The following is a 57,671-nucleotide window of genomic DNA, read 5'->3' as shown; positions in this document are numbered from 1 at the left end:
AGTTCCCTGGATTGGCCGAAAATACGGCAGAAACGGTGTGGCAGAATTCTATGCGCAAATACGGACACACCTCTCACCAGAACATTTTGAAATAAAAGATATTCTCATCAAAGACAAGCGACTGGTTGCTATTGGTGAGCTTGCATCACGCGTTAAAAAAACACAGAAGCTGATTGAAACCGAATTTGTACTCGACATGTACATCGAAAATGGTCTTATTACCCGCTTTCGCATGTTTGAGGATAGCTTCGGAGTTTCCGAGGCGTGCCTTTAATTGCAGATACGTTTATTCCATTGAACGTCCGTTTCTGGCACGCAACGGACAGCCCACGTGGTCATAAGGTCTGCGTTGAGCGTACAGCAGACATTCTGCATTTAGAGACCATTGAAACACTGGAACTCTCTGTAGCTGTTTCATCTATCCTTAGGCTGCTAAGGATAGATTGCTCAAATTCTGCTGTATGTATTCAATAAGCGCTCGTGTTTTAGCGGGCAAATAACGCTTGTCTGAATAAAGTGCGTACAATTGAAGTGGGGCTGGCGGTTGTTCGAACTTAGTCTCGATCAGTCGTCCATCGTCGATGTAGGGCTGGCAGGCCTGTTTCGAAAGAATAGCGAAACCAACACCCGCTACCGCCGCGCGTCCTGCCATCTCTCCGCTGTTTACCCGGTAATGGCCTTTAACCTTTATCGTCTCAAATCCCCCCTTTTTATTCACAAACTGCCAGGGAGCACCTTTAAGTGCATTTACCGTGGTAATACAGGGTAATTCTTCAAATTGCTGTATACGAGAAGGTATGCCATAACGCTGAATGACGGAGGGGGCTGCAACGATGGTGCAAGGGATCGTCACCAGGTGACGGGCTATGTAATCACCGTCATCCATCTGGCCACGGCTCACAATGATGGCTAAATCGAGATCGTCTCTCAGGGATTCAAGACCAGACAAATTTGTGACACAGCTAATTTCCAGATCCGGGTGCTGGCAGGCGAAATCGGCAATCACAGAACCCAGCAGTGCAGGACCTATTTCATTGGGAATACAGATACGTAGTGGCCCCTTGAGCTGCATCTGCCGCAACGTTAATTCTGTTTCAGTCTGCTCAAGTGCATCCATTAATGGCTTCGCCCGGGAATAGAGCAGGTGCCCCGCTTGTGTGAGTTTCATATGTCGGGTGCTGCGCTCAATGAGCTGAAGATTCAGTCTGTCTTCTAGCTGAGAAATACAACGACTAACGTTTGATGTCGGCATTTCAAGGACTTTAGATGCCCCAACAAAACTTTCTCTTTCAACCACCGCAATGAAAACTTTCAGGGTATTAAAATCAAGAGCTGGTCGCATAGACTATCCCATAAATGATAACAATACGTGCCAGTTTTACCATCTACTGAATAAGATTGAAAGCAATTAAACTCGGATATCTTTTACCCACAGGTCGCTTGTTATGTCATCGGTCACAACAACGTTTAATCATAAAGCCCTCATCCGGATAGCGGTTGTCATGGCTTTTATCCAGTTCACAAATGCGCTGGAATATATGATGTTCAACCCTGTTTTTGCTTTTATGGCAGCAGACTTCGCCGTTCCCGTGTCATTCTCTGGCTACGTATCGGGCATGTACACCTCCGGGGCGGTCCTGTCGGGAATTATCGCCTTTTACTGGATTGGTCGTTTCAATAAGAAACGTTTTTTAATCGCCAATATGGCACTACTCGGCCTACTGACACTTTTGACGACATTTACCTCCAGCTTTAGCCTTCTGCTTACATTACGATTCTGTGCCGGATTGGCTGGAGGCACAACTATGGGGGTGAGTATCAGTATATTGATAAATCTCGCACCAACTAACTTGCGAGGGAAATTGTTGGCGACGGTAATTGCATCATTTCCGATGATAAGCATTGCCGGAATGCCCACGATACTATTTTTGTGCGCTCATTACGGTTGGCATGTCGCTTTGTGGCTAACCAGTACGCTGTGTTTGTTGGCAATGCCACTGATTGTATCCATCATCCCTCAGGATACAGTCTCTTTCGATACACCCCACGCACTGCCTCTCGACGTTAATACTTTACTGTTCGCTTCCAGTAATGCGCTGGTACAGTTTAGCCCGATGCTGGTCATTCCTGTTTTGGTACCATTAATGACCCAACAGCTGGGGGGCTCTCAATACCTGCTGCCATGGCTGTTTTTCGCCGGGGGCATTGCAGGATACCTGTCAACAAAAATGACAGGTGCGCTAACTCCGCATTTTTCTGCAGTGAGTCTGGCTACAGGGTCAACTTTCGTTTTTTTACTCGCTTTGCTGATACCTGTTATGGGCTATTCGAATCCGACGCTATTTATTATTTTATTTCTCGGTGCATCTTACAGTCGTCTGGTTTCCTCCTCGGCGGTGAGTATTCAGTTTCCTGATGACAGGCAACGAGCGGGATTTTCTTCATTGCAGTCATCAATAATGTACCTGATCACAACTGTCGCATTTTTTCTGTCTTCTTTTCTATTATCTGGGCACTCCATAGCACAACAAAATATGAACACGTTGCTGGGGGTATGTGCAATTTCCGCATCAGGGTTCCCCATCATCGTTATCATTCTGCAAAAGAAGCTGGCTAAGCGTACGCTCCAGCCAAATCATCTCATCAATGATTAGCATAACGTCCGCTTCTGGCACAAAGCGGACCGACATAAGAGCCGCAAGGTTTGCTACGAGCGATAAGCGACCCCACAAACTTAAAATGAGTGCGGAGTAATGCCGCTATTTCAGGTCACTCCGTCGGCTGGCTTAACTCACCCCACTTGAGATCCAGAAATCGTTTTCTGCGGTGCGCTCCTGGGACCTTATCCGCTCACCGCAACAGGTGTCCCCTGATGGAATACCAGTTTCCATTGCCCGCTCCCGGCCCGCTCCCAACACGAAGAACGCAAAGTCTGGCGAGCGCCGTCCGTATTGAATGTCCTGTAGTGCAATATCGCGACATCCTCTCTTATTTGGATGAGCCGAAAGTCGCTGCTGAGAATGGTCGGGATAACTGTTTCGGCAGAAAGTGCCTCTATTGTCTGCGAACGATCGATCAACACACCTGATCGTGTCATTTCCCTGAACTGGTCGTGAAGTATCTGTTCAAGCCATTCACGATCGTTGCGCCTGCTGCCATGAAGCGTGCGTTCCAGCGTTTTCAACTGTTCCAGAAGCATGGCATTTACCCTCATTCAAATTCGACTGTCAGTTGCATGGCCATAAATGTTTTGCGGCAACTCGTCCGCCAGCATGTGAAGTGTCGTCTTCAGCCATTTGGTTGCCCCTCTCTGGCCACTGCGTTTATGCGAGTAAATCTTTACTTCAAACGGGCTTATGGTGAACGGCAATGAAAAAATCTGAATACTGGCAGCATGTTTCAGCTTCTCAGCAGCAAAACGGGGGATGGCCATTAGCAGGTCACTTTCCGCAACGATAAACGGGGCACTCAGCATGGATGGCGTCTTAAGCGCTATCTGCCGCGTATACCCCAACTGCTCAAGCCGTAAATCCAGTACACCCTGCTTTTCGTTCCAGGGGGTTATCACCAGATGCCGTGCGGCAAGATAATCTTCCAGCGTCAGCTGTGTTCGGCGGGTATTGCTGATGACAACATACTCATCCTCAAACCAGTTTATCTCGTCCAGTTCATTGTGACGGATATCGTCGGGTGTACTGAATCCCAGCGCCAGATCCACTTCTCCTGCCAACAGTTCGTTCAGCGCCGGGCTGTGTGGCAAATAGCGTAAATCAAAGCGCAAGCCAGGCGCTTCCTGCTGCAGCCTCTGCATCAACGTCGGGAAAATGCACAACGCGGTAAAGTCCGTAATCGCAATCTGGATCCGCTCCGTGCTTTCGCAAGCCACGAACGCCGGTTGTACAGTCAGCTCCTGATTGAGAAATTTCAGTGCTGATGCAATAGACGGCGCGAGCTGGGTAGCATACACGCTTGGGCACATCCGGTGGCCTTCCCGGTAAAATAGCGGGTCATTGAGCGCAATACGCAGTCGGGACAGCGCGTGGCTCAACGCAGAGGTGCTCATCGCCAGTTCATCCGCGGCGAGGCGAACGGAACAGTGCCGATAAATGGCGTCAAAAATGAGCAGCAGGTTTAAATCAAGACGTCGTAGCGCTGGATGCATAATATTCATCATGGGGTGATTTCATTGCACTTAATTCTTCTGACAATACCCCCTATGCTTAACGCCATCAATAACGATGCCTTGCAAAAAAGACAGAAAAACATATGAGTATCAGCCTTCGCCAGGCCCGCCCGGAAGATGCCTCCGCTATTTACGATATGATTTATGAGCTGGCGGTTTACGAAAAAGCCCCGCAAGAAGTGGTCACCACACCGGATGAGATTCGCGAAACACTCTTTGGTGACGGCAGCCATACCGAAGCATTAATCTGCGAGATTGAAGGGAAAATCGCCGGGTACGCCGTGTTCTTCACCAGCTATTCCACATGGCTAGGACGTAACGGTATTTATATGGAAGATCTGTATATTTCCCCCGATTATCGCGGCAAGGGCGCGGGAAAAGCGATGCTGAAGAAAATTGCGCAATATGCCGTGGAACGGCGCTGCGGACGCCTTGAATGGAGCGTACTGGACTGGAACCAGCCCGCGATTGATTTTTACCTCAGCATTGGCGCATTACCTCAAAACGAATGGGTACGGTATCGCCTGGAGGGTAACGCGCTGTTGAATTTTGCCGAATAACGCGACCGTGTTGCAGCAAATTGCAGATGCAGGCTGCTTCTGTTGAGGGGCAGTCATGTTCGCGTTGAGGGGAGTATCAGGAACACATTGATCAGGCTTCGGGCCTGTTCAGCCGCGGCGTGTTCGTCGGAGGAGTATTTCTTCGACATAATGGTCAATGGCAATATTGTGCTCACGGCTCACGCGCGAAATGAATATGTGCAAAAGCGCCAGCGATGCGTGGAGTGTGACTGCGACCAGGTTGTCGAAGTCTTTCTGAGTGAAACGGTCATTCCCCTTCAGTGTCGAATGCTGGAGCAAAGTGTGGGCCGTGATCTCGAGGACGGCTCGCCTGTAATCGCTCGACAGCAGGACATCCAGATCGGTCTGGCGAAGATCAAACGTGAAGTTAAAACTGACAAATCCGGAATCGACCGGCAAAGAGTAGGTCAGTCTGTCACCCTGTTGCTCAACGTACGGTTCATACCCCTCCCCCATCAGCCGTTGCGCCTGCATATCGCCCTCTCTTCTCTTCCAGGCGCCAGGCACACGTGTTGACCAGTGAGCGTCACCGCAGGATTAAACAAGTGTTTCACCCGCTTTGATTGATTGACTGATAAAGGGCGCGGGCTTTCCAAAGAGATATCCTTGTGCCAAATCACACCCTAAACGTTGAAGGCATAACAGTTGATCATTGGTTTCAACGCCTTCAGCAATAATTACCATATCAAGGCATTTCGCCATGCCGACCATTAATTTTGCGATGGTCTGAGTTTCTTCATCCGTGGATATTGTTCGCACAAACGATTTATCGATTTTTATTTTATCAAAGCCTAACTGAATCAATCTTGAAAGGGAGGAATAGCCCGTACCAAAATCATCAATAGAGATTTTTATGCCCAGCACTCTGAGCGCCATAAGGATTTCGATGGGGGTTTCACTGTCGGTAAACAGCGAAGATTCCGTCACTTCCAGTTCGAGTCGGGTCGCGGGCAACCCCGTTTCGGCCAGCACTGCGCGTACTGTATCGACAAAATTCATACTGCTTAACTGCACCGGCGACACATTGACAGAGATCCTTGCCGGCACCTTCCATGTCGTCGCTTCCTTGCAGGCGATTTCAAGCGCGGCTTTGCCTATCTCATGGATGAATCCCGTTTTCTCTGCTACCGAAATAAAATCATCCGGTGCAATGATGCCCTTAACGGGATGATTCCAGCGCAGAAGGGCTTCATAGCCATATATTTCAGTGGTGTACGAATCAACAATCGGCTGATAGTAAACGACCAACTCTTTATTTGCGACTGCCACTGATAAATCACGCTCCAGGGTTCTGCTTTCCTCGAGCTTTTGTAGCATGATGCGGCGAAACACTTTGATCATGTTTAAGCCTGCACGTTTAGCTTCATACAGAGCAAGATCGGCAAACTTATAAAGGTAATCTGAACGTCGTTCTAACTCTGAAACAACAATACCGACGCAGGTACCAATGGTGACGTTAGAGTTACCTATTATGTAAGGCTTTTTAATGCACTCACAGATTTCCATTGCCAGATTAACGGCACTTTCTTCTGTCAGCTCATGCGACAATAATGCAAACTCGTCGCCCCCGAGACGATAGAATGTATTTGTTTCGTTGCTCATGGAGGATAACCGGTGCGCAACCTCACGCAATAACAGATCGCCGGCATCGTGACCAAAGCTGTCATTGACTTCTTTAAAGCGATCAAGATCAAATAACATGACCGTGACTGGCCTGTGTATGCGACTCGCTATCGAGATGTTATTAATAAGATCATCCCAGAAATAAAGCCTGTTTTTAAGCCCCGTCAACGAGTCATGGTAAACGTCATACGCCAGTTTTTTATTCTGTTGCTGGAGTATTTCCTTCGATTTCTGGAGTTCATTTGCCAGGCTGGTAACCTGTCGGTGAGTTTTAAGTATCTTCCTGTTCTGGCAGACGTTTAAAACACCCAATATCGCACTTAAAATAATCAGCAGAACCGAAAGGCCTGAATAGATACGATACAGCTTTTGTATATTCTGGTTTGTCTCGTTGATAGAGTTAACATCATTGGAGAGTGCACTGGATGAAAACTGGCTAAGGGAGGAATCAAGCGCATACATTTTCTCAAGATAATCAGCAAGTTGAGCGCGACTCATCCCTTCCAGATGATGATCAAGGTAATCAAGCGTTTCATGCAGGTTTTTTGCCAGTGCATTATGGCTTTTATTCGACTTTACATATTTCCCTAAATCGCCTTCTTTCAGTAACTCGCGCTGGCTAAGCATGATCTCCAGCCGCATGCGGAGATCGTCCATGGTGATATCAGGATTATTGTCAGAATAACGGCTGATCCACGACTCCAGCCTGTAGTATTCTGAAACCATCTGAGAGACAGACCAGGAGTCCTTATAATGGTTGAGTTTTTGCAGATCCTCCTGCCGCTCATGCAAAAGAAATGAAATATACCCGGTTGTAATGAATAGGAAAAATATAATGCCTACCAGGATCCTGTTCATGCATTTCTCCAGATTATTACTCTACGACCATTTTGCTAATCTGCCATGCTGATCTCGAGTAATAGACCTGGTTATCCAACTCTTTGTTACTTTCATAAGGATAGACAATAAACAGAGGGCCCTTGTCGCGAACGCGCATATATTGGCCGTTCATTTTTATTGCAAGGATCACGTTATATTTTGTGAAGTCTTCAATGGGAATTTCGGTCGTATAATCATTGAGCGCGGTTACACTCAGAACAGTGCCTTTGGCGCCGACCAGTTCCATGAGTTTTTTCATGGGAATACCCTCAAAGCTTGTCTGGTCATTATACCATGGGTTACGGGTACGCATGGTAACGAGGCCGATTTTTTCCAGGCCAGCGATATCAAAGACTGCAGCGCCATTTTGATTACTGTTCTCGATTTTCCCGGAGATGGTTAACACGGGTTTCCCTTCAAGCTTAGGGAGTTCCTTCCCCCAGGAACAGGTCGAAATAATCAAGAAAAGTAGGGTGATTGCCATTCTCATGCGCGATGACTCCATTAAGGAAATAGGTATGTCTTGTCGTCTATTCTGACACAAATTGTTACCAGCCAACCAGATAAGACTCCAGGACGAAACGGTCCCGTTATACTCTCGTTTAACGGTCCATGACAGCCATCCCGACGTTGTTGCTTGCCGTATCGTCATTAACAAAGATTAGCCTTCAGACGTGTCCCTGTCTCCCTTTTACACCATGATAATATGAGACAGAGCAGGTTATTAAAATTGGACGAAGGCGGAATTTGAAAAAATTGTCGTTTCTAATCCCCCGTTGCGTCTTAAACGGTCAGAATTTGTGCGGAGTGGTCAATTATTGCTACGGAATACCCTCAGGAGAGGTGCACATTGCGCCCTTATAAGCAGGTTAAAAGAGCAATGTCGTGCTATCGAGCGATCAATCCGACACAAGAATATTGTCGATCACCGGCTGGACGATTTGCTGAAATACTTTCGCGTCGTTAAACGCGCGTGCGGCTAACATGGCACCATGTACCGTTGCCATTAACTGCCCCGCCTCGCTGGCGTGGGTTGACCGGACAGTAAAGCATTTTTCCCTTTCTCCTCTCTGAAGCAACTCCGTCAGCCAGCCAGAGAGATCGGCGAAATGTCCCGTCACTTCCGAAACGACTTCGGGCGGCAACGTCGGCAGTTCGGCGGCAAGCATCGCGCAGATACAAAATGGCGCAGAACCGTCCTGGATGCATTTGGCCCAATAATCGGCATAGGCCTGAAGTTCGGCAACCGGATTATTTAGTTGATGGCTTAATGCCTGCATTCCGGCGCGGGCCTCCTGGCGATACTCGCTCACGACGACCCTTACCAGCTCCGCCTTGCTTGAAAAATGGTGGTGAATACTCGCCTTGCGAATATTCACCTTTTCAGAAAGGTCGGCAAAACTGAAGCTTCGGTAGCCACCGGTGGTAAGCAATTGTCGGGTGAAAAATACAATGTCGTTTGCTTTCTGTGAACGTTCGGTGGACATAGCCGTAACCCATTGTCAGTATACAGATCAATAAGATATCAGAGAGCAGAGCGAAAACCTACCGACAGGCCGCCTTTACTGCCGCCGTCTGCCGGTCCCCGCCATACTGTCAAAGACGCCATCTCGCAGCACTAACGCATGAAAAAGCGCGGCCGCCAAATGCAGCATCACGGTAGCAAATAGCATCAGCGCAACCAGAGAGTGCAAAGGCCGCAGAATGGCAAACCAGTCGTTATTCACCGGAACAATGGGTGGCAAAACAACCCCGCCGCCGAGGGTGATGGGGTACCCCGCCGCTGACTGCATCGCCCAGCCAATCAGGGGCTGAAGGAACATCATGAGGTATAACGCCCAGTGGGAGAGATGCGCTATCAGGCGCTGCCAGGCCGGTATGGAAGCCGGTAGCGAAGGGACGGAGGTATAAAACCTCAGCCATAGCCTGACCACCACCAGAACCAGAATCATCAGCCCCAGCGGTTTGTGGATCGCCACCAGCAGGGCATGCTTCGACGAAATAGTTGAAACCATCGCAATGCCGATAAACAGCATTGCCACGATAGCCGCTGCCATGAACCAGTGCAGAATGCGCAACGCCGGATGGAAATAAGCAACCTGTTTCATAAGCCAGCTCCTGACTGTCGGGACTGTTCACGGGTACGCGCATTGTAGGATTTGGCATAGGCCGCCGAGCGCGCATTCAGTAAAGGATCGTCCGAAGGGGCAATGCCATCGGGCAAAATCAGCGGATCGTAGTTGATGTCATTGCACGGACCGTTTTGCTGCGGTGTTGCACGCGTCAGCACGAGCATGCCGGCATTGATGGTTTGCCGATCTTCAGGCCAAACCTGGCTTGCATCGTTGCCCGGATCGCCCGGTTTAGCGACGGTAATCATCAGATCCCATTTCAGCGGCCCTTGCTTCAGGCGCTCTTCAAGATCGTGTTGCAGAAAATCTTTATCATTTTTATCCGCCTCGCTCATCGGCTGAGAGCCAATATGCGGCACCATACTCCAGCGGACCAGATGCTCTTTACCCGCTTTATCAATAAAGCGAAATGCATTCAGGCTATTAAAGCGATCGCTTGCCCAACTGGATGAAGGTACATACTGCTTTGCCCAGGCGAGGTAGGGTTGCATCTGAGGATGCGCGATCACAAACGCCTTAAGCTTATCGGGGTTGGGTTTACCGGTTGCCGGATCGGGCAGAGTCAGGTTTTGCAGCGCATAGAAGTCTTCAACGGTAGAGACCGGAAAGCGTGGCATCGCGTTCATGCCTGTTCGCCACTGCTCGCCGTTGCTCTGCCTGAATTGCAGCGCCATGCTGCGCACGGGAACGGCATAATCCGGCGCTTTTGGGTTACCCCCTGCGATGGCGAAACGTCCCGTAACCGGCGTTTCGCCAGGGGCAAACAGCGCTGCTCGCGATAACGAACTGACCTGGCCATTAGAGATAAAATCCCCCACCACGCACACGCCCTTCGCGTGATTGCGGCGAAAACCAGGATGTTCCCCACCCGATTTCTGCAATACCGAAACCAGTTTGTCAGACGTCAGACGATTCGGCGTCAGCCAGCCGCCTGACCAGAGAAACAGCGCTATCAAGACAAGGGGAATAATCGCGACCAGGCACAGGCGGACTATTTTTTGGCCGGTGGAAAGTGAAGTGTTCGTCATATTTTTGCTCACACAGTGAATACACAATCAAATACGCGAGAACGTATTCCTGAAAACATTAAGCACGTCTTTCGCTGCTGGCGTGATAACTCGCCCATTAAGACGCGCCACAGGATGAATGAAGCAGGATTTTTTTAACTGTAGCCCAGAGCCGCTCTTTATCTCTGTCACGTATTTTTTCATGCTGAATTTCTCGCATGAATGCCGCTTTATCAACTCCGGAAAAGCCGCCCTCCGTTTTTAATTTCCGGGCGATACTGCGAAGCGTTGATTCATCGGCATGGGCAATTTTTGCTCTCACCGCAGAGAGCGGCATCGGTGTCCTCGGTGTGTCTTCTTCCATGAGCCAGTCGGCACAATGGAAATGCTGGATAGCCTTCGCAATGTCCATCTGCAGTTGAATGAAAGACCTGACGCTCTCTCTTTCCAGCCCTGACGCGTGGGCGACAGCAAAGGCTCTTTCAAGCACGTCCCGTTCCTGTTCAGGGTCGGCAATTGCCAGACCCTGCTGCGCCTTATACGCTGCAACCTCTTTCATCAGGCAAAAACGCAGGTTGATACTCATGCCAGGGCCGGAAAAAACCTCGATCGCTGTCGTTGTTTCCGCAATGCCATCTCCCTGAATGGATGGCCCTGCCGCTAACTCATGCTTTTTCTCCATTACCGATCTCACTTATCGCATAGGTAAAAAAATAACGTTCTCAGGCCCGGATCCGGTTGGCTGGAAAGCGAACAAAAACCAACCTACCAGTTGGTAGGTTTGGTGTCAATTTCATCACTCATTTTTTACTCAATGCTGGATGCCATGTTTGTTCGGAATGGTTTTCAAAAGAATTCGGGGTAAGACAGGCTGCCGAAACGGCGAGCGAGGGGGAACGAAGAAAGATGAACAGAACTCAGAAAAAACATGCGGGCAGGAATACTGCATCCTGCCCGCATACCGGCCATACGGTCATTCCACTCCCCCAGCAAAAAAAATCGTATGGCGAGTTATCTTAGGCGTGAACCATATCTGCACAATACTGGATGCCAATACCGAACGCTCCGCCATGTTTCTGGCTGATCGAAGTGGTCAGTTCGTAGGTTTCATGACGTGCCCAGTCACGTTGCAGTTCAAGCAGGTAAGTCAGGGCAGTAATCGGCTTTGCGCCAGCCTGAATCATGCGTTGCACAGCGCGTTCGTGAGCTTCTGCACTCATGTCACCGCTGGCGTCTGTGACGATATAGACGTCAAAACCTTGCTCAATGGCAGACTGAACCGGACCATTCAGACAGACCGAGGTCCACAGACCTGCAAACACCAGGCGGTCGCGCTCCAGTTTGTTGACGGCATCAACAAAATTACCATCTTCCCATGCGTTTGAGGTGGATCGGTTAACGTACGACGCGTCATCCGGGAATACCGCTGAAACTTCAGGAAATACCGGGCCCGCAAAATCATGGCGTGAAATCGTCGAAACAAGGGTCGGAATATTAAACCCCTTACCTGTTTCCGCGAGGACTGCGGTATTTTGTCTCAGCAGGCCGATATCAATATTTTTCACATTGAACGCCATCTGGCTCTGGTGATCCAGCAGGATCAGCGCATGGTTTTCCGGGCTTAACAGATTTCTGGCCGCTGCAGGTGTTGCTTTAATCGTCATAATAGTTTCCGCGATGTTTATTTAAATTTATCAGTGTATTAACGACCTGATTCGTGAACTCGGGAAAACTATACAAAACGAAATATTCTTTTGTCCGTTCATTTTTGCAAAGGGCTTATTGCAAAAATGAACGCTGTGAAATATTAATGAATTTTATATGAAAAAAGGAATTAACATGTTTGTCCGAATATTCTCTTTCTGTTCTCTGCTAAATAGTGGGAACAGTGATTCATAAATTCCCTTATTTTTGCTGATTTCCTCACATCAGGATGCGCGAGCAGCCAAATGTCTTCACCCAGTCCCTCCACGATGGGGCTAATCTGAGCCAGTTTATCTATCTGATTGCCATGCATGCAGGGTAACAAACCGATCCCAATGCCGCTTGAGATTGCCGACGCAACACTGAGAACGGAGTCGCCGCGAAAGGTGATATTTTTCTCGGGAATATTTTTTTCAATCCACAGAAAGGCGTTTAACTTAGACATTGCGTAATGGAAGGAGACCCAGCGATGCTCCGTGAGCGTCATAGCATTGACTTGCTTTTTTTCCCATTGTTCACGTAAACCATACACTGCCCAGAACGCCGATCCCACCTTGCGGCCGGAAAGATGCTCCGGAATGTCTCTGGTGGCTCGAAACGCGATATCTGCCCCGCCATCGAACAAATTGACGGATTCATTTCCTGTCGAGACCTGAAAGGTAATGTGGGGATTTACCCGGCTAAATGACGCGATCAGCGGGTTAAGGTAATCCTGCAAAAGGGCATCTGACGTGGTGACCCTTATCTCCCCCGAAAAACCGCATTCATCCTCTTCAATGTTCTGTAGAACATAGTGGATATCCTCTTCAATGCGGTGTCCCAGGGCGATCAGCGCGGTTCCGGCTTTTGTCGGAACGTAGTGGGTACGGCGACGCAGAAAGAGGGCTAATGCCAGCGACGTCTCAATGGCCCCCAACCGACGAAACAAGGTGGAATGATTGATGCCCAGAGCATCTGCGGCGCGTGACAGATTACCGTGCTCACCTATAGCCATAACGGTTTTCAAATCATCCCAGGAAAAGTTCTGGGAGGTCATTTTCTTCATACTCTTTAAATCCAAATATCTTATCGGCAGGCCAGCTGTAAAAATTGCTGGCGGATGCGCTCGGCAATGGCATTGACCACCGCCGCACTCTCCAATATCAACCCGGAAGGGACGTTTCCCGCAGGTGTAGTGACGATATTGACTATTGCCTGCGCGGCATGACCGTGCAGGCCTCATCGCTCATTTACCCCGAAAGCGTATGCATCCGCCTGTCGGGGGGATTAGGCGAAGCCACCATTTACACGAATAACCTGCGAGTTGATCCAGCTCCCGTCCGGACCGGCGATCATCGCTACTGCGCTGGCGATCTCTTCTGGGGTACCGATGCGCTCGAGCGGGGCCAGTTTTGCAACGGCCGCAACCTGCTCTTCGCTCTTACCGTTAAAGAAGAGCTCAGTCCCGGTGGGTCCCGGGGCAACGGCATTAACGGTGATATTTCTGCCCCGCAGTTCGTTTGCCAGCACGTGTACAAGCCCTTCCACGCCTGCTTTTGAGGCGATATAGGGACCATAAGCCGGGAAGGATTTGCCGATCACGCTCGTCGAAAGGGCAATGATTCTGCCGCCTTCACTCACGGTTTCAGCCGCATTTGCCAGCACCAGAAATGCGCCACGCAGGTTGGTATGAATGACACGATCAAAATCGTGAAGACCGGCAGGGGTAATCTTCGCCATTGGCATGATCCCCGCGCTGTGCACCACCACATCCAGTCTGCCGGTAACCGCTTTCGCTTGCTGGAACAAGTGGCTGACGTCCGCTTCGCTGGCAACATCAGCCTGAATCGCCGTCGCACGGCCACCTTTAGCAACGATGCTCTGCACGGTTTGCTCTGCCGCCTCGGCATTACCTGCGTAATTCACGATAGTGGTAAAACCGTCCCGCGCGAGACGCTCAGCAATGGCGCGGCCGATACCACGGGAACCGCCCGTAACAAGGGCAGTTTTATTGACTTTGTCCATCGTTCTCTCCGGTTTCAGTGAAAGGGGGTCTGAATGGAGATATTAATGTTTTAGCGGGAGAGATAAATGGGTGATATTTGATAACATAATTCCATTATCGTTAATAATCGCCTTCAGGATCCGTGATGGATAAATTTGATACCATGCTGCTCTTCACCCGCATTGTAGAGCTTCAAAGCTTCAGTCAGGCCGCGGACCAGCTAGGGATCCCCAGAGCGACGGCCAGCAATGCAATAAAAAGCCTGGAGAAAAACCTGGAGTGTCGTCTGCTGGAGCGGACGACCAGACACGTGCGGGCCTCGCTGGATGGCGAGGCATTTTATGAACGCTGCGTGCATATTCTTTCTGAACTGGACGATGCGGAGTCTTCCCTGCGTCATTCCGGCGTAAGACCACAGGGGATTTTGCGCGTGAATCTTCACGGGGCCCATGCGACCCGCATTGTACTGCCCCGTATTGACGAGTTTCACGCCCGCTATCCCGCCATCAGGCTGGTTATCAGCAGTGGGGATCGTCTGGTCGATCTGATTCGGGAAGGCGTTGACTGCGCCGTACGCGCGGGCAAGCTCTTTGATTCATCATTAATTGCCCGGCCTTTAGCCCAGATGCCTCAGGTTATCTGCGCCAGTCCGGACTATCTTCGTAAGCACGGCCGACCGATGACCCCTGACGATCTGCTTTCTCACCAGAGCGTCAATTTCTTTTCCACCAGCCGGGGTAAGAATTACCCTCTGGAACTCATTGTTAACGGTAAAGAGAAAAGCTATCCGACCAAAGGCTGGATGACTGTGAATGACGCAGAAAATTACGTTATTTGCGCGTTGCGTGGATGTGGGCTGGTTCAGCTTCCACGTTATCATGTGGACGATGCCCTTCGGGATGGCCTGCTACAGGAAGTGTTAAGCGACTGGAAAAGCCCGGCCATGCAACTTTCGGCTATCTATCCACAGCACCGACAGCTTTCTCCCCGTGTCCGGATTTTTGTAGACTGGCTGGTTTCTCTCTATCGGGAACGCTTTGAGGTGAACGCTTAATGGCTGCGTAAACCGTCGCTCACGTTGACGGCGCCGCGGGATCGGCAAGCATCGCATCGGCGATATCCAGCATAACCCGCAGGCGATCCATATGCCGGAGGTCAGAGTGATACCCTACCCATATATCTTTGGACGGCGGTGGCTCCGGCATGCTGATAGCCGCTAAGCCGGTGATGGCATCACCAAGCGGGCGCGGTAACACGGCGATGCCCATTCCGCGCTGGCACATCTGTGCCTGTACGGCCCGGCTGGTACTGGTGAACACACGTCGTGACTGGGGGAACCTGTCGAGCAGCCAGGCGACGTCAGAGAAGTGGGATTGTGCCGTGTTCATCAGAATAAGCCCCACTGCGGCCGGATCGTGTCGGGCGATATCGGCGATTTCCGGCGTTCCATATAGCGCATAGGGGATGCGCATCAGGCGGCGCTGGACAATATCCGGTTCGGTAAAGGGAACGATGCGAAACGCAATGTCGGCATCACGCCGCGACAGGTTAAGTAAGCGGTAGCTTGCGATAAGCTCCGGCACAATCGCCGGATGGCGGCGCGTCAGTTCCTCCAGGACCGGTGCGAGAACATAGTTGGCAAACCACTCTGCTGAAGAGATCCGCAATATCCCTTCAAGACGTTCGTGATTACCGGCGAGACGCCGCTCCATCGCCAGCGCGGAGTTTTCCATCGCTTCTGCCAGCTTCAGCACCCTATCGCCGGCGTCGGTTAGAACCAGACCCTCCTGTGTCCGGCGAAATAGCGCTTGCTGCGCCTCTTCCTCAAGCGCCTTTATCCGGCGACCAATCGTCGGATGGCTCACACCCAGGCTTCGTGCCGCCTCGCCGAAAGAGCCCTTACGCATAACTGCAAGAAATACCCGGACGTCGCCCCATTCCATGCCAGTGTCTCACCGTACAAAAATGAACATTGAATATACAAAAGTGGCAGTTCCAAAACAACTTTGTCGATATCACTATAGCGTCCTCACCCCCCCAGTCAGGAAATGAATGACATGTACAAATTAAAAGACAAAGTGGCGATTGTAACCGGTGGTTCCAAAGGCATCGGAGCCGGGATTGCCCGTCAACTGGCGTCTGACGGCGCGAAGGTCATTGTCAATTACGCGTCAGGCAAAAGTAGTGCTGATAACGTCGTTGCCGATATACAGGCTGCCGGCGGGCAGGCGGTAGCGGTCGCGGCGGATGTCACCCGCCAGGCTGAGGTTGAGGCGCTGGTTAACGCGGCCATCGACATTTTCGGGCGGCTGGACATTGTGGTGAACAACGCCGGCATTTATGAGTTCGCCCGCATTGAAGAGAGCACAGAGGCACTCTACCGCAGACAATTCGACATCAATGTTCTGGGCCCGCTGTTAATGTCCGGCGCTGCTGCGCCGCATCTGAATAAAGGCAGCAGCATCATTAACATCAGTTCGTTCGTCACCCGCGTCTTTATCGCCGAGAGTGCCATCTACAGCGGCACCAAAGGGGCGATCGATGCTATTACCGGGGTACTGTCACGAGAACTCGGCCCCCGGGGAATTCGCGTCAACGCGGTCAACCCAGGCCTTATCGAAACGGAAGGCAGTCATAGTGCAGGCGCGATGAACTCGGACTTCCAGACATGGAATGAAAAGCAGACCCCGCTCGGCCGCATCGGTCAGGTGCAGGATGTTGCGCCGATCGTCTCATTTCTCGCATCAGACGATGCGGGATGGATCACCGGTGAGGTGATTCTTGCCTCTGGTGGCATGCACTAACGCCCTGCCTCTCAATCTCTGCACATAACTGTTACCTGTGGAGTGTTCCATGTCGACCCCTATCCTCCCGCAAGCCGAGCCGCGTCGCTGGGCAATGTTTGTCATCCTGCTGGTTGGCGCATTTTTGCCCCCGCTCGATTTTTTTATCGTCAATGTTGCACTGCCTGCTATTCAGAACGAGCTGAGCGCCTCTTCCTCTGCTGAACAGCTGGTCATTTCGTCCTATGCAGCCGTGTATGCCGTAACCTTAATTACCGGCGGCCGTCTGGGTGATATTTATGGTCGTGGGAAGATGTTTTTTATAGGGCTTATCGGTTTTGCGGCGGCATCGCTGCTGTGCGGTTTAGCCTGGTCACCATGGGTACTGATTAGTGGACGCGTGTTACAGGGTGCTACGGCCGCGATTATGGCACCTCAGGCACTGGCTTCCGTACAGGCCATTTTTCCGGAAGCGGAAAAACCGTTCGCGTTGAGTATCTATGGCGCTGTATTTGGCCTCGCCTCGGTTATCGGGCAGGTAGTGGGCGGTATCCTGATCTCAGCGGATCTGTTTCACCTGGGATGGCGCGCTATTTTTCTCGTTAACTTGCCGGTGGCGCTGCTGGTCATTCTCTTCGGGCTGCCACTGCTGAAAGAGACGCGTGCGCCATCCGCACAACGACTGGACCCGGTCGGCATGTTACTGGCGACCGCCACGTTGAGTGCGCTGATTGTGCCGTTAATTGAAGGCCGTGAAGCGGGATGGCCCTGGTGGACATGGCTGTCATTTCTGGCTGTCCCGCTGCTGGCGTCGCTGTTATGGCGTTATGAGCGTCGCCTTAGCCAGAACGGCGGTTCGCCTCTGCTTGATCCGGTCGTGTTACGCGCACCGGGGCTGGGCCAGGGGCTGGCGATCGTTTTGCTGTTTTATTCTATCGGGGCCTTCTTTCTTTTGTTCTCCGTTTATCTACAAGATGCGTTGCAGTTAAACGCCCTGACTGCGGGCCTGCTTTTTCTGCCTTTTGGCGTAGGTTTTCTGATCGGTCCGTTGCTAACACCTTATCTGAGGCGTTTTGTCGGCAATTACCTGAGCGCAATCGGGATGGGATGCGAGACGTTGGGGTTAGCAGGCCTGGCAGGGTTGATTGCCCATACTATGACGGGTAACGCACCGTCCATGCTGCCACTCGCCGTATTGCTTTTTATCACCGGCCTCGGCCAGGGACTGGCGATGCCGACGCTGGTCCGGATGGTGACAGGCCGCGTTGCACCGGCGTTTTCAGGCATGATTGCCGGGGTAACCAGCTCGACACTCCAAATCAGCACTGCACTGAGCGTCGCCGTCATCGGTGGCATTTTTTACAGCATGCTGGACACCGGCAGAAGCGGTGCAAATATTACGCATGCCTTTATCGTCGCCCTTCTGGCGATGGCGATATGCCTGGCCACGGGTGCCGCGCTAAGCATCCGGCTTATCCGGCAGGCCTCCGGTTTATTTTCTGCTGCGAGCGGCGCGTCTATCAAGTAACGTAACAGACAATCAACTGGCTGAGGGGTGGACATCCTTGCTCATGTTCCTCCCCAGCGTACCGTTTACCCGTAGCACGTACTCCTGCATCAACCTGAGAAAAAATCATGAAAAAATCGATAGTCCCTGAAGAATTTCAACACTATTTCGATGACTGGCACTTCTCGCCTGTCATCGAAGCAGATGGCACGGTGTATCTCTCTGGTGTTACCGCGGCACGGAAGGACAAACCGATAAGTCAGCATCCGGAAGAACAATTCCATGATGCGTTTTATAAGCTTGGTGTTTATTTGAAAGCCGCAGGCTTAGGGTATGAAAATATCCTTGAGATGACCACTTTTCATATTGATCTAAAAAAACATATAGACGTTTTTTCTAAAGTGAAAGATGAATATGTAAAGGCGCCCTACCCAGCATGGACCGCGATAGGCGTATCAGCGTTCATTCCAGAAAATGCGCTGGTGGAAATGCGGATTGTGGCTAAAAAATAGTACCACCGTGTGTCCCCAAATCACCCCAGGCACGAACCGGATCGGCTTAAGCGCCGCAAGGTCTGCTACGAACAAACGGCAGACCTCGACGAGACGACAATGTCTTCATCAACTGCAATAGGCTATGTTTACAGATTCAGAAACCCTGGCAATGGCACTGCGGCCAGAAAATGGGACTTGCCGATGAATGCAGAGAACCTTCCTGTGGTACTTATCCCGGGATTTATGCTTGATGAAACACTGTGGGACGATTTTATCACCGCATTTCCCGAGCGCAGGCTCTTTATACCTACGAGCCTGGGCCAGGGAACCACAATCCAGGATATTGCCGCTAATATAGTCCAGAAACTACCGGAGCGTTTTGTGCTGGCCGGCTTTTCGCTAGGTGGTTATGTTGCCAGAGCTATTTATGAGGCTTTTCCGGAGCGGACAGCGGCGATGATCCTCATTGCCACGTCTCTCAGAGAGGATTCGGCAGAACAGATAAATACCCGTGTTGCTGCAGCGAATATCAATTCCTCCAGAGAATTTAGCGGGCTGAGCACAACGGCCATTAGAAAATCACTTCATGCTGATCTCGCCAGTAATACGGCCCTTATTGAGAAAATCCGTAATATGGGAAAAAGGCTGGGAGCCGATGTATTCAGAGTCCAGTCAGGGCTAAACCGCGAGCGAATATCATTAAAACCCATTTCATGCCCGACATACGTTATTGCAGCGAAACATGATCGGCTGCGTTCAACAGAAGAGGCAGAAGAACTCGCCAGGCTAACCGGAACCTGTGTGGATTATGTTGACGGTTGTGGACATCTTATTCCTCTGGAAAAACCGGATGAACTGGCCCAGCGTGTGTCCAGATGGCTCGATAAAACAGGCCTTTAAAATAACGTTGATGCAAACAGAGTCCCCCTATTCTCTGCGAATAAAACGCCAGGTCGTTTTTCTGATTTGTCTGCTTCTGGCCTTTGCTACGCATCTTCGGCTATCTGAGTTGGGAAATCGACAGTGACCAGCAGCCCGCCTTCTGCAGACGTACACAGGCCTACGCTGCTGTTGTGTTGCTGCGCAACCGCGTTGACGATTGCAAGTCCCAGTCCACTCCCGCTTTGCATCTGGTTGGGGTCGCGAAAAAATCGGTCGAATACTCGCTCCCTCAATTCAGGCCGAATACCGGGTCCGGCATCTGAGACACGAAGCTGCGTGGATTTATCCCGCGATCGTATCTCTACTTCAACCCGTCCGCCCTCAGGGCTGTACTTGACTGCGTTCTCAATCAAATTGTCAATCAGCGACATCAGGCGCTCCCTGATGCCTGTGATCCAGACTTCATCATCAGAGACGAATTCAAGCTCTATCCTGCGCTCCGTAGCCAGCGGCTCCAGTGCCGCCATTCGCTCCTGAATGAGCGTCGTCAGCGGCACTGGCTGCATAACGGTATCAATACGTGCTTCACTGTGCATCATCAGCAATAATTGATTGACGAGTCGGGCAGCCCGGCTGTTGCTGCGAATAATCCCCGCCAGTAATTCCTGTTGAGTCTCATTGCTTACATACGACTGCAGCGCCTCCACGTTGATTCGCATTGCAGCCAGAGGAGTACGCAGCTCGTGAGCGGCATCAGCAATGAAAATCCGTTCCCTTTCCGCGCTTTCGCGCACCCTGGCAAGAAACACGTTTATCGCGTCCACCATTTGGCGAAGCTCCCTGTGTTTTGGCATGGCTTTTAATGGAGAGAGATCGTCTGGCGTTCGCAAGGATATTTCATTTACGACCTTGCTCCAGGGTCGCATTGCAATACGAATTGACAGCCACGCGGGAAATAAAAGAAAAGGAATGCATACCAGTAGCGGCAATATGTAATAGCCACGCGAGTTCAGGTAGATAAAGAAGTTCCATCCTCCGGCAGGCGTCACAAGTGTCACCTCCACATCGGAGTTCCCGGATTTTAGCGTACGGCTGGTCCAGGTGCGCCCCTCACTCTCAATGCGCTGTAATTCCCCCAGTTGGGTGTTTACGACCCCTGTTGGTGCGCCATCAGATGAATAAATTATCTCGTTATGTTTGCGAATAATGAGGCTGATTGACAGTTCAGGATCTTCACCTCCGCCATATCCTTCCCGCAACGCCTTGCTGAACGTGTTCAGCACATCGGTGCGTTCCTGCGGGCGATCGTCCATACTGTCCACCAGCGTAAAAAGGGTTTCGTAGGTCTTACTGCCCGTTAATATCGGGGGGCTACGCAAGTCCTCCCACAAAACAAAAGTCAAAAAAAGACACCACAGCAAGGTAAGCAGCAGCATCTGGGCGATGATGATTCGCCGTACGAGCGTGGGGAGTCTCAGGGTGCGCCAGATATTTCGCATCAATCACCGCCTTTGTAGATCGGTACAGTATCAATGACATACCCTACCCCTCTCACCGTTCGCACATAACCGTCCCCGATTTTTCGACGTAAATTCCCCATATGCACGTCGAGAGCATTACTCAGATTTTCTTTGGTGCCGAAGATTCTTTCTTCCAGAAATCGTCGTGTAAGCACGCGGTCAGCGCGCAACATTAACGTTTCAAGCAGCGCGTATTCACTTGCCGTCAACTCCACGTGACGGGCACTCACCGTCACGCGACGCGTTGGCACATGAAGAGATAACCCTCTGATTTCTATCGCCTCATTCTGAAAACCGTAACTGCGTCGCGCAAGCGCTCTAACCCTGGCCAACAACTCGGCAAGAATAAAAGGTTTAACAAGGTAATCGTCTGCACCAGCATCCAGCCCGCACAGGCGATCCTGTAGCGTGCCTCGCGCAGTCAGGATGATGACAGGGATCCCCTTGAACTGCTGCCGCAAGCAGGTCATCAGGCCCATGCCATCGCCATCAGGCAGTCCCAGGTCGAGCAATATCAGTTCTGGCATGCAGGCATCAAGCTGATGCAGCGCATCCTCTTTGCGGCGAACCCATATGACATCAAATCCTTGATCTGCAAGGGCGATCCGCACGCCATTGCCCAGATCCAGGTCGTCTTCGATTAGTAGAATTTTCACATTGGTAACGGTATCAACAGTGAATGAAGAACGTCTTAAGAAAAAAACGGTTTCGATAAATCTATCAGGTTTACTGCAGCGGTACTTGCTTCAGTGTTTCTTCATTTTCGGCTCATAAGAACCTTAGGGTGCGTATTCAAACTGAGAAAACTGGCGTGAATAACCGCTTGTATCGTCATCATTTGAATCCACAAGGACTTCTTTAATGAGAAACATCGCACTGCGTCATCAGTTTCCTCCTTTGCTCTCGCCTCGCAGCCTGAAAAAAATAGTGCCGGGAGTCGTTCTGGCGTTTCTGACCACCACGACACTGGCGGCAGAACAGAACCAGGGTAACGTGTTGACCCTGGGGGGAGGTGTGGATATTACGCCTCGCTATTCTGGTTCGGATAAAAACCGTGCCACTACAGCATTAGTGCTCGATTACTCCATGGCAAATGGCGTCTTTATCAGCACCACGCGGGGTATCGGTTACGGTAACAGTGTCGGTAAACTGGAGTACAACGCTGCGCTGAGCTATCGCGCTGGTCGCAAGGATCGTGACGTGAACAGCGATTCAATAAGCTCCGGCAGTGACGACTTGCGGGGTATGGGTGATGTCAAAGGATCGGCCATCATTGTGCCCGGACTGGGGTATAAGGTGACCGACTGGCTGAGTGTGCAATTGCAGGCTGAAGTGCCGGTTTCTGAAAGAAACAACGGTGAGGCCCTGCACTTCGGGATTATCAGCCCGCTTTATACATCACCGAAAAATTCCCTGAAGCTGGCCCTGACCACCAGTTGGGGATCCAGCAAATACATGCAGACTTACTACGGGGTGAATGCCGCACAGTCAGCAGCATCGGGGTTTTCCCGACATGATGCTGGATCCGGTATTTATGCTTATTCGCTGAATGTGGACTGGACCCACAAGCTCACCCCGGACTGGAGCGTAGCTGTCGCAACAGGTGTTACGCAGTTGACGGGAGATGCAGGCAATAGCCCCATTGTTCAACGAAAAACGTCGCCCACGGGAAGTTTGAAAGTGACGTACAGCTTCTGATCATGATGGGATAAGTGCTTCCCGACGACTTCTCGCTCAGAACTCTCAATAATATGTATTCGTTCCGCCCCTGTCAGATAACGGGGCGGCACTCAACACGCCCTGATGCCCCCCCTGACTCGGGGCATCAGAATCGATGATGCACTCTGGCGATCAGGCAGCTTTAACGGCTCTGATTTTCTTACTGCCAGCCGCATCTGGCTCTGGGTTATCTGTGGCAGTGGCGGCATTGAGATCGGGAAGCTTGCTGGTACGCAGAATATGCTGCACGGCCTCTTTCTGCTCGGCGAGATACAGCCCAAGATTTTCAGCCTGCGTTTCATCCATCTGCATGCCGCTTTGCAACAGCCAGTCGGTGAACGCTTCTGCCATGTCGAGCAGTTTGTCGTGAGCGTCAGCCTCTTTTTTACTGGCAAATGTCATTTTCTCTTCACCTTTTCGTACGACAACATATTTTGTTTCAACAGCCATTATGCACCTCTCATACTGTATTTATATACAGTATAGCATTTCCAGAATTGTGTTGCAGTCAAATTGTACTTTCGTTTTAGCCCGAGCCTGCAGACCACTGTTTCAGTAGCGCATGCAGTTTGGCTGGCTCCAGCGGCTTACGCAACACCAGGTAGCCTTCCTGCTCCGCTTCCAGCAGAACCGGCGAGTTAAACTCCCCGCTGACCATCGCGCCGCTCATGTCGGGCAGACGTTCGAAAAGTGCTTTCAGGATGTCGAACCCGCTTTCGCCGGATCGCAGGCGCTGGTCGCACAGTACAGCAAATGGCGTGAAACCGTCGTCAATGATGGCAAAAGCGTCTTCGGCCGAGGCCGCGCAGCGCACGTTAATCCCCCAGAGGCTCATCAGGCTCTCCCAGGCGGACGTCACCAGCGGATCGTCGTCAACGATCAGGCAGGAGCCATGCAGTGGCGCATAGCGTACCGGTGTAGCGATGTTGTCACCGGCGGGCAGTGGATCCACCGCTTTCACGTCACCCGTGTATTGAGTAAAGCGCATCCAGAAGCGCGAACCTTTGCCTTCAATGGAGTGCATTCCATACTTCACGTTCATCAGCTTGGCACAGCGGGCAACCACCGCCAGGCCCAGCCCGTGCCCTGCGCTGTCGATCTTCCATGCCAGCTCGGGGCGGTAGTAAGGCGAGAAGATTTTGCTTTTTTCGTCGTCGGCGATCCCCACCCCGGTGTCCCATACTTCCACCAGACACTCGACACCGCGCGGACGGATGGCAACCAGCACACCGCCCTGTTGCGTATAGCGAAGGGCATTTTGTATCAGGTTAATCAAGGACTGACGCACCAGCAGCGGGTCCCCCATCACGAAGAGGCGACGTTTGGGCCGCCAGGTTCGCAGCCGCAGTGCGCGACTGTTGGCCTCTTCGCGAAACAGGGTGATCACCGAGTCGAGAAGCGTGCCGATGTCCACGCGTGTAGGGGCGGTCATTACATTGCCAGATTCAATTTTGCTGAGATCGAGCAGGGAATTGAACATCAGGTGCACCGAACGAACGCTCTGTTGCAGGTCAAGCAGCTGTGGCGTCAGGCTGTCGTCCTGGTTTCTGTGGATAATGGCTTCGATCAAAAAGCCCATGGCATGCACTGGCTGGCGCAGATCGTGGCTGGCGGTCGTCAGGAACTGATTTTTATCGAGCAACGCCTGTTCCGCTTCTTCTTTGGCCTGCCGGAACTGCTCCGCCAGGCGTGAGCTTTGCTCTTCCAGCAGTGCTTGCTGGATAAAGAACGCGTGGGACGTTAACGCATGGCGGTAGATTGCGAAGCCGTACAGCAGATTCAGCATCAGCACGATGAACATCAGGTCATCCAGTCGCAGGATGATACCGAGAGTCAGAACCCCCCAGGAGGCAAAGAAAAACCGTGTGAAGGTGCTGATGACCGGCGTCAGATGCGTCGCATTGGCAGCGACAATAGCGGCAATGCTGATATTAAGGAGCAGGAAAAAGTCAAAATTCTGCGTCTGCGGGGTAATTAAATAGAGTGATGAAATCCCCAGCCCATGAAAAAAGGCCACCTTATTAATGCGCGGAAGCCAGCGGCGCAGGACGGCCTCATCGTCATTTTCTTTAACCTCTCGCTGATAGCGCCGATGCACTATTCGGATCGCCACAGCACAGAGCAAGTAAATTATTATCCAGGTGATGGTGGGACCCAGATCGTCCCCCAGCAAATGGATCCAGATAGCAAAAGGAATGCCGACAAAAGGCACAGCGCTAAAGCTGAATACCAGCCGCAGAAACGTATTATTCAGCAGGCGAATTTGCGCTGGAGGAGAGATGCCATCGTTCTGTGAACCCTGGAAAAACCTCATTCCGACGGCTCCCGTTTGCCATGCAGTAGCGTGATGGCTTCCACCCGACTGTTAACGCCTATCTTTTTCAGAATATTGCTGATGTGTTCTTTTACCGTGGGCTCAGAAATAGAAAGCTGGGCGGCAATTCTTTTATTTGGCAGGCCGCGCATAATCATATTCAAAACATCAATTTGCCGCGGCGTTAAGTTAAATTTACTTAACTGCTCATTATTCGTCTTAACGGCACATTCGTTTGCACAAGGAAACCATGTCAGATTATCCGCCAGGGCAAAAACGGCCCGTGAGAATAATTCAGGAGGTTCGCTTTTCAATACGAAACCGTGTCCTCCGGCCGTATGCACTTTCTGCCAGATATCGTTATTTTCATCCCCACTGACGACCAGGAGGCGCACCTGAGGGTAAAGCTGTTTCACTTCTTTGAGTAATTTCAACGCCGTACCGGAAGATAGCCAAAAATCGATTACCAGTAAACGTGGCGGGCCATTTTCCCTAATATGACGGTAGCAATCTTCTTCATTCGTCACGACATACGCCTGTTTGAACCGGCAATGTGTAATCAGAAAATTGGCGATGCCGCTTGCTACCAATGGATGGTCATCAACGACCAACGCATAATTCTGCCCCAAAGGAATCTCCTTTCACCTTCGCGTATCTGAGAGTACAGATGAATTATTATCGACCCACCCTACTTTAGGAGGGTTTTTTCAATTAGGAAAGAGAAATATATTACCCGCTGATTTGGGTAATAGAAAACATAAATACAATCAGTGATTTTAACTGGTTGGATATAAAGGATAATTTATGAAAAGACCACTAATCGCTTTAACCGTTACGTTGATGCTAGCCGGTTGTTCCACCCTGAAAACCGATCAGGCTATTCCACTGCTGCAGGCGGAAACCGCTAAAATGCTGGGGCTGGGCTCGTCGGACGAAATAACAGTGACCAACGTGAATGGTGCCCAACCGGATGCATTGGGCGGCCAAAAACTTTCTTATCGCGCCACGACAGAAAAAGGGCGAATTTTCGATTGCTCATCAATGATGATGCCTGGAATTTTAGGATCTGCGCCGACGCTAAGCGCGCCGACCTGTACGCCGGTTGTCACGCATAAATAATTTCCTCAATACCAAAAGGCGTACAAATAATAACGCCTTTTAAATTTCCCGACACATTTGAGTTTCATATAAAAACGATTTTCCAGACATCATGCTAATGAGTACGGAGATAGCCCGTGAATAACTCTACATCGCATTCTTTAGCGGTTAAGACACCGCTTTCCAGACTTTACCTCGCTCTATTTTCCGCACCGCTGTTGATGCTCTCCCCTGCCGATTTCGCTCGCGCAGCGGATGCCATTTTTGACGGCGATGCGCGTGTTACCGAATCTTTAGGTTACACCGGCGATGTTTACGTCGGCCGTAACCAACGCGGGAACCTGCTGATCGATAATGGCAAAATCACTGCCTATAACATCAATATCGGTCGACTGTTCAACGGCCAAATTTATGAAAGCGTGGTCACGGTCCGCGGACCAAACGCCGAGCTGAACGCGGTTAACGATCAGTACATTCTGCGTGGTGGCCTGAATCTTGGCCTGGGCACCCTGCGAGTCGAAGACGGTGCGCTGGCCAGCGCGAAGGAGATCGTGGTCGGTACCACCCGTGGCTACGACAGCCACCTAATCGCTACGGGCGCCGGTTCACGCGTCGTCAGTAATTTTCTCAGCGTTGGCACTGACCTGGGAGCCCGCTCCACGCTGGCGATTGAAAACGGTGCGACGCTCAACACCACCTACGATGCCCGTATCGGCAATGGTTCCGGCCCAGATGAAACCGACAAGCTGAGCCCGAAAGCCACCGTCACGGGATCCGGTTCGCAATGGAATGTTGGCCGTACGCTCACGCTTTATGGCGATCTGGACGTGCTCAACGGCGGAGCGGTTAACGTGGGCAACATTCAGGTGGCGGGCGTCTCAGGCGCACGTAAAACCGCCGAGCTGGTTATCGCGGGCGAGGGCTCGCGTTTTACCAGTGCCAGCAGCGTTAGCGTTGGCGATTACGGCAATGGCGTACTGTCGGTCATGGACGGCGGTGCATTTTCCGCAGGCAGTAACGAGCTGGTAGTGGGGATGACGGGTTCTGGCTCGAACCGGGGCGCGCTGATAATCGGCAGCCGCGGCAATATGGACTCCGGCACCGGTTTAACGGAGCCGACGCTCGGCGCGGCGGGCGGCGCGGGCACTCTTGATGCGAAGACGGCAATCAGCCTTCGGGGTGGGTTATTCGGCAGCTATGTCTACTTCAACCATACCGACGGAAATTACGTTTTCAGCAACAAGATGAGCGGCGAAGGTGAAGTGATCAATACCTCCGGCCAGACCACGCTGAACGGCGATCTTTCAGGGCTCAAGGCGAACGTCACCGCGCGCGGTGGAAAAGTCATTATTGCCAGCAATATCAATACCCAACCCGAAGACGATATTTTTGATGTGCAGACGCTTAGCGCCGAGAACGGCGGCACGCTGATCCTCAACGCGACGGCCGGATCGGAGGTCAGTAACGGACAAGGTTACAGCAGCGCCGCGTCGATCAAAGCCGGCGGCACGCTGGGCGGTGACGGAACGCTGGGCCAGACAGAGATCCTCTCCGGCGGCCATATCTCGCCCGGTGATGGCACTATCGGCACGCTGACGCTGAAACGCTACCTGAACTTTGTGGGTGAATCGTTCTATGACGTTGATATCGCCGGTGACGGCCGCAGCGATCAGTTACTGGTGTCTGGCAAAACGACCATCAGCGATCAGGCTAAAGTACAGGTTACCGCGCTGGATCCGCAGACCAGCTACAAAACGGGCCAAAGCTATCGCATTCTAACCTCCGACGGGGGAATTGACGGCCAGTTCGCCGGGGCCATCTCCAAATCCGCCTTCCTGGACGTGGCACTGAAACAGAGCACCGACGCTGTCGATCTCACCATCGCGCAGAAAGAGACCGGCGGAGAGAATCCTGGGGGCGAAAACCCGGGTGGTGAGAATCCGGGCGGTGAGAACCCAGGGGGTGAAAATCCGGGTGGTGAAAACCCTGGCGGTGAGAATCCAGGCGGCGAGAATCCAGGTGGAGAAAATCCAGGAAGCGGTAAGCCGGGTATTTTCCAGACGGTAGCCAACACCAGCAACCAGTGGAATACCGCCGGCGCGCTTTCCACGCTGACACAAAACGGCCCTTCCCTGGCGCTGTATAACTCTCTGCTGGTACTCAGCGCACCGCAAGCGCGCGAGGCGTTCAACCAGCTGTCAGGTGAAGTTTACCCGTCGGTACAGTCTAACCTGATCGCCGGCAGCACTCAGCTGTTCAACGTACTGAACCAGCGCATGCAGCGCGCGTTCGATAATGACAGTCTGCCGATACCGCCGTTAGCGATGTCGCTGGTACAACAGCCGGAGCAACAAAATAACGGCGTATGGGGCCAGACCTTCAGTTCCTGGAGCAGAACGCGCGACAACGGTAACGCAGGCAAGCTGGACGGCAACACCACCGGCTTCCTGCTGGGCGCGGATCGCACGTTGGCTGACCATAACGTACGTGTCGGGGGGTACTTCGGCTATAGCCGTGGTGATTACAACGTTGATAGTCGTCGTTCATCCACGGATACCGACAACTATCACCTTGGCCTGTATGCCGCAGCGCAACAGAATGCGTTCTCACTGCGCGGCGCACTGGGTTACACCTGGCACAAGATTGAAGGCGAGCGCAACGTTGATTTCAGTGGTTTCTCGGACCGCCTGAAGTCAGATTACGACGCCAACTCGCTGCTGGCGTTTACCGAGGCGGGCTACCGTTTTGGCCAGCCGGCGATGAATGTTGAACCGTTTATCAACCTGTCCTGGATTCGACTGCATACCGACAGTTTCAGGGAAGATGGCGGTGCCGCCGCGCTGAGCGTGCGTAATGAAACGATGAACACCTTCTACTCCACGCTCGGGATGCGCGGCGTCACCGAGCTGCCGAAAAACGTTAACCTGTATGGTTCGTTGGGCTGGCAGCACGCCTACGGGGATAAAAACACCTCATCGCGGATGGCATTTGCCGGCAGTGATGCGTTCATCACCCAGGGCCAGGCCATTGATGAGGACGTGATGGTGGGCGATATCGGCGTCAGCGTACAGCTGTCGCGCGCTGCGACGCTGGATGTCGGTTATCAGGGGCAACTCGGTCAAGACACCCGCATCAATTCGGTCAACGCTAACCTGCGCTGGTCGTTCTGATTACCCTTTTCAGCATTTATACAGACCCGCGTACTGCGGGTCTTTTTTTGTCCGTTTTCTGTCCATCGCAAACTGATATCTGGTGAGGCTGACCTGTGCCCATTGGTTAACACACCAGGGTATTTGTCGTGAGCGTTTCGCCACGACAGCACACAATCGGATCTGTCGAATTACGTCAAAACACATATATGCTTAAATCAGAGAGCATCAATTAATGAAAGACATATTCCCGTCAACACATATCAGGAGGTCTGTTTGCGAATTGAAACAACTCGATTGTGCCTTCGCCCGGTAATGGCATCAGACGTAGCGGATCTCTTCAGAATTTATGGTGATCCGGCGACGAACACGTTTAACCCCGCAGGCCCCTACCCGGATATTGATCATGCAAAAACGGTTCTCAATCGCTGGCTCGCCCACTGGCAAACTCACAGCTTTGGTAGCTTCGCCATATCGCTTCTCGAATCCCCTGAAAAAATCATCGGATTTGGTGGTCTGAGCATCCGTAGCTATGGCGATTGTGTGATTAACAATCTTGGATATCGGTTATCGACAGATGCCTGGGGAAAAGGCCTGGCGACAGAATTTGCTACACGCGCGGTAAGGTATGGTTTTGATGATATGAAACTCACCGAGATCTCAGCCGTTGTCAGAGCTAACCATCTGGCGTCACAGAACGTTCTTGAAAAAACGGGACTGAGATATGTCAGAGAGATACATGATATTAAAGACGCACCGCCGAGCCTTTTGTATTCACTCACCTTAACGGAGTGGATGAAGAAAATCAGGTAAACATCACCTTCCGTCGTTAAGGTGAAAAATACGCATACAGGTAAATGCCAGTGGGTTATGTTTTCACGTGAGCGTATATTAAAACGACAAACTCGTTGAGTATAAATTCATTTTAAGGCATGGAAGTTGAGGTCCTGGTGAGAAGACGTTATGTGATTGCAGATGTGTTTACTGATAAACCGTTTTGCGGTAACCCGGTAGCTGTCGTTCTGGATGCCGAGGGATTGACCACTGAGCAAATGCAGCTGCTCGCGTTAGAATTTGGCTACAGTGAAACGACGTTTGTTTTACCTCCTGAAGAACCATCACATACGGCTTGGGTACGGATTTTTACCCCGACGCGTGAAATCCCTTTCGCTGGTCATCCCAATATTGGGACTGCTTTTGTCCTGGCGTATCAGGCTGAACTGAATGGCGAATCGCTACCTGAAACGCTGATATTCGAAGAAGCCGCCGGACGGGTACCTGTCAGGATTATCAGAGAAAATGCAAAGGTCACGGGTGCAGAACTTCTTGTTCCGCAAGCTTTATCCTGCCATTCAGAAGTCAGTCCAGAAAACGTGGCGGCCTGCCTCTCTCTTGAAGCCAGTGATATACGCACTGAAATGCATATGCCTGTCGTCGCCTCTGTTGGCCTGCCTTTTTTGATTGTCGAACTCGCGACCCGAAATGCGCTTCGCTGTTGCGTACCCAATTTGCAGGGGTTCCGGGCTATTTTGCCCCTCGACGGTGCGGTGTCCATTTACGCCTATACGCTGGAAACGGATCCTGAAGACCCGTGTGATTTGCAGGCCCGGATGTTTACGCCCCGCATGACCGAAGATCCGGCAACAGGCAGCGCGACTGGCGCAGTAACAGCCCTGCTGGCCCAGCTTCGCAATAAAAAAGAGCTCTCTCTTCGCGTAAGCCAGGGCGTTGATATGGGGCGCGCCAGCATATTATTTTCAGGCTATGACGGCACTGCAGAAAGCCCGTCAGTTCGGGTAGGAGGAAAAAGCGTTATTGTCATGGAAGGCTCATTTTCATTGCCCTGACGGCCGCGGTGAATGAGGAGAAGCGGACGGTTAACCAGGACCTTTACGTAGTTCAGTAACACATAGATGTATGTGTCATCATACCTGTCCTCACCATGCTCACTGGCAAAGGAGATATACCAGCCAGTCAAGCGATAACCATGCTTTAACCGGCTGGAAAATATGACCGATATTAGCCGTTCCGGCTATTTTCCAGTCTATCTTTTCGCCTTCCGGTAAATCGGCTGACCACAACGAAAAATACCGGAACAAAGAAAATTGCCAGTAGTGTGCCGCTAATCATCCCGCCGAATACACCGGTACCAATGGCATGCTGCGTACTGTCACTGGCCCCACTGGCAAGCATCAGTGGAACAACGCCCAATGTGAAAGCCAGAGAAGTCATCATTATGGGTCGCAAACGTTGCTTCGCTGCAGTTATTGTCGCATCAATTAGGTTCTTTCCGTCATTCATCAATTGTCTCGCAAATTCGATAATCAGAATCGCATTTTTAGCGGAAAGACCAATCAGGGTAATCAGGCCCACTTTGAAAAAGATATCATTAGTCATATTCGTAACGGCTACGGCCAGCACAGCACCGAGCAGCCCCAACGGAACAACAAGCATTACCGCGAAGGGCACGGACCAGCTTTCATAAAGAGCAGCCAGCACCATAAATACTACCAGTATAGAGAGCACAATGAGTCCTGGAAGCTGTGAAGCGGATTCCCTTTCCTGTAAAGAACTCCCCGCCCACTCCCCTGCAAATCCTGGCGGTAAGTGCTCAGCCAGTTTGTCCACGGCGACCATTGCAGTGCCCGACGATTTTCCCTGAGCGGCACTTCCGGTTATGCGTATGGCTGGATATCCCTGATAACGATTCAGTTGCTGCGGAGCAACATTCCACGAAAGTGTCACAAAAGTGGATAACGGAAGCATCTGCCCCAGATGATTTCTGACTGACAAGGCCAAAATTTGTTCTGGCTGCATCCTGTACGGAGCATCCGCCTGGACGATAACCTGCTGAACCCGACCATGATTGGTATAGTCATTGACATAATTGGAACCCGCTGCGACGGAAATGGTTTGATTAATCTCATCAAAAGACACACCCATGGCTTCCGCTTTTTCCCGGTCGACATTGAGGGAGAGACGTGTCCCCTCACCAAGCCCATCAATATAGACATCGGCCAGTCGAGGATCCTGATTTGCTTGCATAACAAGCTCATCCGCGGTCTTTTTTAATGCCTGATAACCCTTACCGCCTCTGTCCTGTAAATAATAAGTGAACCCGGAAGAGGTACCCATATCAGAAATCGCCGGAGGCAGAAGACTCATCGTAACGGCGTCAGGCACATTTGCCATTCGGGACTGAATATAGTCGGCTTCATCCTGCGCCGTGATCCCTTTACGCTGTTTCCAGTCCTTCAGTGTGGTGAACGCCATAGCCGAGTTCTGACCCGAGCCTGAGAACCCAAACCCCAGGATCATAATGTTGCTTTCTACCGCCTGACGGTGGGCGATTTCATTTTCAAACTCATCGACGACCTTAAGCGTTCTTTGCATCGTGGCATCCGATGGAAGCTGGATTGACGACATAAAATATCCCTGGTCTTCATCAGGTAAAAATGAAGAAGGTAAGGAAGACAGACCGGCATACAGCGCTATACATAAAGCAGCGTAGATCGCCATCATGCGGCCAGTACGCTTAAGAACAAAGCCCAGCCCGGTGGCGTAAAATGAAGCCAGTCTATGAAAGTGAGCGTTAAACCACGCTGAAAATGCACTGCTCTTACCGTGATGACGACCATGGGGCTTGAGCAGGGTTGCACAAAGCGCAGGGGTTAATGTCAGCGCCAGGAATGCCGACAGTAAAATAGATATGGCCATTGAAATAGAGAACTGCCGATAAATAATACCAACAGAGCCGCTGGCAAAGGCCATCGGTATAAATACCGCGGTAAGCACCAGCGTGATACCAATAATCGCCGGAGTGATCTCACGCATCGCTTCTCGCGTCGCTTCCTGCGGAGACATGCTTTTTTCCTCCATCAAACGTTCCACATTCTCGACCACAACAATCGCATCGTCGACAATAATCCCGATGGCCAGCACCATACCAAACATGGTCAAAATATTGATGGAATAACCACTTAATAACATCACGGTAAAGGTACCGAGTAGCGCCACCGGTGCAACAATCGCAGGAATAATCGTGCAGCGAATCTTGTGAAGGAAAAGCAGCATAACGAAAAAGACCAGAACCATAGCTTCGACAAATGTCTCAACCACTTTCAGGATAGAAAGCTTCACAAACGGAGCCGTATCGAAAGGTACGGTGAACTCCATTCCCTCCGGAAGTACACCCGATAGCTCTGTTAACCGCGTACGGATACCCGATGCGGTACTCATTGCATTAGCGCCAGGCGACAGTTGAATGGCTGCAGCCGTGGCGGGCACACCATTTTCACGTATCCCAAATGCATAACTTTGTAACCCGGACTCCACGCGGGCAACGTCTGCCAACGTCAGACGCGCAGCGGAGACTTGCGATTTAATCGTGATATTGCGAAATTCTTCAACCGAAGAGAGTTGCCCTTTTACCGTTATAGGATAGGTAACCCCCTGCCCGTCGGTCGTAGGTTCATCTCCCGTTCGGCCCGGAGAAACAATCACGTTTTGTTGACTGACGGCGTTTAATACATCGGTGACAGACAGCCCATAGCCGTGTAATTTCATAGGGTCCAGCCAAATGCGAAGTGCTTTTTCTCCGCCAAAAAGTTGAACCTTCCCTACACCGGGTACGCGTCGGAGTTCATCCGTCACATTTCTGGCGAAATAATCACTTAAATCAGCTTCCTGATATTCTCCATTTTGGGATTTTAATCCCACCATCATCAAAAACCCGGAATTGGCCGCTTCAACAGTTATCCCATTTTGTCGTACAGACTGCGGCAAGCGAGGCTCCACAATCTTAATTTGGTTTTGCAGATCCATTTGGGCGATTTTGATATCTGTTCCGGGTTTGAAGGTCACTGTAATTGACGCCATACCCGTAGCGTCACTGGAAGACTCAAAATACAGTAAATTATCAACACCAGAAATTTCACGTTCAATCAGTGATACGACGGAAGTGTTCATAACATCCGGGCTAGCGCCAGGGTAACTGACTGATATGATAATACCCGGTGGTGCAACAGCAGGATATTGTGCAACCGGTAGACGAGGAATAGACAATACGCCTGCCAGGACAATAAACAGAGCGACAACCCATGCGAAAATGGGACGTTTAATGAAAAAGTACGGCATCAGGTATACTTCCAGTCAATATGCAAATGGTCTAAATTCATAATCACTTTCCCGTTAAATGCGTTTCATCGTCTGTTGAGACCCGCCGACCTACATCTCGAAGCTGGGAAAATTTCTCAAGGAGATGTGGAGCGTCATCCAGGCTTGTTGCAAACATCCACATATAGGTCATTACGGAATAAACATGACCGGCATTAATTCCGGTTTCCATACTCATCCTGATAATGGTCATTGAAAATAGCGCAGAGACCAGAATGCCTATGAATAAGAATCCCCATGCCTCTCTGTCGGATAAGACCATCCGTAGACGGGCAAGCGTGTCATAGTGTCGGTTCAAAGCACTAAAAGATGCCTTATCAACATAATCGACTTCTTTTTCAAGGCGGTTGTTAAGTCGTCGGTAAAGCGCCTCGTTTTTACAGGCATAGCCTGAGACAAAGCACATTAATATTGCCACGATGATCAAACAGGTTATTCCTGTCCAGAACTCAATCCACAAAAGCATAATTGCAGCACCGAAAAGGGAAATTATCGAAGTGATAAAGACAGGCAGATGCAATTCAAAAAAGTCCACAAATTCTCGCGATAGCGTTACTCTCGCGGCAATAGTCGATTGATTGTGTGAATATTTTCGCTGAGCTAACACTACCGTCACGGCAAGACTTGCGTAAATACGTGCAAAAGTTCGGGTATCTACGCTACGTCTGGCGGCCCCGATGCACCACATGAATAGAACCAGAAGGCCATAGATGGTCGCACGTGCCGTCTGCCCTGCCAGAATGGCATTTATGGCCACGCCAGCCAGAACGGGATAGAGCAGAAATGCAACGTTTTCTGTAATAACGAGCAGAAAAGTAATACACAATTTCTTAATGTGACGGAACGCGAGTCTCTTTAGTGAGATAGCCACCCCAGGTGCCGTGGAACCGTATTTTTCGTTTTTATAGGTCATGATGAATGTATGTTAAGCATCGGTTCGAGAAAGTATTCTGCCATTAGCTAATGAGTTCAGATCGCGTAAAAATGAACTGATATAGCTATCAAATAAAGTACATGAGGAGTTTAACGTCATGATATCAATTGCGAATGGACGTTTTATGGAGGGTATATGTACGCCTCTAAGCCGTTCTCCGGAATGAACACAACTGGAATCAAATCATCCTTAGACATAAATACATAGGCAGCCCACAAAAAAACATCAATAAAAAACACTCATAATAAAAAACGAAATCATCGATATCCGGAACCACATTCAAAAGCAGATGTAACACAGTGATTGTGTATAAAAATATCAAGATTAACCCAGATATTATTATGAAAAGATTTTTTAATACGCCGGGTCTTTTCTGAAACACGAAAAATATGACAGCCAATATTATCGAAACCTGAATCACTGATGACTCAGGTAAAGTTGAATCTACTCTTTCATTGGTGGCACGCATAAGATAAACCCAGGAATACAATAACCCCCAGGACAAAATAGAAAATAAAATAGAGGCCATGACATTCTCACGCCGAAAACTTACCTTAGCCATCATGATAATTGCCCTCTAAAAATAAAAATATTTTTTCACTAAACTTACCCTGCCCCAGGCAAGAGTCATCGGATAGTGGGAATCTGAATTATTCATACCCTGGCTAAGGATTATTACTTAACAATGTTGGATAATTATTTATGAATTGTATAGCCAATATGGAGACGCTGACAGCTTACGTTTTCGCAAAAAATATCCTGATGAACTTTTTCAAAAAGTATCTGTCAAAATAAATTAGCTTAAAACCTTGATGATTATAATTGAGCAAACACTCTTTTAGCATGACGGAAAAAGGCATTTCAGGATAAAATACACGCTGTCATCGGTACTGTGGAAAAAATATGCATAAAAACACTCTGATCATCGTTGCTGAAGACGATGATGACATCGCCGCCATACTGACAGGCTATTTACATAAGGCAGGAATGAAAACCATGAGAGCCGAAGACGGTGAACAGGCGATCAATCTTACCCGTCTCCACAAGCCTGACCTCCTGCTATTGGACATTCACCTGCCCGTGTACGATGGCTGGAACGTTCTCACAACGTTAAGAAAGGAAACGAATGTACCCGTCATCATGGTTACGGCACTGGATCAAGACGTTGATAAACTGATGGGTCTACGGCTCGGGGCAGATGACTATGTGATAAAACCCTTTAATCCTTCAGAGGTTATTGCCAGAGTTGAAGCAGTCCTTCGCAGAACCAGACCGATTGCAGAGGCTACACATTCACGTCCTTTAAGAACGCCTTTTCTTACAATTTACCCCGATGAATTTTATGTAGAAATCACTACGCAAGGTGAGGTTTCCACGCCAGTACTTACCACGACTGAGTTTAAGCTTCTGACCTATCTGGCCAGAAATCCGAGAAAAGTGTGCTCAAGAGAGGAGTTACTCGATGCGTGTTTACCAGAGGGCGACTCGCTGGATCGCACTGTAGACAGTCATATGAGTAAACTCCGGAAAAAACTTGAGCATGCCGGACTAAAAGGCATTCCGGAAAGCATCAGAGGATTAGGCTACCGGCTCGGTGACAAAAAATGAACAAAGAAACAATTCTGAGCCGTCAGATATTGACATATATGTTGTCATTAACTTTCGTCATTATTGCGATTGCCATACTTGGCTCCTACTTATTTTATAGTTTCATAATTGATTATCTGCCGGGAGGGATTAACGCAGGTAATGAAGATAACATGACATTCCTTGACTGGATGTGGATCTTGATCGCTTCAGTTACCAGTCTGGTCGTTTCACTCTTTTTTACCGTAAAATTATCTGCAAGAATATTAAAACCCTTGAATGAAGTAGCATACAGTCTGAAACAGATCTCTCAAGGAAACCTTAGCGCAAGAGCGTTTAGCAGTAATTCTCAGTTAGGCGAGATGAATAAACTCGTCAATGATTTCAATGTAATGGCGGAAAAATTACAGACACTGGATGCTCAGCGAAATTTATGGAATGCTGCAATCGCTCATGAGCTCCGGACACCAGTGACTATTTTGAGAGGGAGGCTTCAGGGACTGGTTGACGGCGTGTTTGAACCAGAGCCGTCGCTATTCCAAAATCTCCTTAAACAAACTGAAGGGCTGACTAACTTAATAGAAGACCTTCGTGTCGTGAGTTCTTCAGGCGGGGCCGGATATTCTTTGGTGCTCAGTGAGGTCGATCTCAAGACAACAATTTCAAATACGCTGGATACCTTTTTACCAGACTTTGAAACTAAAGATTTTAAAATAGTAACTAAACTTAGCTCTCAGCGTAGCGTCTGCGATCCTTTACGCATAATTCAGTGCCTGACTGTCCTTTTTGATAATGCCTTAAAATATTCCACATCGAAAACGCTTTTAGTTAATAATGGTATCATGGGAAGCGATAATTTTATAATCGTTCAGGATAAAGGTCCGGGGATCCCTGAAGACCTCCAGAAGACCTTATTCCAGCCTTTTCAGCGAGGAGAACAAGCAAAAAAAATTAATCCTGAGGGTTGTGGATTAGGACTATCGGTTGTTAAAGCCATTATGCGTGCCCATGGTGGAGACGTCAGCTACAGCTTAACACGAGAAAACGGTTCAGTTTTCAGGCTTTCATGGCCTGTTCAAGGGCATTGATACACAGGCTCAATTGAGCCTGTTTTTAGTCAACGACAGATCCCACATCCCCCCGAGTTTTGTATCCCATATCGCTGGGGTAATTTTCAGTTTTCCTCTTTTAGGACTTAACGTTATTTCGCTAAAATAGATATCTTGTCCTTTTAGCATCAGATCGACACGACAATAGTCGATTTCTTTCGCTAACTGCTGGGCAGCAATTATGGATTTATGGAATGACTCGGGTTCATCAACCGGAGTGGGTGTATTCGGGTATTCCATTTGAAAGGGTTGTAAATGCCACGATCTATCATATACATTGATGAATCCTCGGCCCTTTTCATCGGTAAAATCAGCTTCAATGAAACAAGCCACACCATGAAAGCAATGTATTCTTAACATTTCTGGAGTGACACTCTTATTGTTACTGGAAAATAAATCCACATACATTTCACAGATTACAACAGGTGAGATATTTTTATATTGCCACTCCCTGGTTGTGTAATACATATTCTTTTTAAGGGCCAACTTTAATTTATTTAAAATCTTCTCCGGTTCAAAACTTTCCCTGTCTGTGCATATGATTGCACTACCGCTATCATGGCTGCACTTCAAGACGAATTTGCCAGGTAGCTTGTCGAAATCAATATCTTCAACACGGTTATATACACCAATCACCGGAACAATGTTAACTAAACGAGTGTTTCTAGCCACATACTCCCTGACAGCAATTTTATCCGCTAGCATTGTATAAAATGGGTTGCGTTCAAATATAAGACGATGACAAATCTTCTCATTAAGCGTTACAGGGTTAAGTAAATCTGGATAAACCCCTGAAATTTTATTTAACCTGGCCGCATGGAATGAAATATCCCCGGATAAAATCTTCCTGCACTTTCTTAATAAATACTCGAAGTATTTAATGTGATAAGTTATTTTATTCATCTCACCTCCGCTTCAGTTAAATAATTCTGACAGAGGATTATTGATTTATGTTTCGCAGATTATGGAGAGTATATGGACCGAAATAAGGGCCGCAAGGCCTACTATGAGAGAAGGGAGGGTCTTCCGACTCACAAATTCAACACACTACCCAGTAGCCTCGAGTTTCTGGATATTTTTACTTAATATTTCTCTCCCTCTTACAAGGATTTTCTAAATTTGATACTGCAATGAATAGAAAATGTGTGTATCCTGCCAATCTCACGTACTAGTCAGGTGGACCGAATATGAATTTTTCATCAATTGAAGACGTTAGAAAACGAATCGATGAAATTGACAGTAAACTGGTGAAGATAATCGCGCAACGCAGCGAATGTGTTAAAGCTGCAGCAACGTTCAAAGTTGACCACTCAGCCGTCCGCGCGCCAGACCGCGTCCAGCAGGTGATCGACAAGGTACGTAAACAGGCCACTGAAGCAGGACTTCCCGAAGTGATTATCGAAAAAATCTATCGGACTATGATTGGAGCGTTTATCGATTATGAACTCGAGCAACACGACCAACTGCGGAAGAAAAAATCTGAGCTTGATTAATGTCCACTCCCGGCACAAAGCGGACCGAAATAAGAGCCGTAAGGTCTGCTATCAACAAGGAATGAACATCAACAATTTTCGATCATAAACAAAAATGTACCCGAGCCCCTAAACCTCGCGTTTTTCTGCCCATTTCAGCATCGCATCGAGAGCCGGACACAGCGCCTGCCCCCACTCAGTGAGCCGATATTCGACTTTCGGTGGAACCTGAGGATATACCCTACGTGACACAATGCCGTCGGCCTCCAGCTGTCGCAGCTGTTGTGCCAGCATCTTCTGCGAAATTTCGGGGATCAGTTTTTCAAAATCAGAATAGCGTTGCACCTTTCCGTCGAAAAGATGAAACAGAATAATGAGTTTCCAGCGGCCTTCCAGCATTCGCAGAACTTGTTCCACGCCGCTTGCAGCGGTTTCAGGGCTATATAACTTACTCATAATTCAGTTGCTCACTTTTTTGTGCGTACTTGTCAATTTTACAGTCTCTGTTAAAAATTCCCGTACTGTAAATAACGGGAGTAAGGGCCATGTCATTATCTCTACCGCAAGCTATTTCAACCTATTTTGCGATCGGCAATGGTGCCGATATTGCCAGCGTTAAGCGCTGTTTTACCCTCAATGCCGTCGTGTTCGATGAAGGTAAAACCCATCGGGGGCACGCGGCAATCGAAGCGTGGCAACGCGCGGCGCGGGCTGCCTTCGACTATAGCGTTCACCCCATTGAAGCTCTCACGGAAGGCGATCGGGTAATAGTCACCTCGAACGTTGTCGGTAATTTTCCCGGCAGCCCCGTGATGCTTACACATACTTTCGGCCTCGCTGGCGACAAGATTGCGACTCTGGAGATAATCTGATGCTGATGGATCTTGATTTACAGGGCAGACGTGTTCTGGTTACCGCAGGTACCAAAGGGATCGGCAAAGCAGTTGTCCACCTTTTAAAACAGCAAGGGGCAACGGTGCTAACCACCGCGCGTCACAAGCCCGCAGAATCTACCGCAGACGCTTTCGTGGCAGCGGATCTGACCACCATCCAGGGATGTAATTTAGTCGTGGACGCCGTTCAGAAATACCTGGGCGGCGTCGATATCATCATCCACGTAGCAGGCGGTTCTACCGCTCCCGGCGGTGGGTTTGCAGCCCTTGGGGAAGAGGAATGGCAACAGGAGCTCAATCTTAATCTGTTGCCTGCGGTACGCTTAGATCGCGCGTTGTTGCCAGGGATGCTGGCGCAACAGGATGGGGTGATCATCCACGTCACCTCTATTCAGCGTGAACTGCCGTTACCGGAATCGACCACCGGATATGCGGCGGCCAAAGCGGCACTGTCGGCGTACAGCAAAAGCCTGTCAAAAGAAGTGTCCCCTAAGGGAATTCGGGTGGTGCGTGTGGCGCCTGGCTGGGTAGAAACCGAAGCATCGGTCGCGATGGCGGAACGACTTGCTCAGCAGGCAGGAACGGACTACGAGGGCGGTAAGCAGATCATCATGAATGCACTCGGTGGAATTCCGCTGGGCCGTCCCTCAAAGCCCATCGAAGTGGCGAACCTTATCGTCTTCCTCGCGTCATCCTGTGCTGCCACTATTACCGGTACGGAATATGTGATCGATGGCGGTACTGTCCCGACGGTATAATTTTATATCTGAAACAGTGCATTATTTTGAGCCTTTACGTTTCCTCACGACAAACGAGTGGCCAGGCGTAACGGCCGCTTAGGGTATAAAGCGGCCTGATATAAGAGCCGCAAGGTCTGACTTGAGGCATAGATTAAGGCAAAAAGTCGCGCGGCGTTGAGTCCATAATGAAACGAAAGCAGCAGTGAATGCCGCCGGGAATTGGTTTCAGCGTCAGCTCATGCTACGGAGCAGAACGCTACGCGCAACTTCAGGCCCGCGTAGAACAAAGGGCAGACGACCTCTTTGCAGACACTCAACATGCTGTGTCCAGCAATAAGCGATTACCTACCCTACTGAGACGCTTCAGCCAGTAATGCAGCCTGTACAGCAGGTCGGGCATTTATTTTTTCCATGTACGCCGGTAGCGCTGGCCAGCGTTCCAGTTGGATTGAGAAGAATTTACACCAACCCAGTACAGTAAAAAGGTAGGCATCCGCTACGCTGAAGGATGAGCCAGTCAGATAGGTGTTTTCGTCGAGCCTCGCCTGGAGTAAATCGAACTGTCGGAAGAGCTTATCCTGAAAAATCGCTTTGATGTCCTCGGGCAGCGCGGGGTTGAACAGCGGTGCCGAGCCAGCGTGTATTTCGCTAGTGATAAAGTTAAGCCATTCCTGCAGACGCACCCGAGCCCAACTGTCCGCGCGCGGTGCCAGGCCATATTCTGGTTTAAGATCGGCGAGGTACTGCACAATGGCTGGCCCCTCAGTGAGTATCTGCCCATTATCCAATTCAAGTGCAGCGACATAACCTTTAGGGTTAATGGTGCGGAAGTCGCGACCATCAGCAGTGAGCTTGCTTTTGTTGTTAACCTTCACCAGTTCAAATTCAATTTCCAGTTCGCGCAGCACAATGTGCGGTGATAACGAACAGGTATCCGGGGCGTAATAGAGTTTCATGTTGTCTCCGTTAAATGTGTAAAGCCATCGAGAAATTCGAAGCAATTCTGAACTCACTGTATTTGACGCGTATTTCGCTGTAAAATTAATGATATAGAATCCAACCATTAGCTGAGCTACTGATAATCATGATGAATCTTTTACACTGGCGCCTGCTGGTGGCCGTCGCGGATGCCGGTAACATCTCGCGCGCCGCAGAAGAGATAGGAATGACTCAGTCAGGTGCCAGCCAGGCCATCGCCCAGCTAGAAGCTTCGCTTGGATTTCCGGTATTTACGCGTGAGCGACGGTATATCGGTATTACCGCGCTGGGTGAGCAGGTTATTGAAAATGCACGAAACATGCTTTTGCAGCTGAATGCCATCCGCATACTGGCTGATAAGAGCCGAGACTTACACCGAGGGCGCATTCGCCTGGCCAGTTTTCCCTCAGTGACGTCCACATTGTTGCCAGGGCTTCTTCGCGACGTTAAGCGCCTGCATCCGGGTATTGAAATCGTTGTCCTGGAAGGCTCGGACGAGGAAGTCGAGGAGTGGCTTGCCGCCGATACCGTAGAACTTGGGGTGGTCATGAATCCCGGTCCCGGGCGTGCAGAGGTTATATTAGGACAGGATGCATGGGTCGCGGTAATACCAGCTAAACATCAGCTGGCACATCATGCCAGGGCTTATGGCATAACGCTAAAGGCGCTGGCAGACCAGCCCTTTATTCTGGCGACAGGCGGATGTGTCGTTAATGGAAAAAGCCTGATGGAAATGGCTGGTTTGCAACTTTCTGATATACGCGTGACAGTACGCGACTGGATTAGCGCCTGTAAGCTGGTCGGGGAAGAGATGGGCGTCGCCCTTGTACCTGAATCAGCCCTGCCGGAGACGCTGCGCAACCTGTGTGTGGCGCCTTTGACGCCTGCTATACACCGGGAATTTGGGCTGGTTTGTTCGTCATCTGGAGCGTCTTCCGATGCAACGCAGACGCTACTTAATGCGCTACGTAAGCGAAGATGAGCCAGCTGGTGTTATTCAATTCAGCGCCTTGTTAAATGTCCGTTTCTGACACAAAGCAGCCAAACTCACTGGAGTGGACATTCAATGTATAAGGGAAAAAATTGCTGATTTTGCATTCAGGCCCTGTTAACTTGAATGACAATGAAAACACACTCTGTCCTATTCCATTCAATGATTATTATCACCTGTCTGACTCAGGTGGGATAACGTTCGCCATTTTCCCGCCGGTAAGGCGGGCCTTACCGGTAAAAATCCCGTGAGGTAAATAATGGATATCGCTTCAGTAACAACGTCAGAAAAACCCACTTTGCACTTGTTATGTGGGAAAATTGCATCAGGCAAATCCACATTGTCAGCAAAGTTAGGTGCATTACCCGGCACCATAATTGTCAGTGAAGATTATTGGCTGGCTGCCCTCTTTGCCAATGAAATGCAATCCATAGCTGATTATGTGCAGTATTCTTCAAAACTCAGAAACGCTATGAAGCCTCATCTGGTGTCGCTACTCAAAGCGGGTCTATCCGTAGTTCTGGATTTTCCGGCAAACACACAAACCAATCGTGAATGGATGATGAGCATCATTAAGGAGTCAGGTGCCAGTAACAGGCTGCATTACCTGAAAGTTACTGATGAAGTATGTAAATCCCGCTTGCGCGCCCGTAATGCAGAAGGAATGCATGAATTTACAGCCTCAGATCAACAATTTGAAACCATAACGCGCTTTTTCGCAGAGCCAACGGCTGATGAAGGGTTTGATATTATTGAATACAGCTGAATTTACCTTTCTGCACAAAGCGGACTGGCATAAGAGCCGCAAGGTCCGCTGTGAGCGAGGAGCGGACCTTACGCATCCCTGCTAACATTGGCTCTGAGCATTAGAAATTAAACTTAGCGATTTACTGTGAATTCCCGACCGCCTTCGGAGCCAGTTTGATTCAGCGTAACTTTTGAATTACCGATCCTAATTAATCTGTCCATTGTTGCCATAGTGGTGAAAAAATGAAATTTGAAACCGGATTTATGGCCATGTATCACGATCTTGTTCCCCACACAATAATCGTATGAGGCCTTTATGCTGATAGCGCAGGTTTCAGACATTCACGCCTCACCCGAGAATGATCATCTGTTTCGGTTCGACCAGATATTAAATTGGCTTACGCATCTGCAACCGGACGTACTGGTACTTACAGGTGATCTAACGGATGGGTATTGGCAGGAAGGTTATGTACAGATAGCTGACCGCCTGAATCAGCAAAATTACCCTTCGTATATCCTGCCGGGTAACTCAGACGACCGCAGTCTGATGCGTTCTGTTTGGGATGAAAATAGATGGGCGCACGATGCCCAAGGAGAAGCCCTGCACTTAATTCATAATACCGGTGGCATTCGCCTGATTGGTCTGGATTCGACGGTTAATTATAAGGATTACGGCAGTGTGACTGACCATCTGGAATGGTTGGATAATCAATTTAGCGACGCAGACAGCCCTCCTTCATTGCTGTTTTTGCACCATCATGTATTTGCATCTGGCATACCAACGCTAGACGAAACTATGTGCAGAGGTCTAACTGAGATGGAAGATTTGATAAGACGCTCCCCGACCAGACTACTCGCCATTTCTACAGGCCATGTCCATAGACCAATAGCTGGTACATTTGCGGACATACCTGCCTACATTTGTGGCTCCGTCTGCCCGGCTAATCCTGTCTGGTTTGGAACAGTAAACGCTCCTCCTGCAAATGACCCGCCAGCGTTGATGATTCACCGCTACGTCAGTAACTCTCTTACCAGTCATCACGTTTGCGTTTAACTGGCATTCAGAAAATGCATAGACCTCATAGAAAACGACCTGACCCCCAGTGATTAATACATAATGGTTGCGAAGGAGAAATGCCTGCTTTTGGCACAGAGCGGGCGAACTCACCGAGCATAAAGTCCGCTGTGAGCGAACAGTGGAAGTTCGGCATGCATATTGACATCGAGAGTCTTGAGCAATGGGGAGCAAGTCTAAGGTTCGAAAGATAGCCACCTGGAAATGCTCCCCTTTGTACGTCATTGAGCAAGATCGGTCAGGCAAACTGAATCGCCTTCGAGCATATTAAGCAGCACGGAGGAAGTCATGTGTGATAATAAAACTGATAGTTACGCCAGACGCTTTAAACAGGTCTTTGATTATATTGACCACCATCTCGATGACGCTTTATTACTGGAAAAACTGAGTGAAGTGGCTCACTTCTCGCCATTTCATTTCCATCGTCAGTTTTGTAGTTATTGTGGGATGCCACCTGGCCGTTACATCCAGATGATGCGCTTAAAACGCGCATCTTATCGACTGGCTTTTAATCCGTTAGAGAAAATCACTGATATCGCGTACGACGCCGGTTTCCAGCATTCTGAATCATTTAGCCGTGCTTTCAGACAAATGTTCGGTCTATCACCGACGCAATTCCGCCAGCAGCCCCCCTGGGTGGATTGGCATAAGCGCATATCCGAACCTTACAAAGCCAGGAGACAAACCATGCAAAGCCAGGTCAGGATCATTACTTTCCCCGCGACGTCAGTCGCAATGCTGACACATTATGGACAACCGGAGCGAATAAACGAAACGGCGGCTCGCTTTATTGAATGGCGAAAAACCACGGGTTTTTCACCGGTTGCCAGTAGCCAGACATACGGTATTGCACCACACGATCCAACCTTAACGCCGCCGGATGAATTTGAGTTCCATATTTGCGGAACCGTCACGTCACCCATTATTGAAGACAATCGCTTCGGGGTGATAAATAGTGACATTCCGGCTGGTCGCTGTGCGGTGTTACGTCATCAGGGATCGCATGATGCGTTAACCGGGTTGGCTAAGTCTCTGTATCGTGACTGGTTGCCAGAGAGCGGAGAGGAACTTCGCGACTTCCCGCTTTTCTTTCATTACCACAACTTTGTGCATGAGGTAGCAGAACATGAATTACTCACGGATATATATTTGCCGTTAAAATGAGCTGATTCAGGGTTATTGTTCATCGTTGACCTGCTCCCCATCAATTAAAACCGTGATATTTGCAACGTCCACTCCTGGCACAAAGCGGCCAAACTAACGGAGCAGAAGGTCCGCTGTGAGCGATAAGAGGACGTTGAGTTTCTAGTAAAACTGACATGAAAACGTCCAAAGTCCCTCTGGGGATTTGTGAAAGTAGCCGATACCATTGTCCGCCCACATCCAGTTTACTTTTTCTTCTGACCCCACTTGAAAGACAAAATCTTGAATCCCCACACCATGTTGTATCTCCATTGGATATCCTCCAACCTTGGTTCCCCTGTACCGGTTAAAACCATCATAGAATCTATTACTTGCATCCTCATCATCGTTTACGTCAGACAAGTCAATAATATCCCAAGCATCCTCCCATCCCGGAGCATCATCATTGACACTCACCCACCGAACCGGAAATGCTCGATATGGAGTGTTAATTGCAGGCAATAACTCAAGCCCATCAAGAGTTGCGTATTCTCGTATTAGCCACCCCTCGCCATGAGGTTTATCAAATGGATGGCTTTCCATATTATGATAAAGCACTAAGAGCGCGATCCCCTTCAGTTGTTCAGGAATCACGGGAAGCTCATCTACGCGAATCTGGAGAAGCGGAAACATCGGCTGCCCCTTCCAAACTGGCAACCCTTCACCTGGAAGAGCGACTCCTTTTAAAAACCAGGATGTAATTGGGTCTGCTGTAGGGCGGAAACCACCGACTTGTGCCACAGATGCAGTACGTAATTTGGATCTGAGTTCTTCTAAAACTAACGCACTCTTGGATTTCATAATTGCATCCTTGCGTATGCCCATACTCTTGGATTCTGAAATGGAGGAGTTTTTATTATATATCGTAATTATTACCCAACAGACCTAAATATTTCTGTGCTTCCTCTTCAGAATAGTAACGGAGGTCCGCTCCTGACACAAAGCGGCCAAACTAACGGAGCAGAAGGTCCGCTGTGAGCGAAGAGCGGCCGTCCCATCCAGCGTAAGAACGTAAAAAAAACCGCCGTGAGGCGGTTTAGCTGTCTTGTCAGGAAGTTGCGCTTGCGAGTCGCGCTGCAAATCCAATGAAGAACATACCTACCAGCGCGTTTCCAATGGTTGATAACCTACGGTTGCCTTTCAGACGGCTGAGCAGATAAGAGCCGCAGAAAACGAGGAAACCGAAATAAACGAGAGTAATTGCGAACATTACTGCAGCAAGAATGATAAACGCCATCCAGGAGTGTTCAGCCTGAACATTGATGAACTGGGCGAAGAAAGAGATATAGAACAGCAGCGTCTTTGGATTCAGTAGAGTAACCAGCATTCCGCGCCCGATGATCTCCTTAGCATCAGCTGAAGATTTATTTTCCTGACTCGTTTCGAGAGCTGGCTTAAAGATAGCGCGTATCGTCTGGACACCGAGATAGAAAAGATAGGCAGCACCTGCGTATTTGATGGCGTTAAACAAGGCAGGAGTTGAGCTTATAACCGCGGCCAGCCCACACCATGCCAGCAGAACCAGAAGTACGTCACTCATGAGAATGGAAAATATTGCAGCAAAGCCTCGTTTGATGCCGCTCGTAATACTTGTTTTAATCACGAACATGGTCTCAGGGCCGGGGGCAAGGACTATCAGTGTCGCACCAAGTAGATACGTCCAGAAATTCACGATACCAAAATCAGCAAACATTTTTACTCCAGCTCTATCGTTTTCAACGAGGCTATTCTAACGTAACCGGTCATAATGAAAACACATCATGGCTACTTTCAATTCAGCCTACGTCCGCTGCTGGCATAAAGCGGCCAAACTAACGGAGCAGAAGGTCCGCTATGAATGAGAAGCGGACCTTCCATAATGATATGGTTTTCAACGGGGAGTATCTTTGCCTGAATGCTTCAGTTGGCACGACGGGCAAGCTTATCTATTGATGGGCCTGAAATCCGATGATAGTTAACGCTCCTGATAATCTGAGCACCGAGAGACTCATAAAACGTCTGCGCCAGTGGGTCTGCTGTCACAGATAACCAGTCGAGCTGAAAGCACCCGCGTTCTATAGCACGACTGGCTATAAAACTCATCAGCCCTCTCCCAATTCCAGCCCTTCTGAAAGGTGCAGAGACAAAAAGCTCTTTGATAAACATTTGCCCACTAAATCGCGGAGAGGGGTACATTACTGATACACATGAGAACGCAGCGATAACTCCATCACAAACCACTTTGTGAACTTCGGTACCGGAGTCGGCTGCAAAGATCTTATCCCTCAGATACACGGACATATCACGCCTGGACAGGCAAAGCGTCTGGTTATAGTAGGTTTCCATTTCGATAAAAATATCAGCCAAATCATCATATTCGTCTGGTCTGCAGATGGAGATGTTCATGTATGGCCCTTGAGCAAAATATAATGATTTATCATAGCGTAAGGAAAACCGAAGTGAGGGAGCTATCTCAACAAAGAGCGCTGCAGCGCTTCCCTCCTCAGAGCACTAATGTTTGCCGCTAGCGGTACACAGCGGCTGGATGCAACTGTGAGCAAAAAACGGAAGTGACATAAATTTATCATGGTCATGAGATTCAGTCTGAAGCAAGGTGAAGAATGTCCGATAAATCGATGTGCGAGATAGCGTTCTTCGTTAATCACACCATGAGGTGCTTTCTGATGATATGGTTATACCCTCACCGTCCCTAAAGAGAGAACACTAATGATTGTAAGGACCTGGCATGGATGTGTTCCGCTTGAACATGCGGAAGGTTTTGCAAAACACCTTGAAAAAACAGGGGTAGAGCATTCCAGGAGCATATCGGGGAACAAAGGCGCGTTCGTTCGCAGAGAAACGCAGGGAAGTTGGGAGCATTTCTTTCTGGCAACTTACTGGCAGGATCTGCAGTCAGTGAAGGCATTTGCTGGAGAAAACTATCATGTGGCGGTCACTTACCCGGATGATGAAGAATTCAAGCTACTTTCTGACCCTTACGTTTTCCAGCATGTTGTTGAGGCAATTTCACCCCTTTAATGTCAACTTCCGGGTATCCTGTCGGTATCCCTGAATTGTCATAACCCCCATATTGACTCAACGCATCCACTTAGGGCACAGAGCAGCCTGTTTCATTTGGTATCAACATGCTGCTCTGTGCGTAGACTGTTTTGTTTAACATCACCCAATTTAGACCCTATCACTCAGGTCTTCGCGGGTTGGACCTTGAAAGTAGAGGCTACTTATATGGCAACTACGCGGTTGAACCAACACAAAACGAATCGCTTCCCAGACCGATCGCCCGTTCAAGAGCCGCTCTCCCATTCTGCATTGGCTATCGACACACAAATCTAACCCTGTAAGTTCGAAATCAGGAGGATACAGTCCGGTAACCCGAATATTTTCTTCGGACAATTGCTGTGCGAGTTTTGTAGTAAATCCGCTGAGCCCATGTTTGCTGGCGAAAAAAGCGGGGTGCGCAATTGAATCCGTGAAATTCGGGATCCCGCAGGAAGAGATAATTGAGACGATATCAGCACTGTCTGAACGTCTTAACCCAGGCAACAGAGCCTGCGTCAGAAGAATCGACGCTGTCAGGCCGGAACTGACGGTATTAATAATGTCGGTATCAGGCTGGTCGTCTAACGTTCCTGACAACCATTGGGCAGCATTGAGAATTAAAATATCTATGGGCTTGTCTGAAGTTAATAGCTGTGAAGAAAACGCAGAAACGGATTCAGGCCGGGTTAAATCACAGATATACCCTTTTGCCATACCGCCTTCAGCAGTGATAAGACTGCAGGTTTGTTGAATATCATCAGCCCGCCGCGCGCAAAATTCTACCTCAACACCTTCCCGCGCCAGCCATACGCACAGCGCCTGACCAAATCCCCTGCCCCCACCCGTAATAACCGCTCTTTTGCCTCTCAGCATCTCCATACGTCCTTTCATTAATGGGTATGTTTATGGAGATATAGCATGAGGAGAGGGAGTGACATCTTTCCGTGAGTGCTATTTTAGATGCGGTCATGGCGTCTGCGATGCGCGATAAACGCCCCCTGCAACGAATACCCTCCTGAGTTCAGGTCATCATGACCACAATACTTAGCGTTCAAGCGCAGTAAGGATTGCGGCTTCCATTTTCTCGGGGGTGGTGATCGGCGCAAAACGCTTGAGCGGTTTACCGTCGCGTCCGATCAGGAACTTGGTGAAGTTCCACTTGATTCGTCCCCCCAGCACGCCGGGCAATTCGTTTTTCAGATAGCGAAACACCGGATGCGCTGCGGCTCCGTTGACCTCGATTTTCTCAAATATCGGGAAGCTCACACCGTAATGAATGTGACAGGTCCTGGCGATGTCGTCGGCATCGCCGGGCTCCTGTTTACCGAACTGGTTGCAGGGGAACCCAAGCACCACCAGCCCCTGAGCGGCGTATTTCTTATAAAGCGCCTCAAGGCCGCCGTATTGTGGCGTGAAGCCACATTGGCTGGCGGTATTCACGACCAACACCACCTTGCCAGCGAAGTCGAGCATAGCGACAGGCTGTCCATCCAGACGGGTGGCTGTCAGTTGATAAAACGTGGTCATAGCGGGATCCTCAACGCAGAACCTGTTCGACGCCAACATTACCACGTCGCGCACAGCGGCGGGGAATGAAACGTGGGAAGTCGGTTCTGTTTCTGATTGCGCGGCAGGTCTGGAAACTTACCCTAAATAATAGCGAAGTATAAAGGCAAACATCACGCCGCAGATCACCGTCACCGGCATTGAAAAGCGCATTGCAACAACCAACGTTAACCCTAACGCGATCAGATCTGCAGGATTTCCTGAGGCAAAAAAAGGCGCAATGAAAGCCAGCATGACACAACCGGGAGACGATTTAAGTACCGTCATCGCCCTGGGCGTAAGCACCCGGTTTCGTAATATAAGATAAGCGGTCACACGCGTTGCATACGTGGTGAGTGCCATTAATACGATGGCGATGAAGGTCTGATAATCAGGCATCCTCTCCCCCTAAAAATGCGGCAACGGCTAATCCTGCTAAAGGGCCAGCAATGACGTACCACAGGCCGGCAATAAAGTGACATACCGCCACGGAGACAACCAGACTGATTATCCAGGGCACGGCTTTACGAATGCCATTCCACATGCCTCTGACCAGCACAAGAAAGACCGCCGGAAAGGCCATATCAAAACCATACTGGTGAACATCGCCCAGCACCGGGCCAATTAACGCGCCGAGTGCGGTACAGAAAACCCACATCGTATAGAAAGATAAAGAGACCGCCATATAATACGGCATGCTGAAGAGCGGCGCCGTTTTGTTATTTCTGGAATACGCGTCATTATAACTGAGTGCCCAACTCTCATCCGTCATAAAAAAAAGCGCAGGTAAGACTTTTCGTTTTGGAAAACGAGAAAGTAAGGGAACCAGCGTCGCCCCCATTAAAATATGACGACTGTTTACCAGTAATGTTACGGCCATAATAAGTAAAAAAGGTGGCGGCGACGTCCAGATTTGTATGGCGGCAAATTCAGACCCGCCGGCAAAATTTAATCCTGTCATCAAGGGAACGTCGAGAGGCGTGAGCCCCTTATGGCTTGCCTGCGCACCCAACACCAGCGCAAACGGGATCACGCCCAGTAATACGGGTAACCCATCTTTCAGGCCACGAAGGATTTCTTTTTTCTTCGTTTCACTCTTATCCAGTAATGGTCTGGCAGAACTGACATCCACACGTTGTTCACTCATGCGTTTCGCTCATTTCGTCTATTTCAAATACTGGCGCCAGAATAAAAGATGTGACACTATCAGTAAATATAAATAGTGTCACATTACACTTATGGTAATCTCATGCGCGAACGTTCTCCGTGGCAACCCCATCTTGCAGAAGGCAATTCATCCCCTACCGATCGGCTGGTCCAGGCGTTGTCAGACGATATTCTTTCAGGCCTGCTGAGGCTCGGCGCGCGCCTTCCGGCGCATCGTGAACTGGCAGATACGCTCGGTATCGCGGTGGGTACTGTAACGAAAGCCTATGGGATCCTGGAGAGACGGGGTCTGGTTCGAAGCGTTAAGGGCAGCGGAATGTTTGTCGCGCTGGCCAATTCCAGAAGCCGAACCTTTATCGACCTGTCGCAAAACACCCCGCCAGCAGCACTGACCTCCCGGTCACTGAGTAAGACACTCACCACCCTCGCCCGGCGTCCTGACATGGATATGTTTAACACTTACGCCCCGGCAACGGGCCATGATGAACACCGGCGGCTTCTTGCGCAGTGGTTCAGTCGTCTGGGTGTCCCGGCCGATTACCAGCATCTCATCTTAACGAACGGTGCTCAGCATGCGCTCTCTGTAGCGTTGTCTACGGTCTGTGAACCTTTTGGCCGACTGTACGTTGAGGCTCAGACCTATTCAGGGCTGATTCAGCTGTCGCATTTACTGAAGCTCACATTAGTGGGGATCCCGATGGATGACGAAGGCATGGATGTCTCTGTTCTGGAAAAGATCCTCGATGAAAATGCGGAAAAAGGCGGTGCTGTCTATGTCACGCCGCTCTTACAAAGTCCGTCCACACGCATTATGAGCCTGGCCCGCCGTCAGGAACTGGTTCGGGTTTGTCGGGAAAGAGGCATAACGATTATTGAGGATGATGTTTATCGGCTGATGAGCACGACAGAATTGCCACAGATTGCCAAAATAGCCCCCGATATCACCTTATATGTGAATAGCTTATCTAAGATCCTTAATCCAGCATTGCGGATTGGCGGGCTGCTGGTACCGGAGGCGCTGTATTCACGAGCAGAATCCATGCTGAGGGCAACGGCGATGATGGTCTCTCCGCTAAGCAGTTCCATCATGGAGCAATGGCTGATTGATGGCACAGCAGAAACCGTCACCCTCGCAATTGAACACGAAACCCGGCGTCGTTACCAACTCGCTATCGACATTTTAGGAGAGCACGTTTATCGCTCGGGGCTTCCCAGCTTTCATCTCTGGTTACCGTTTTCACGCGATGACGCGCACTCTTTCTACAATGCAGCGCTGGCGACAGGCATCAAAGTGACAGCACCGGCCTCAACTGAAGTGGGTCAACAGTCGGATCAGTACGGCGTCAGGTTATGTATTGGCGGAACGGAGTTCAGCCAGTTAAAGCAAGCACTCTTGAAACTCAATGAGATTGCCGGACAACTCAAACAGAAACCAGACCCGTTCCCGCTTTTTAATGTATGAATGACAGGATAGGTCTGACTCCTTTTCTTCTGGCGAGGATAATGTCATTCCCATTATGTGCTCAAAAAATCAGCGGCGATTCGATCAGCATTTTTTCATAATATTTTTATCAGTCACCATGATGAAATAGACGATGCTTATACAATCGGTAAAGCGTATGGATGGGTCTTATGCTGCCATTCGACGCGAAGCGTAAACGCTTTTTTACGGGCCAGGTCAGGCGTTGTCTGCTTCAAAAAAATTGCCGTATTTGTTATATTGTTACTTATTGATTATTCACCTCTGCGGTGCCAAAAAGAACAAGATTCACCGCAACCCAGGACAAAGAAATGTTAGATTACCGCTTCCCGACAGCTTTGCAGATGGTTCTCAGCGTAGCGATGGCGGAGCAATCGGGTGAACGTTCGACGAGTGCGATTCTGGCCTACGGACTGGAAGCAAATCCGAGCTTTATCCGCAAGTTAATGGTTCCGCTTACGCGTGACGGCATTATCGTCTCAACCCTTGGCCGTAACGGTTCTATTCATCTTGGTCGTCCGGCGGATAAGATCACCCTGCGTGATATCTATGTTTCTGTCATAGAAGATAAAAAGCTGTGGGCGTCGCGTCCTGACGTACCGGCTCGCTGCGTCGTCAGCGCCAACGCGTGCTGGTACTTTAAATCTATCGCCGATGAAGCGGAGCAGGCTTCGTTAGAGGTTCTGGCTCAACATACCGTGGCCAGCGCGCTGGAAAAGGTCAAAAAAGCCGATACCAGCGGGTGCGATCCGGTGCCTGAAATTGAAGGCCTGCATAAAAAAGCGTAGCCATGCCCTTCCTGATACGAAAAAAAACCGCCTTAACGAGAAGGCGGTTTTTTTGTGCCCTGTAAAAACCTAGGCAGGTAAAACGTCGTTGACCGGCTTGCCGCGCGTAACGAATTTACGCAGCGTCACGTAAAACACCGGCGTCAGGAACAGACCAAACAGCGTCACGCCCAGCATCCCGGAGAACACCGTGATCCCGGTGACGCCGCGCACTTCTGCGCCTGCGCCGTGGCCGAGGATCAGCGGAATCGTCCCGGCAATAAAGGCGATGGAGGTCATCACAATCGGGCGTAAACGCAGGCGGCACGCTTCCAGCGCCGCTTCCATAATTCCTTTCCCCTGAAGCTCCAGCTCGCGCGCAAACTCAACGATAAGAATCGCGTTTTTACATGCCAGCCCCATGAGTACCACCAGCCCCACCTGCACGAAGACGTTGTTATCGCCCCCGGTCAGCCAGACGCCAAACAGCGCGGACAGCATCGTCATCGGAACGATCAGGATCACCGCCAGCGGCAGGGTCCAGCTTTCATACAGTGCGGCCAGCACCAGGAAAGCCAGCAGCACCGCGACCGGGAAGACGATCAGCGCCGTGTTGCCCTGAGTGGCCTGCTGGAAGCTCAAATCCGTCCATTCAATATTCATCCCGTTTGGCAGGATCTGCTTAGACATTCCGTCCAGTTGCGTCATCGCCTGTGCCGAAGAGAGAATGCGCGGATCGGCATCGCCAATCAGATCCGCCGCCGGATAACCGTTATAACGGATCACCGGATCCGGCCCGTAGGTGGTGCTGATATTCACCATACTGCCGATTGGCACCATTTCGCCCTGATTATTACGGGTGCGCAAATTCGCAATGTCTTCCACGCTGTCACGGAACGGCCCGTCGGCCTGCGCCATCACGCGCCAGGTACGCCCGAACTGGTTAAAATCGTTCACATAAGACGATCCCAGATAGGTTTGCAGCGTACCGAACAGATCGGTCAGCGACACGCCCTGCGCTTTCGCCTTATCTCGATCAACCTGCACATCCAGCTGCGGAACGTTAGCCTGGTAGGTTGAGATCGGGAAATGCATCCCCGGCGTCTGCATAATCGCACCGGACATGGTGTTCACCGCGTTTTGCAGCGCACCATAGCCCAGACCACCGCGATCCTGGATGTACAGCGAATAGCCCGACCCCTGCCCCAGCCCTAAAATCGGCGGTGGCAAAATGGAGAAACCAAAGCCCTGCTGAATTTGAGCGATTTTGGCATTGATCTCAGCGTTAATTTCCGCCGCCGTGTGTTTACGCTGATCGAACGGTTTCAGACCAAAGAAGACCGTCCCGGTATTCGGCGTGTTGGTGAACTGCAGCGCGTTAAGCCCAGGAAAAGCGACCGCATAATCCACGCCTTCGGTATTCATCCCGATTTCGCTCATTTTGCGGATCACCGCATCGGTGCGGGCCAGTGAAGAACCTTCCGGCATTTTCACGCCGCCAATTAAATACAGCTTATCCTGGGTAGGTATAAACCCGCCGGGGACCGCTTTAAACATGACGCCAGCCGCGCACAACAGCAGCACATAAACAACAAACACCGCGCCACGGCGTCCGAGCGTTTTCCCCACCAGCCCCTGATAACCGTTTGAGCTACGGTGGAAAAAGCGGTTAAACGGACGGAACAGCCAGCCGAACAGACGATCGATAAGCCGGGTCGGGAAGTCTTTCGGGGCGCCGTGCGGTTTTAACAGCAGCGCTGCCAGTGCCGGCGAGAGCGTCAGCGAGTTGATGGCGGAAATCACCGTCGAAATCGCGATAGTCACCGCAAACTGTTTGTAGAACTGGCCGGTTACCCCGGAGAGGAACGCCATCGGTACAAACACCGCGCACAGCACCAGCGCAATCGCGATAATCGGCCCGGAAACTTCACGCATCGCCTGATGCGCCGCCTGAAGCGGAGAAAGCCCCTCTTCGATATTTCGCTCGACGTTTTCCACCACCACGATGGCGTCATCCACGACGATACCGATAGCCAGCACCAGCCCGAACAAACTCAGGGTATTCAGTGAGAAGCCAAGCAGGTAGAGAATGCTGAACGTCCCCACAACCGATACCGGCACCGCGATCAGCGGAATAATCGACGCGCGCCAGGTCTGCAGGAACAGGATCACCACCAGTACTACCAGCACCACCGCTTCCAGCAAGGTCTGTACAACCGCGCGAATGGAATCGCGAACGAAAACCGTCGGGTCGTACGGTGCTGCCCATTTCATATCTTCCGGGAAACGCGTGGCCAGTTCGTTCATTTTCGCGCGCACGGCGTTAGATAAATCGATGGCGTTCGCGCCCGGGGACTGGAAGATACCAATCCCGACCGCGTCTTTGTTGTTGAGCTGGGAACGCAGCGCATAGCTGCCAGAGCCCATTTCAATACGCGCCACGTCGCGCAGGCGTACCAGCGAGCCGTCTTGGGCCGTTTTCAGAATAATATTGCCAAACTCTTCTTCCGTGTGCAGACGCCCCTGGGCGTTAATGGAGATCAGGAAATCGCTCTCTTTCGGCAGCGGCTCGGCGCCAAGCTGTCCGGCGGAAACCTGAACGTTTTGCTCCTGCATCGCCGTCACGACATCCGAGGCCGTCAACCCGCGGGCTGCCACCTTGTCGGGATCCAGCCAGATGCGCATCGCGTATTCGCCAGAGCCAAAAATCTGAATCTGACCCACGCCCGGCAGACGCGCCAGTTCGTCCTTCACTTTAAGCGTGGCGTAGTTACGCATATACAGTGAATCGTACTTGCCGCCCGGCGAAAACAGATGCACCACCAGCGTCAGCGTCGGTGATTGTTTCTGGGTGGTAATACCCAGACGTCGTACATCTTCCGGCAGACGCGCCTCGGCCTGTGACACGCGGTTTTGCACCTGAACCTGCGCCTGATCCGGGTCGGTACCCGGGCGGAACGTCACGGTGGTTACCAGTACGCCGTCAGAGCCTGCAACGGATTTCATGTACATCATGTTTTCAACGCCGTTGATGGCTTCTTCCAGCGGCGTCGCCACGGTTTCTGCAATCACTTTCGGGTTGGCACCCGGATATTCCGCGCGCACCTGCACGCTTGGCGGTACGACGTCAGGATATTCGCTCACCGGCAACAGCGGGATAGCGATTAATCCTGTGATGAAAATCAGAATCGACAGTACTGCGGCGAAAATCGGCCTGTCGATAAAAAAGCG

At 50.2% G+C, this 57,671-nt stretch carries 57 protein-coding genes and 1 pseudogene (2 of these 58 cut by a window edge); 25 read left to right on the top strand and 33 right to left on the bottom strand.

Going from position 1 to position 57,671, the window contains the following annotated elements; translation table 11 throughout:
* On the top strand, nt 1-274 hold the 3' portion of the coding sequence (locus AM379_RS13820) for a nuclear transport factor 2 family protein (RefSeq protein ID WP_032677634.1). The gene continues 131 nt to the left of window position 1, outside the view; the window shows 274 of its 405 coding nt (coding positions 132-405); its start codon lies off the left edge, out of view; its stop codon occupies nt 272-274.
* Nucleotides 275-424: 150 nt separating this feature from the next.
* Here the strand turns inward: AM379_RS13820 and AM379_RS13815 are convergent, their stop codons facing one another.
* Nucleotides 425-1,342 carry a LysR family transcriptional regulator gene (locus AM379_RS13815; RefSeq protein WP_032677633.1) on the bottom strand — a complete coding sequence of 306 codons (918 nt, stop codon included), beginning with the start codon at nt 1,340-1,342 and terminating at the stop codon, nt 425-427.
* A gap of 103 nt (nt 1,343-1,445) precedes the next feature.
* Here AM379_RS13815 and AM379_RS13810 point away from each other — a divergent pair, with 103 nt between their 5' ends.
* A complete protein-coding gene (locus tag AM379_RS13810) occupies nt 1,446-2,654 on the top strand; it encodes an MFS transporter (RefSeq protein WP_032677632.1) in 1,209 nt (402 codons plus the stop codon).
* Between the two features lie 188 nt (nt 2,655-2,842).
* Here the strand turns inward: AM379_RS13810 and AM379_RS13805 are convergent, their stop codons facing one another.
* Entirely contained in the window at nt 2,843-3,199 is a 357-nt protein-coding gene (locus AM379_RS13805) for a nuclear transport factor 2 family protein (protein ID WP_032677631.1), read from the bottom strand.
* 15 nt (nt 3,200-3,214) lie between these two features.
* Complete coding sequence (locus AM379_RS13800; RefSeq protein ID WP_032677630.1) at nt 3,215-4,174, bottom strand: LysR family transcriptional regulator; 960 nt, start codon at nt 4,172-4,174, stop codon at nt 3,215-3,217.
* Nucleotides 4,175-4,266: 92 nt separating this feature from the next.
* On the opposite strand from AM379_RS13800, the gene AM379_RS13795 reads away from it, so the two are divergent.
* A complete protein-coding gene (locus AM379_RS13795) occupies nt 4,267-4,743 on the top strand; it encodes a GNAT family N-acetyltransferase (RefSeq protein WP_014169039.1) in 477 nt (158 codons plus the stop codon).
* A 108-nt stretch (nt 4,744-4,851) separates the two neighbouring features.
* Here the strand turns inward: AM379_RS13795 and AM379_RS13790 are convergent, their stop codons facing one another.
* The 10 genes from AM379_RS13790 to AM379_RS13745 form a co-directional block, all read right to left on the bottom strand.
* The gene (locus AM379_RS13790) at nt 4,852-5,238 is read right to left on the bottom strand and encodes a hypothetical protein (protein WP_106503814.1); all 387 of its coding nucleotides are present in this window, start codon (nt 5,236-5,238) and stop codon (nt 4,852-4,854) included.
* Between the two features lie 63 nt (nt 5,239-5,301).
* Nucleotides 5,302-7,245 carry a putative bifunctional diguanylate cyclase/phosphodiesterase gene (locus tag AM379_RS13785; protein WP_032677628.1) on the bottom strand — a complete coding sequence of 648 codons (1,944 nt, stop codon included), beginning with the start codon at nt 7,243-7,245 and terminating at the stop codon, nt 5,302-5,304.
* A 16-nt stretch (nt 7,246-7,261) separates the two neighbouring features.
* On the bottom strand, nt 7,262-7,756 hold the full coding sequence (locus AM379_RS13780; protein ID WP_020885054.1) for a molybdopterin-dependent oxidoreductase: 495 nt from the start codon (nt 7,754-7,756) through the stop codon (nt 7,262-7,264).
* 409 nt (nt 7,757-8,165) lie between these two features.
* A complete protein-coding gene (locus tag AM379_RS13775) occupies nt 8,166-8,753 on the bottom strand; it encodes a TetR/AcrR family transcriptional regulator (RefSeq protein WP_032677627.1) in 588 nt (195 codons plus the stop codon).
* Between the two features lie 75 nt (nt 8,754-8,828).
* A complete protein-coding gene (locus AM379_RS13770; protein WP_014169034.1) occupies nt 8,829-9,374 on the bottom strand; it encodes a cytochrome b in 546 nt (181 codons plus the stop codon).
* Nucleotides 9,371-10,426 (bottom strand): catalase family peroxidase, encoded by a 1,056-nt coding sequence (locus tag AM379_RS13765; protein WP_106504355.1) that lies wholly within the window; start codon nt 10,424-10,426, stop codon nt 9,371-9,373. The genes AM379_RS13770 and AM379_RS13765 overlap by 4 nt, the downstream gene beginning before the upstream one ends.
* A 97-nt stretch (nt 10,427-10,523) precedes the next feature.
* A complete protein-coding gene (gene aroQ, locus AM379_RS13760; protein WP_032677626.1) occupies nt 10,524-11,087 on the bottom strand; it encodes a gamma subclass chorismate mutase AroQ in 564 nt (187 codons plus the stop codon).
* A 334-nt stretch (nt 11,088-11,421) separates the two neighbouring features.
* Complete coding sequence (locus tag AM379_RS13755; RefSeq protein ID WP_020885059.1) at nt 11,422-12,069, bottom strand: isochorismatase family protein; 648 nt, start codon at nt 12,067-12,069, stop codon at nt 11,422-11,424.
* A 170-nt stretch (nt 12,070-12,239) separates the two neighbouring features.
* The gene (locus AM379_RS13750) at nt 12,240-13,154 is read right to left on the bottom strand and encodes a LysR family transcriptional regulator (RefSeq protein ID WP_025204722.1); all 915 of its coding nucleotides are present in this window, start codon (nt 13,152-13,154) and stop codon (nt 12,240-12,242) included.
* A gap of 221 nt (nt 13,155-13,375) precedes the next feature.
* Entirely contained in the window at nt 13,376-14,113 is a 738-nt protein-coding gene (locus tag AM379_RS13745) for an SDR family oxidoreductase (RefSeq protein ID WP_032677625.1), read from the bottom strand.
* Nucleotides 14,114-14,238: 125 nt separating this feature from the next.
* Here AM379_RS13745 and AM379_RS13740 point away from each other — a divergent pair, with 125 nt between their 5' ends.
* Nucleotides 14,239-15,147, top strand: coding sequence for a LysR family transcriptional regulator (locus AM379_RS13740; RefSeq protein WP_020885062.1), 909 nt, complete (start codon nt 14,239-14,241; stop codon nt 15,145-15,147).
* Nucleotides 15,148-15,166: 19 nt separating this feature from the next.
* On the opposite strand, the gene AM379_RS13735 is transcribed toward AM379_RS13740, so the two are convergent.
* Nucleotides 15,167-16,036, bottom strand: a complete 870-nt coding sequence (locus AM379_RS13735; RefSeq protein ID WP_014169025.1) for a LysR family transcriptional regulator — start codon at nt 16,034-16,036, stop codon at nt 15,167-15,169.
* A 114-nt stretch (nt 16,037-16,150) separates the two neighbouring features.
* Here AM379_RS13735 and AM379_RS13730 point away from each other — a divergent pair, with 114 nt between their 5' ends.
* From AM379_RS13730 to AM379_RS13715, 4 genes are all read left to right on the top strand, one after another.
* Nucleotides 16,151-16,897, top strand: a complete 747-nt coding sequence (locus AM379_RS13730) for a glucose 1-dehydrogenase (protein ID WP_032677624.1) — start codon at nt 16,151-16,153, stop codon at nt 16,895-16,897.
* Nucleotides 16,898-16,946: 49 nt separating this feature from the next.
* Complete coding sequence (locus tag AM379_RS13725) at nt 16,947-18,404, top strand: MFS transporter (protein ID WP_032677623.1); 1,458 nt, start codon at nt 16,947-16,949, stop codon at nt 18,402-18,404.
* A 107-nt stretch (nt 18,405-18,511) separates the two neighbouring features.
* A complete protein-coding gene (locus AM379_RS13720) occupies nt 18,512-18,895 on the top strand; it encodes a RidA family protein (protein WP_020885066.1) in 384 nt (127 codons plus the stop codon).
* Between the two features lie 99 nt (nt 18,896-18,994).
* The gene (locus AM379_RS13715; protein ID WP_050595728.1) at nt 18,995-19,777 is read left to right on the top strand and encodes an alpha/beta fold hydrolase; all 783 of its coding nucleotides are present in this window, start codon (nt 18,995-18,997) and stop codon (nt 19,775-19,777) included.
* Nucleotides 19,778-19,863: 86 nt separating this feature from the next.
* On the opposite strand, the gene AM379_RS13710 is transcribed toward AM379_RS13715, so the two are convergent.
* Complete coding sequence (locus AM379_RS13710; RefSeq protein ID WP_032677621.1) at nt 19,864-21,258, bottom strand: sensor histidine kinase; 1,395 nt, start codon at nt 21,256-21,258, stop codon at nt 19,864-19,866.
* Entirely contained in the window at nt 21,258-21,935 is a 678-nt protein-coding gene (locus tag AM379_RS13705) for a response regulator (RefSeq protein ID WP_106503813.1), read from the bottom strand. The genes AM379_RS13710 and AM379_RS13705 overlap by 1 nt, the downstream gene beginning before the upstream one ends.
* Nucleotides 21,936-22,140: 205 nt before the next feature.
* On the opposite strand from AM379_RS13705, the gene AM379_RS13700 reads away from it, so the two are divergent.
* Complete coding sequence (locus AM379_RS13700) at nt 22,141-22,977, top strand: MipA/OmpV family protein (RefSeq protein ID WP_106503812.1); 837 nt, start codon at nt 22,141-22,143, stop codon at nt 22,975-22,977.
* Nucleotides 22,978-23,130: 153 nt separating this feature from the next.
* Here the strand turns inward: AM379_RS13700 and AM379_RS13695 are convergent, their stop codons facing one another.
* From AM379_RS13695 to AM379_RS13685, 3 genes are all read right to left on the bottom strand, one after another.
* Nucleotides 23,131-23,448 (bottom strand): YebG family protein, encoded by a 318-nt coding sequence (locus AM379_RS13695; RefSeq protein WP_014169017.1) that lies wholly within the window; start codon nt 23,446-23,448, stop codon nt 23,131-23,133.
* 76 nt (nt 23,449-23,524) lie between these two features.
* Entirely contained in the window at nt 23,525-25,312 is a 1,788-nt protein-coding gene (locus tag AM379_RS13690) for a hybrid sensor histidine kinase/response regulator (RefSeq protein ID WP_106503811.1), read from the bottom strand.
* Nucleotides 25,309-25,941 carry a response regulator transcription factor gene (locus tag AM379_RS13685; RefSeq protein ID WP_014169015.1) on the bottom strand — a complete coding sequence of 211 codons (633 nt, stop codon included), beginning with the start codon at nt 25,939-25,941 and terminating at the stop codon, nt 25,309-25,311. The genes AM379_RS13690 and AM379_RS13685 overlap by 4 nt, the downstream gene beginning before the upstream one ends.
* Nucleotides 25,942-26,116: 175 nt before the next feature.
* Between AM379_RS13685 and AM379_RS13680 the strand changes: the two genes are divergently transcribed.
* The 4 genes from AM379_RS13680 to AM379_RS13665 all read left to right on the top strand — a co-directional run bounded on the left by AM379_RS13680 (nt 26,117) and on the right by AM379_RS13665 (nt 31,406).
* Entirely contained in the window at nt 26,117-26,431 is a 315-nt protein-coding gene (locus tag AM379_RS13680) for a lipoprotein (protein WP_014169014.1), read from the top strand.
* Nucleotides 26,432-26,547: 116 nt separating this feature from the next.
* Nucleotides 26,548-29,580, top strand: a complete 3,033-nt coding sequence (locus tag AM379_RS13675) for an autotransporter outer membrane beta-barrel domain-containing protein (RefSeq protein WP_106503810.1) — start codon at nt 26,548-26,550, stop codon at nt 29,578-29,580.
* A gap of 255 nt (nt 29,581-29,835) precedes the next feature.
* Entirely contained in the window at nt 29,836-30,372 is a 537-nt protein-coding gene (locus AM379_RS13670) for a GNAT family N-acetyltransferase (protein ID WP_044857926.1), read from the top strand.
* Between the two features lie 137 nt (nt 30,373-30,509).
* Nucleotides 30,510-31,406 carry a PhzF family phenazine biosynthesis protein gene (locus AM379_RS13665; protein WP_032679654.1) on the top strand — a complete coding sequence of 299 codons (897 nt, stop codon included), beginning with the start codon at nt 30,510-30,512 and terminating at the stop codon, nt 31,404-31,406.
* Nucleotides 31,407-31,578: 172 nt separating this feature from the next.
* Here AM379_RS13665 and AM379_RS13660 read toward each other — a convergent pair whose 3' ends face one another.
* The 3 genes from AM379_RS13660 to crrC form a co-directional block, all read right to left on the bottom strand.
* Nucleotides 31,579-34,695 (bottom strand): multidrug efflux RND transporter permease subunit, encoded by a 3,117-nt coding sequence (locus tag AM379_RS13660; RefSeq protein ID WP_032677613.1) that lies wholly within the window; start codon nt 34,693-34,695, stop codon nt 31,579-31,581.
* Nucleotides 34,696-34,738: 43 nt separating this feature from the next.
* The gene (locus tag AM379_RS13655) at nt 34,739-35,647 is read right to left on the bottom strand and encodes an ABC transporter six-transmembrane domain-containing protein (RefSeq protein ID WP_032677612.1); all 909 of its coding nucleotides are present in this window, start codon (nt 35,645-35,647) and stop codon (nt 34,739-34,741) included.
* A gap of 199 nt (nt 35,648-35,846) precedes the next feature.
* Nucleotides 35,847-36,197 (bottom strand): colistin resistant protein CrrC, encoded by a 351-nt coding sequence (crrC, locus tag AM379_RS24355; RefSeq protein WP_436835683.1) that lies wholly within the window; start codon nt 36,195-36,197, stop codon nt 35,847-35,849.
* A gap of 374 nt (nt 36,198-36,571) precedes the next feature.
* On the opposite strand from crrC, the gene AM379_RS13645 reads away from it, so the two are divergent.
* Entirely contained in the window at nt 36,572-37,276 is a 705-nt protein-coding gene (locus AM379_RS13645; protein WP_032677610.1) for a response regulator, read from the top strand.
* Nucleotides 37,273-38,343 carry an ATP-binding protein gene (locus tag AM379_RS13640; protein ID WP_106503809.1) on the top strand — a complete coding sequence of 357 codons (1,071 nt, stop codon included), beginning with the start codon at nt 37,273-37,275 and terminating at the stop codon, nt 38,341-38,343. Before AM379_RS13645 ends, AM379_RS13640 begins: the two co-directional genes overlap by 4 nt.
* Here the strand turns inward: AM379_RS13640 and AM379_RS13635 are convergent.
* Nucleotides 38,331-39,267, bottom strand: a pseudogene (locus AM379_RS13635) (ATP-grasp fold amidoligase family protein). The gene AM379_RS13640 and the pseudogene AM379_RS13635 sit on opposite strands and share 13 nt — an antisense overlap.
* A 284-nt stretch (nt 39,268-39,551) precedes the next feature.
* On the opposite strand from AM379_RS13635, the gene AM379_RS13630 reads away from it, so the two are divergent.
* On the top strand, nt 39,552-39,857 hold the full coding sequence (locus AM379_RS13630; RefSeq protein ID WP_040016863.1) for a chorismate mutase: 306 nt from the start codon (nt 39,552-39,554) through the stop codon (nt 39,855-39,857).
* A 108-nt stretch (nt 39,858-39,965) separates the two neighbouring features.
* Here AM379_RS13630 and AM379_RS13625 read toward each other — a convergent pair whose 3' ends face one another.
* Nucleotides 39,966-40,292, bottom strand: a complete 327-nt coding sequence (locus tag AM379_RS13625) for a winged helix-turn-helix transcriptional regulator (RefSeq protein WP_014169010.1) — start codon at nt 40,290-40,292, stop codon at nt 39,966-39,968.
* An 89-nt stretch (nt 40,293-40,381) separates the two neighbouring features.
* Between AM379_RS13625 and AM379_RS13620 the strand changes: the two genes are divergently transcribed.
* The gene (locus tag AM379_RS13620) at nt 40,382-40,708 is read left to right on the top strand and encodes a nuclear transport factor 2 family protein (protein ID WP_059306794.1); all 327 of its coding nucleotides are present in this window, start codon (nt 40,382-40,384) and stop codon (nt 40,706-40,708) included.
* On the top strand, nt 40,708-41,487 hold the full coding sequence (locus tag AM379_RS13615; RefSeq protein ID WP_106503807.1) for an SDR family oxidoreductase: 780 nt from the start codon (nt 40,708-40,710) through the stop codon (nt 41,485-41,487). The genes AM379_RS13620 and AM379_RS13615 overlap by 1 nt, the downstream gene beginning before the upstream one ends.
* 332 nt (nt 41,488-41,819) lie before the next feature.
* On the opposite strand, the gene gstA is transcribed toward AM379_RS13615, so the two are convergent.
* Entirely contained in the window at nt 41,820-42,425 is a 606-nt protein-coding gene (gene gstA, locus AM379_RS13610; RefSeq protein WP_032677604.1) for a glutathione transferase GstA, read from the bottom strand.
* A gap of 128 nt (nt 42,426-42,553) precedes the next feature.
* Between gstA and AM379_RS13605 the strand changes: the two genes are divergently transcribed.
* From AM379_RS13605 to AM379_RS13590, 4 genes are all read left to right on the top strand, one after another.
* Nucleotides 42,554-43,429 (top strand): LysR family transcriptional regulator, encoded by an 876-nt coding sequence (locus AM379_RS13605; RefSeq protein WP_032677603.1) that lies wholly within the window; start codon nt 42,554-42,556, stop codon nt 43,427-43,429.
* 268 nt (nt 43,430-43,697) lie between these two features.
* Nucleotides 43,698-44,204 carry an AAA family ATPase gene (locus tag AM379_RS13600; protein ID WP_032677602.1) on the top strand — a complete coding sequence of 169 codons (507 nt, stop codon included), beginning with the start codon at nt 43,698-43,700 and terminating at the stop codon, nt 44,202-44,204.
* A 297-nt stretch (nt 44,205-44,501) separates the two neighbouring features.
* Nucleotides 44,502-45,239, top strand: coding sequence for a metallophosphoesterase (locus AM379_RS13595; RefSeq protein WP_025204744.1), 738 nt, complete (start codon nt 44,502-44,504; stop codon nt 45,237-45,239).
* Between the two features lie 309 nt (nt 45,240-45,548).
* On the top strand, nt 45,549-46,424 hold the full coding sequence (locus AM379_RS13590; protein ID WP_020885047.1) for an AraC family transcriptional regulator: 876 nt from the start codon (nt 45,549-45,551) through the stop codon (nt 46,422-46,424).
* 141 nt (nt 46,425-46,565) lie between these two features.
* On the opposite strand, the gene AM379_RS13585 is transcribed toward AM379_RS13590, so the two are convergent.
* The 3 genes from AM379_RS13585 to AM379_RS13575 form a co-directional block, all read right to left on the bottom strand.
* Nucleotides 46,566-47,243: a DUF1963 domain-containing protein gene (locus AM379_RS13585; RefSeq protein WP_032677601.1), complete on the bottom strand. Its 678-nt coding sequence runs from the start codon at nt 47,241-47,243 to the stop codon at nt 46,566-46,568.
* Between the two features lie 247 nt (nt 47,244-47,490).
* Nucleotides 47,491-48,135: a leucine efflux protein LeuE gene (leuE, locus tag AM379_RS13580; RefSeq protein ID WP_014168997.1), complete on the bottom strand. Its 645-nt coding sequence runs from the start codon at nt 48,133-48,135 to the stop codon at nt 47,491-47,493.
* Nucleotides 48,136-48,341: 206 nt separating this feature from the next.
* Nucleotides 48,342-48,827, bottom strand: coding sequence for a GNAT family N-acetyltransferase (locus AM379_RS13575; protein WP_047955183.1), 486 nt, complete (start codon nt 48,825-48,827; stop codon nt 48,342-48,344).
* A gap of 321 nt (nt 48,828-49,148) precedes the next feature.
* Between AM379_RS13575 and AM379_RS13570 the strand changes: the two genes are divergently transcribed.
* The gene (locus AM379_RS13570) at nt 49,149-49,460 is read left to right on the top strand and encodes a hypothetical protein (RefSeq protein WP_025204747.1); all 312 of its coding nucleotides are present in this window, start codon (nt 49,149-49,151) and stop codon (nt 49,458-49,460) included.
* Nucleotides 49,461-49,610: 150 nt separating this feature from the next.
* Here the strand turns inward: AM379_RS13570 and AM379_RS13565 are convergent, their stop codons facing one another.
* The 4 genes from AM379_RS13565 to AM379_RS13550 all read right to left on the bottom strand — a co-directional run bounded on the left by AM379_RS13565 (nt 49,611) and on the right by AM379_RS13550 (nt 52,173).
* Entirely contained in the window at nt 49,611-50,354 is a 744-nt protein-coding gene (locus AM379_RS13565; RefSeq protein WP_106504354.1) for an SDR family oxidoreductase, read from the bottom strand.
* A gap of 171 nt (nt 50,355-50,525) precedes the next feature.
* Nucleotides 50,526-51,008 (bottom strand): glutathione peroxidase, encoded by a 483-nt coding sequence (locus AM379_RS13560; protein ID WP_032677599.1) that lies wholly within the window; start codon nt 51,006-51,008, stop codon nt 50,526-50,528.
* Between the two features lie 117 nt (nt 51,009-51,125).
* Nucleotides 51,126-51,425, bottom strand: coding sequence for an AzlD family protein (locus tag AM379_RS13555; protein WP_032677598.1), 300 nt, complete (start codon nt 51,423-51,425; stop codon nt 51,126-51,128).
* The gene (locus tag AM379_RS13550; RefSeq protein WP_106503806.1) at nt 51,418-52,173 is read right to left on the bottom strand and encodes an AzlC family ABC transporter permease; all 756 of its coding nucleotides are present in this window, start codon (nt 52,171-52,173) and stop codon (nt 51,418-51,420) included. Before AM379_RS13550 ends, AM379_RS13555 begins: the two co-directional genes overlap by 8 nt.
* Nucleotides 52,174-52,275: 102 nt before the next feature.
* On the opposite strand from AM379_RS13550, the gene AM379_RS13545 reads away from it, so the two are divergent.
* Nucleotides 52,276-53,655 (top strand): aminotransferase-like domain-containing protein, encoded by a 1,380-nt coding sequence (locus AM379_RS13545; RefSeq protein ID WP_106503805.1) that lies wholly within the window; start codon nt 52,276-52,278, stop codon nt 53,653-53,655.
* A gap of 329 nt (nt 53,656-53,984) precedes the next feature.
* A complete protein-coding gene (locus AM379_RS13540) occupies nt 53,985-54,461 on the top strand; it encodes an RrF2 family transcriptional regulator (protein ID WP_020885097.1) in 477 nt (158 codons plus the stop codon).
* 69 nt (nt 54,462-54,530) lie between these two features.
* Here AM379_RS13540 and oqxB read toward each other — a convergent pair whose 3' ends face one another.
* Nucleotides 54,531-57,671 carry the 3' portion of a multidrug efflux RND transporter permease subunit OqxB gene (gene oqxB, locus AM379_RS13535; protein ID WP_020885098.1) on the bottom strand. The gene runs 12 nt beyond the window's last position, so 3,141 of the gene's 3,153 nt are visible here — the last part of the coding sequence; its start codon lies beyond the right edge, outside the window; its stop codon occupies nt 54,531-54,533.

This window comes from Enterobacter cloacae complex sp. FDA-CDC-AR_0132 (assembly GCF_003010695.1).
GTDB classification, from domain to species: domain Bacteria; phylum Pseudomonadota; class Gammaproteobacteria; order Enterobacterales; family Enterobacteriaceae; genus Enterobacter; species Enterobacter ludwigii.
The sequence above is the reverse complement of the archived record's forward strand: the minus strand, read 5'-3'. Positions and strand labels throughout refer to the sequence as shown.

Bases quoted from the DNA above. Each gene is read 5' to 3' on its own strand.
- AM379_RS13815 (WP_032677633.1), bottom strand. From the start codon at position 1,342: ATGCGACCAGCTCTTGATTTTAATACCCTGAAAGTTTTCATTGCGGTG.
- AM379_RS13810 (WP_032677632.1), top strand. From the start codon at position 1,446: ATGTCATCGGTCACAACAACGTTTAATCATAAAGCCCTCATCCGGATA.
- AM379_RS13805 (WP_032677631.1), bottom strand. From the start codon at position 3,199: ATGCTTCTGGAACAGTTGAAAACGCTGGAACGCACGCTTCATGGCAGC.
- AM379_RS13800 (WP_032677630.1), bottom strand. From the start codon at position 4,174: ATGATGAATATTATGCATCCAGCGCTACGACGTCTTGATTTAAACCTG.
- AM379_RS13795 (WP_014169039.1), top strand. From the start codon at position 4,267: ATGAGTATCAGCCTTCGCCAGGCCCGCCCGGAAGATGCCTCCGCTATT.
- AM379_RS13790 (WP_106503814.1), bottom strand. From the start codon at position 5,238: ATGCAGGCGCAACGGCTGATGGGGGAGGGGTATGAACCGTACGTTGAG.
- AM379_RS13785 (WP_032677628.1), bottom strand. From the start codon at position 7,245: ATGAACAGGATCCTGGTAGGCATTATATTTTTCCTATTCATTACAACC.
- AM379_RS13780 (WP_020885054.1), bottom strand. From the start codon at position 7,756: ATGAGAATGGCAATCACCCTACTTTTCTTGATTATTTCGACCTGTTCC.
- AM379_RS13775 (WP_032677627.1), bottom strand. From the start codon at position 8,753: ATGTCCACCGAACGTTCACAGAAAGCAAACGACATTGTATTTTTCACC.
- AM379_RS13770 (WP_014169034.1), bottom strand. From the start codon at position 9,374: ATGAAACAGGTTGCTTATTTCCATCCGGCGTTGCGCATTCTGCACTGG.
- AM379_RS13765 (WP_106504355.1), bottom strand. From the start codon at position 10,426: ATGACGAACACTTCACTTTCCACCGGCCAAAAAATAGTCCGCCTGTGC.
- aroQ (WP_032677626.1), bottom strand. From the start codon at position 11,087: ATGGAGAAAAAGCATGAGTTAGCGGCAGGGCCATCCATTCAGGGAGAT.
- AM379_RS13755 (WP_020885059.1), bottom strand. From the start codon at position 12,069: ATGACGATTAAAGCAACACCTGCAGCGGCCAGAAATCTGTTAAGCCCG.
- AM379_RS13750 (WP_025204722.1), bottom strand. From the start codon at position 13,154: ATGAAGAAAATGACCTCCCAGAACTTTTCCTGGGATGATTTGAAAACC.
- AM379_RS13745 (WP_032677625.1), bottom strand. From the start codon at position 14,113: ATGGACAAAGTCAATAAAACTGCCCTTGTTACGGGCGGTTCCCGTGGT.
- AM379_RS13740 (WP_020885062.1), top strand. From the start codon at position 14,239: ATGGATAAATTTGATACCATGCTGCTCTTCACCCGCATTGTAGAGCTT.
- AM379_RS13735 (WP_014169025.1), bottom strand. From the start codon at position 16,036: ATGGAATGGGGCGACGTCCGGGTATTTCTTGCAGTTATGCGTAAGGGC.
- AM379_RS13730 (WP_032677624.1), top strand. From the start codon at position 16,151: ATGTACAAATTAAAAGACAAAGTGGCGATTGTAACCGGTGGTTCCAAA.
- AM379_RS13725 (WP_032677623.1), top strand. From the start codon at position 16,947: ATGTCGACCCCTATCCTCCCGCAAGCCGAGCCGCGTCGCTGGGCAATG.
- AM379_RS13720 (WP_020885066.1), top strand. From the start codon at position 18,512: ATGAAAAAATCGATAGTCCCTGAAGAATTTCAACACTATTTCGATGAC.
- AM379_RS13715 (WP_050595728.1), top strand. From the start codon at position 18,995: ATGTCTTCATCAACTGCAATAGGCTATGTTTACAGATTCAGAAACCCT.
- AM379_RS13710 (WP_032677621.1), bottom strand. From the start codon at position 21,258: ATGCGAAATATCTGGCGCACCCTGAGACTCCCCACGCTCGTACGGCGA.
- AM379_RS13700 (WP_106503812.1), top strand. From the start codon at position 22,141: ATGAGAAACATCGCACTGCGTCATCAGTTTCCTCCTTTGCTCTCGCCT.
- AM379_RS13695 (WP_014169017.1), bottom strand. From the start codon at position 23,448: ATGGCTGTTGAAACAAAATATGTTGTCGTACGAAAAGGTGAAGAGAAA.
- AM379_RS13690 (WP_106503811.1), bottom strand. From the start codon at position 25,312: ATGAGGTTTTTCCAGGGTTCACAGAACGATGGCATCTCTCCTCCAGCG.
- AM379_RS13680 (WP_014169014.1), top strand. From the start codon at position 26,117: ATGAAAAGACCACTAATCGCTTTAACCGTTACGTTGATGCTAGCCGGT.
- AM379_RS13660 (WP_032677613.1), bottom strand. From the start codon at position 34,695: ATGCCGTACTTTTTCATTAAACGTCCCATTTTCGCATGGGTTGTCGCT.
- AM379_RS13655 (WP_032677612.1), bottom strand. From the start codon at position 35,647: ATGACCTATAAAAACGAAAAATACGGTTCCACGGCACCTGGGGTGGCT.
- crrC (WP_436835683.1), bottom strand. From the start codon at position 36,197: ATGGCCTCTATTTTATTTTCTATTTTGTCCTGGGGGTTATTGTATTCC.
- AM379_RS13645 (WP_032677610.1), top strand. From the start codon at position 36,572: ATGCATAAAAACACTCTGATCATCGTTGCTGAAGACGATGATGACATC.
- AM379_RS13640 (WP_106503809.1), top strand. From the start codon at position 37,273: ATGAACAAAGAAACAATTCTGAGCCGTCAGATATTGACATATATGTTG.
- AM379_RS13630 (WP_040016863.1), top strand. From the start codon at position 39,552: ATGAATTTTTCATCAATTGAAGACGTTAGAAAACGAATCGATGAAATT.
- AM379_RS13625 (WP_014169010.1), bottom strand. From the start codon at position 40,292: ATGAGTAAGTTATATAGCCCTGAAACCGCTGCAAGCGGCGTGGAACAA.
- AM379_RS13620 (WP_059306794.1), top strand. From the start codon at position 40,382: ATGTCATTATCTCTACCGCAAGCTATTTCAACCTATTTTGCGATCGGC.
- AM379_RS13615 (WP_106503807.1), top strand. From the start codon at position 40,708: ATGCTGATGGATCTTGATTTACAGGGCAGACGTGTTCTGGTTACCGCA.
- gstA (WP_032677604.1), bottom strand. From the start codon at position 42,425: ATGAAACTCTATTACGCCCCGGATACCTGTTCGTTATCACCGCACATT.
- AM379_RS13605 (WP_032677603.1), top strand. From the start codon at position 42,554: ATGATGAATCTTTTACACTGGCGCCTGCTGGTGGCCGTCGCGGATGCC.
- AM379_RS13600 (WP_032677602.1), top strand. From the start codon at position 43,698: ATGGATATCGCTTCAGTAACAACGTCAGAAAAACCCACTTTGCACTTG.
- AM379_RS13595 (WP_025204744.1), top strand. From the start codon at position 44,502: ATGCTGATAGCGCAGGTTTCAGACATTCACGCCTCACCCGAGAATGAT.
- AM379_RS13590 (WP_020885047.1), top strand. From the start codon at position 45,549: ATGTGTGATAATAAAACTGATAGTTACGCCAGACGCTTTAAACAGGTC.
- AM379_RS13585 (WP_032677601.1), bottom strand. From the start codon at position 47,243: ATGAAATCCAAGAGTGCGTTAGTTTTAGAAGAACTCAGATCCAAATTA.
- leuE (WP_014168997.1), bottom strand. From the start codon at position 48,135: ATGTTTGCTGATTTTGGTATCGTGAATTTCTGGACGTATCTACTTGGT.
- AM379_RS13575 (WP_047955183.1), bottom strand. From the start codon at position 48,827: ATGAACATCTCCATCTGCAGACCAGACGAATATGATGATTTGGCTGAT.
- AM379_RS13570 (WP_025204747.1), top strand. From the start codon at position 49,149: ATGATTGTAAGGACCTGGCATGGATGTGTTCCGCTTGAACATGCGGAA.
- AM379_RS13565 (WP_106504354.1), bottom strand. From the start codon at position 50,354: ATGCTGAGAGGCAAAAGAGCGGTTATTACGGGTGGGGGCAGGGGATTT.
- AM379_RS13560 (WP_032677599.1), bottom strand. From the start codon at position 51,008: ATGACCACGTTTTATCAACTGACAGCCACCCGTCTGGATGGACAGCCT.
- AM379_RS13555 (WP_032677598.1), bottom strand. From the start codon at position 51,425: ATGCCTGATTATCAGACCTTCATCGCCATCGTATTAATGGCACTCACC.
- AM379_RS13550 (WP_106503806.1), bottom strand. From the start codon at position 52,173: ATGAGTGAACAACGTGTGGATGTCAGTTCTGCCAGACCATTACTGGAT.
- AM379_RS13545 (WP_106503805.1), top strand. From the start codon at position 52,276: ATGCGCGAACGTTCTCCGTGGCAACCCCATCTTGCAGAAGGCAATTCA.
- AM379_RS13540 (WP_020885097.1), top strand. From the start codon at position 53,985: ATGTTAGATTACCGCTTCCCGACAGCTTTGCAGATGGTTCTCAGCGTA.